The organism is Aeromonas sp. R2-2, from assembly GCF_040908355.1.
Lineage (GTDB): Bacteria > Pseudomonadota > Gammaproteobacteria > Enterobacterales > Aeromonadaceae > Aeromonas > Aeromonas veronii.
Genome location: NZ_JBFODQ010000091.1, coordinates 1 through 56,102, shown reverse-complemented (window position 1 = coordinate 56,102; position 56,102 = coordinate 1). Strand labels below are relative to the sequence as shown.

Annotated in this window: 50 protein-coding genes and 10 tRNA genes (1 of these 60 running past the window's edge); 38 read left to right on the top strand and 22 right to left on the bottom strand. The window is 60.9% G+C overall.

From position 1 onward, the window contains the following. Together AB5Z09_RS19265 and AB5Z09_RS19260 are read left to right on the top strand one after the other, a co-directional pair. Positions 1 to 526 carry the 3' end of a D-arabinono-1,4-lactone oxidase gene (locus AB5Z09_RS19265; RefSeq protein WP_368196016.1) on the top strand. 869 nt of this gene lie to the left of the window's left edge, so 526 of the gene's 1,395 nt are visible here — the last part of the coding sequence; the start codon falls outside the window, past its left edge; the stop codon is at positions 524 to 526. Between the two features lie 9 nt (positions 527 to 535). Further along, positions 536 to 1,663, top strand: coding sequence for a GTP-binding protein (locus tag AB5Z09_RS19260; protein ID WP_042053550.1), 1,128 nt, complete (start codon positions 536 to 538; stop codon positions 1,661 to 1,663). Here AB5Z09_RS19260 and AB5Z09_RS19255 read toward each other — a convergent pair. Both AB5Z09_RS19255 and AB5Z09_RS19250 read right to left on the bottom strand, forming a co-directional pair. Continuing rightward, positions 1,648 to 4,755, bottom strand: a complete 3,108-nt coding sequence (locus AB5Z09_RS19255; RefSeq protein ID WP_368196015.1) for an efflux RND transporter permease subunit — start codon at positions 4,753 to 4,755, stop codon at positions 1,648 to 1,650. The two genes, AB5Z09_RS19260 and AB5Z09_RS19255, sit on opposite strands and share 16 nt — an antisense overlap. Next, a complete protein-coding gene (locus tag AB5Z09_RS19250) occupies positions 4,752 to 5,852 on the bottom strand; it encodes an efflux RND transporter periplasmic adaptor subunit (protein ID WP_368196014.1) in 1,101 nt (366 codons plus the stop codon). Before AB5Z09_RS19250 ends, AB5Z09_RS19255 begins: the two co-directional genes overlap by 4 nt. Before the next feature lie 90 nt (positions 5,853 to 5,942). On the opposite strand from AB5Z09_RS19250, the gene AB5Z09_RS19245 reads away from it, so the two are divergent. Together AB5Z09_RS19245 and mdtD are read left to right on the top strand one after the other, a co-directional pair. Then, entirely contained in the window at positions 5,943 to 6,551 is a 609-nt protein-coding gene (locus AB5Z09_RS19245; RefSeq protein ID WP_005336110.1) for a TetR/AcrR family transcriptional regulator, read from the top strand. Positions 6,552 to 6,562: 11 nt separating this feature from the next. Further along, on the top strand, positions 6,563 to 7,978 hold the full coding sequence (gene mdtD, locus AB5Z09_RS19240; RefSeq protein ID WP_103252348.1) for a multidrug transporter subunit MdtD: 1,416 nt from the start codon (positions 6,563 to 6,565) through the stop codon (positions 7,976 to 7,978). Here the strand turns inward: mdtD and AB5Z09_RS19235 are convergent. The 3 genes from AB5Z09_RS19235 to folB all read right to left on the bottom strand — a co-directional run bounded on the left by AB5Z09_RS19235 (position 7,950) and on the right by folB (position 9,445). Further along, complete coding sequence (locus AB5Z09_RS19235; protein WP_005336108.1) at positions 7,950 to 8,438, bottom strand: YbaK/EbsC family protein; 489 nt, start codon at positions 8,436 to 8,438, stop codon at positions 7,950 to 7,952. The genes mdtD and AB5Z09_RS19235 overlap by 29 nt on opposite strands. A gap of 126 nt (positions 8,439 to 8,564) precedes the next feature. Further along, a complete protein-coding gene (gene folK / locus AB5Z09_RS19230) occupies positions 8,565 to 9,074 on the bottom strand; it encodes a 2-amino-4-hydroxy-6-hydroxymethyldihydropteridine diphosphokinase (protein WP_139474360.1) in 510 nt (169 codons plus the stop codon). Next, positions 9,074 to 9,445, bottom strand: coding sequence for a dihydroneopterin aldolase (gene folB, locus AB5Z09_RS19225; RefSeq protein WP_040068960.1), 372 nt, complete (start codon positions 9,443 to 9,445; stop codon positions 9,074 to 9,076). Before folB ends, folK begins: the two co-directional genes overlap by 1 nt. Before the next feature lie 157 nt (positions 9,446 to 9,602). On the opposite strand from folB, the gene plsY reads away from it, so the two are divergent. From plsY to AB5Z09_RS19190, 7 genes are all read left to right on the top strand, one after another. Further along, entirely contained in the window at positions 9,603 to 10,265 is a 663-nt protein-coding gene (gene plsY / locus AB5Z09_RS19220) for a glycerol-3-phosphate 1-O-acyltransferase PlsY (protein ID WP_041202815.1), read from the top strand. A gap of 47 nt (positions 10,266 to 10,312) precedes the next feature. Then, positions 10,313 to 10,388, top strand: a tRNA-Phe gene (locus AB5Z09_RS19215). Between the two features lie 52 nt (positions 10,389 to 10,440). Then, positions 10,441 to 10,516: transfer RNA gene (locus AB5Z09_RS19210), tRNA-Thr, on the top strand. A 3-nt stretch (positions 10,517 to 10,519) separates the two neighbouring features. Next, a tRNA-Phe gene (locus tag AB5Z09_RS19205) sits at positions 10,520 to 10,595 on the top strand. Positions 10,596 to 10,603: 8 nt separating this feature from the next. Continuing rightward, positions 10,604 to 10,679, top strand: a tRNA-Asn gene (locus AB5Z09_RS19200). Between the two features lie 105 nt (positions 10,680 to 10,784). Next, positions 10,785 to 11,957, top strand: a complete 1,173-nt coding sequence (locus AB5Z09_RS19195) for a nucleoside recognition domain-containing protein (protein ID WP_005355060.1) — start codon at positions 10,785 to 10,787, stop codon at positions 11,955 to 11,957. Between the two features lie 461 nt (positions 11,958 to 12,418). Continuing rightward, positions 12,419 to 12,874 carry a hypothetical protein gene (locus tag AB5Z09_RS19190; RefSeq protein ID WP_279500730.1) on the top strand — a complete coding sequence of 152 codons (456 nt, stop codon included), beginning with the start codon at positions 12,419 to 12,421 and terminating at the stop codon, positions 12,872 to 12,874. A gap of 74 nt (positions 12,875 to 12,948) precedes the next feature. Here the strand turns inward: AB5Z09_RS19190 and argH are convergent, their stop codons facing one another. The 5 genes from argH to argC form a co-directional block, all read right to left on the bottom strand. Then, entirely contained in the window at positions 12,949 to 14,334 is a 1,386-nt protein-coding gene (gene argH, locus AB5Z09_RS19185; RefSeq protein WP_368196013.1) for an argininosuccinate lyase, read from the bottom strand. A 210-nt stretch (positions 14,335 to 14,544) separates the two neighbouring features. Continuing rightward, entirely contained in the window at positions 14,545 to 15,780 is a 1,236-nt protein-coding gene (locus AB5Z09_RS19180) for an argininosuccinate synthase (protein WP_033115910.1), read from the bottom strand. Positions 15,781 to 15,864: 84 nt separating this feature from the next. After that, complete coding sequence (locus AB5Z09_RS19175; protein ID WP_368196012.1) at positions 15,865 to 16,776, bottom strand: ornithine carbamoyltransferase; 912 nt, start codon at positions 16,774 to 16,776, stop codon at positions 15,865 to 15,867. 25 nt (positions 16,777 to 16,801) lie between these two features. Next, positions 16,802 to 17,581, bottom strand: a complete 780-nt coding sequence (argB, locus tag AB5Z09_RS19170) for an acetylglutamate kinase (RefSeq protein WP_323896154.1) — start codon at positions 17,579 to 17,581, stop codon at positions 16,802 to 16,804. 22 nt (positions 17,582 to 17,603) lie between these two features. Then, complete coding sequence (argC, locus tag AB5Z09_RS19165) at positions 17,604 to 18,611, bottom strand: N-acetyl-gamma-glutamyl-phosphate reductase (RefSeq protein WP_368196011.1); 1,008 nt, start codon at positions 18,609 to 18,611, stop codon at positions 17,604 to 17,606. A 271-nt stretch (positions 18,612 to 18,882) separates the two neighbouring features. Between argC and argE the strand changes: the two genes are divergently transcribed. The 6 genes from argE to AB5Z09_RS19135 all read left to right on the top strand — a co-directional run bounded on the left by argE (position 18,883) and on the right by AB5Z09_RS19135 (position 25,933). After that, positions 18,883 to 20,028, top strand: coding sequence for an acetylornithine deacetylase (argE, locus tag AB5Z09_RS19160; RefSeq protein ID WP_307896112.1), 1,146 nt, complete (start codon positions 18,883 to 18,885; stop codon positions 20,026 to 20,028). Between the two features lie 231 nt (positions 20,029 to 20,259). Beyond that, complete coding sequence (gene ppc / locus AB5Z09_RS19155) at positions 20,260 to 22,893, top strand: phosphoenolpyruvate carboxylase (RefSeq protein WP_368196010.1); 2,634 nt, start codon at positions 20,260 to 20,262, stop codon at positions 22,891 to 22,893. Positions 22,894 to 23,014: 121 nt separating this feature from the next. Continuing rightward, positions 23,015 to 23,416, top strand: coding sequence for a hypothetical protein (locus AB5Z09_RS19150; protein ID WP_005336093.1), 402 nt, complete (start codon positions 23,015 to 23,017; stop codon positions 23,414 to 23,416). A gap of 147 nt (positions 23,417 to 23,563) precedes the next feature. Beyond that, on the top strand, positions 23,564 to 24,028 hold the full coding sequence (ybaK, locus tag AB5Z09_RS19145) for a Cys-tRNA(Pro) deacylase (RefSeq protein WP_368196009.1): 465 nt from the start codon (positions 23,564 to 23,566) through the stop codon (positions 24,026 to 24,028). Between the two features lie 116 nt (positions 24,029 to 24,144). Beyond that, positions 24,145 to 24,936, top strand: a complete 792-nt coding sequence (locus tag AB5Z09_RS19140; RefSeq protein WP_368196008.1) for a substrate-binding periplasmic protein — start codon at positions 24,145 to 24,147, stop codon at positions 24,934 to 24,936. 112 nt (positions 24,937 to 25,048) lie between these two features. Next, positions 25,049 to 25,933, top strand: a complete 885-nt coding sequence (locus AB5Z09_RS19135; protein WP_323969535.1) for a hypothetical protein — start codon at positions 25,049 to 25,051, stop codon at positions 25,931 to 25,933. Here the strand turns inward: AB5Z09_RS19135 and AB5Z09_RS19130 are convergent. Beyond that, positions 25,927 to 26,811 carry a LysR substrate-binding domain-containing protein gene (locus AB5Z09_RS19130; protein WP_323969536.1) on the bottom strand — a complete coding sequence of 295 codons (885 nt, stop codon included), beginning with the start codon at positions 26,809 to 26,811 and terminating at the stop codon, positions 25,927 to 25,929. The genes AB5Z09_RS19135 and AB5Z09_RS19130 overlap by 7 nt on opposite strands. Positions 26,812 to 26,945: 134 nt before the next feature. Here AB5Z09_RS19130 and AB5Z09_RS19125 point away from each other — a divergent pair, with 134 nt between their 5' ends. The 4 genes from AB5Z09_RS19125 (at position 26,946) to AB5Z09_RS19110 (ending at position 30,144) form a co-directional block, all read left to right on the top strand. After that, complete coding sequence (locus AB5Z09_RS19125) at positions 26,946 to 27,347, top strand: CidA/LrgA family protein (protein WP_368196007.1); 402 nt, start codon at positions 26,946 to 26,948, stop codon at positions 27,345 to 27,347. Beyond that, complete coding sequence (locus tag AB5Z09_RS19120; protein WP_005341581.1) at positions 27,340 to 28,029, top strand: LrgB family protein; 690 nt, start codon at positions 27,340 to 27,342, stop codon at positions 28,027 to 28,029. The genes AB5Z09_RS19125 and AB5Z09_RS19120 overlap by 8 nt, the downstream gene beginning before the upstream one ends. Positions 28,030 to 28,103: 74 nt before the next feature. After that, entirely contained in the window at positions 28,104 to 29,003 is a 900-nt protein-coding gene (locus tag AB5Z09_RS19115) for a hypothetical protein (protein WP_368196006.1), read from the top strand. 277 nt (positions 29,004 to 29,280) lie between these two features. After that, a complete protein-coding gene (locus tag AB5Z09_RS19110; protein WP_368196005.1) occupies positions 29,281 to 30,144 on the top strand; it encodes a patatin family protein in 864 nt (287 codons plus the stop codon). A gap of 75 nt (positions 30,145 to 30,219) precedes the next feature. Here AB5Z09_RS19110 and mutS read toward each other — a convergent pair whose 3' ends face one another. After that, entirely contained in the window at positions 30,220 to 32,739 is a 2,520-nt protein-coding gene (gene mutS / locus AB5Z09_RS19105) for a DNA mismatch repair protein MutS (protein WP_368196057.1), read from the bottom strand. 322 nt (positions 32,740 to 33,061) lie between these two features. Between mutS and pncC the strand changes: the two genes are divergently transcribed. The 12 genes from pncC to AB5Z09_RS19045 all read left to right on the top strand — a co-directional run bounded on the left by pncC (position 33,062) and on the right by AB5Z09_RS19045 (position 40,595). Further along, the gene (gene pncC, locus AB5Z09_RS19100) at positions 33,062 to 33,553 is read left to right on the top strand and encodes a nicotinamide-nucleotide amidase (protein ID WP_005348742.1); all 492 of its coding nucleotides are present in this window, start codon (positions 33,062 to 33,064) and stop codon (positions 33,551 to 33,553) included. An 80-nt stretch (positions 33,554 to 33,633) separates the two neighbouring features. After that, on the top strand, positions 33,634 to 34,698 hold the full coding sequence (recA, locus tag AB5Z09_RS19095) for a recombinase RecA (RefSeq protein WP_005348744.1): 1,065 nt from the start codon (positions 33,634 to 33,636) through the stop codon (positions 34,696 to 34,698). A gap of 44 nt (positions 34,699 to 34,742) precedes the next feature. Beyond that, positions 34,743 to 35,252, top strand: coding sequence for a regulatory protein RecX (locus AB5Z09_RS19090; RefSeq protein ID WP_139742581.1), 510 nt, complete (start codon positions 34,743 to 34,745; stop codon positions 35,250 to 35,252). Positions 35,253 to 35,547: 295 nt separating this feature from the next. Then, on the top strand, positions 35,548 to 38,172 hold the full coding sequence (alaS, locus tag AB5Z09_RS19085; protein WP_005343004.1) for an alanine--tRNA ligase: 2,625 nt from the start codon (positions 35,548 to 35,550) through the stop codon (positions 38,170 to 38,172). 16 nt (positions 38,173 to 38,188) lie between these two features. After that, the gene (locus tag AB5Z09_RS19080; RefSeq protein WP_041210820.1) at positions 38,189 to 39,427 is read left to right on the top strand and encodes an aspartate kinase; all 1,239 of its coding nucleotides are present in this window, start codon (positions 38,189 to 38,191) and stop codon (positions 39,425 to 39,427) included. A 103-nt stretch (positions 39,428 to 39,530) separates the two neighbouring features. Next, on the top strand, positions 39,531 to 39,719 hold the full coding sequence (gene csrA, locus AB5Z09_RS19075; RefSeq protein WP_005336053.1) for a carbon storage regulator CsrA: 189 nt from the start codon (positions 39,531 to 39,533) through the stop codon (positions 39,717 to 39,719). Positions 39,720 to 39,932: 213 nt separating this feature from the next. After that, positions 39,933 to 40,025 (top strand) — tRNA-Ser (locus tag AB5Z09_RS19070). 3 nt (positions 40,026 to 40,028) lie between these two features. Beyond that, positions 40,029 to 40,105 (top strand) — tRNA-Arg (locus AB5Z09_RS19065). Between the two features lie 100 nt (positions 40,106 to 40,205). Next, positions 40,206 to 40,282, top strand: a tRNA-Arg gene (locus AB5Z09_RS19060). A gap of 25 nt (positions 40,283 to 40,307) precedes the next feature. Then, positions 40,308 to 40,384 (top strand) — tRNA-Arg (locus AB5Z09_RS19055). A gap of 29 nt (positions 40,385 to 40,413) precedes the next feature. Beyond that, positions 40,414 to 40,490: transfer RNA gene (locus AB5Z09_RS19050), tRNA-Arg, on the top strand. Positions 40,491 to 40,518: 28 nt separating this feature from the next. After that, positions 40,519 to 40,595 (top strand) — tRNA-Arg (locus tag AB5Z09_RS19045). A 344-nt stretch (positions 40,596 to 40,939) separates the two neighbouring features. Here AB5Z09_RS19045 and pbpG read toward each other — a convergent pair. The 7 genes from pbpG to AB5Z09_RS19010 form a co-directional block, all read right to left on the bottom strand. Next, positions 40,940 to 41,767 (bottom strand): D-alanyl-D-alanine endopeptidase, encoded by an 828-nt coding sequence (pbpG, locus tag AB5Z09_RS19040; RefSeq protein ID WP_263718094.1) that lies wholly within the window; start codon positions 41,765 to 41,767, stop codon positions 40,940 to 40,942. Between the two features lie 159 nt (positions 41,768 to 41,926). Then, positions 41,927 to 42,592 carry a DedA family protein gene (locus AB5Z09_RS19035; RefSeq protein ID WP_005343012.1) on the bottom strand — a complete coding sequence of 222 codons (666 nt, stop codon included), beginning with the start codon at positions 42,590 to 42,592 and terminating at the stop codon, positions 41,927 to 41,929. 18 nt (positions 42,593 to 42,610) lie between these two features. Continuing rightward, positions 42,611 to 43,903 carry a hemolysin family protein gene (locus AB5Z09_RS19030; protein ID WP_005336050.1) on the bottom strand — a complete coding sequence of 431 codons (1,293 nt, stop codon included), beginning with the start codon at positions 43,901 to 43,903 and terminating at the stop codon, positions 42,611 to 42,613. After that, positions 43,866 to 44,072, bottom strand: coding sequence for a hypothetical protein (locus AB5Z09_RS19025; RefSeq protein ID WP_139123930.1), 207 nt, complete (start codon positions 44,070 to 44,072; stop codon positions 43,866 to 43,868). The genes AB5Z09_RS19030 and AB5Z09_RS19025 overlap by 38 nt, the downstream gene beginning before the upstream one ends. A gap of 90 nt (positions 44,073 to 44,162) precedes the next feature. Continuing rightward, positions 44,163 to 45,221, bottom strand: a complete 1,059-nt coding sequence (ansB, locus tag AB5Z09_RS19020) for an L-asparaginase 2 (protein ID WP_005348754.1) — start codon at positions 45,219 to 45,221, stop codon at positions 44,163 to 44,165. A gap of 130 nt (positions 45,222 to 45,351) precedes the next feature. Then, the gene (locus tag AB5Z09_RS19015; RefSeq protein ID WP_120416408.1) at positions 45,352 to 45,546 is read right to left on the bottom strand and encodes a heavy-metal-associated domain-containing protein; all 195 of its coding nucleotides are present in this window, start codon (positions 45,544 to 45,546) and stop codon (positions 45,352 to 45,354) included. 62 nt (positions 45,547 to 45,608) lie between these two features. Continuing rightward, on the bottom strand, positions 45,609 to 46,559 hold the full coding sequence (locus AB5Z09_RS19010) for an AEC family transporter (RefSeq protein ID WP_047437154.1): 951 nt from the start codon (positions 46,557 to 46,559) through the stop codon (positions 45,609 to 45,611). A 137-nt stretch (positions 46,560 to 46,696) separates the two neighbouring features. Between AB5Z09_RS19010 and treR the strand changes: the two genes are divergently transcribed. The 5 genes from treR to AB5Z09_RS18985 all read left to right on the top strand — a co-directional run bounded on the left by treR (position 46,697) and on the right by AB5Z09_RS18985 (position 51,907). Further along, entirely contained in the window at positions 46,697 to 47,644 is a 948-nt protein-coding gene (treR, locus tag AB5Z09_RS19005; RefSeq protein WP_368196004.1) for a trehalose operon repressor TreR, read from the top strand. Between the two features lie 192 nt (positions 47,645 to 47,836). Beyond that, positions 47,837 to 49,267, top strand: a complete 1,431-nt coding sequence (gene treB, locus AB5Z09_RS19000) for a PTS trehalose transporter subunit IIBC (RefSeq protein WP_368196003.1) — start codon at positions 47,837 to 47,839, stop codon at positions 49,265 to 49,267. 66 nt (positions 49,268 to 49,333) lie between these two features. After that, on the top strand, positions 49,334 to 50,995 hold the full coding sequence (treC, locus tag AB5Z09_RS18995; protein WP_368196002.1) for an alpha,alpha-phosphotrehalase: 1,662 nt from the start codon (positions 49,334 to 49,336) through the stop codon (positions 50,993 to 50,995). Between the two features lie 3 nt (positions 50,996 to 50,998). Further along, positions 50,999 to 51,598: a sugar O-acetyltransferase gene (locus AB5Z09_RS18990; RefSeq protein WP_368196001.1), complete on the top strand. Its 600-nt coding sequence runs from the start codon at positions 50,999 to 51,001 to the stop codon at positions 51,596 to 51,598. 120 nt (positions 51,599 to 51,718) lie between these two features. After that, complete coding sequence (locus tag AB5Z09_RS18985; protein ID WP_005336040.1) at positions 51,719 to 51,907, top strand: hypothetical protein; 189 nt, start codon at positions 51,719 to 51,721, stop codon at positions 51,905 to 51,907. Positions 51,908 to 51,967: 60 nt separating this feature from the next. On the opposite strand, the gene rluA is transcribed toward AB5Z09_RS18985, so the two are convergent. From rluA to AB5Z09_RS18970, 3 genes are all read right to left on the bottom strand, one after another. Next, positions 51,968 to 52,624 carry a bifunctional tRNA pseudouridine(32) synthase/23S rRNA pseudouridine(746) synthase RluA gene (rluA, locus tag AB5Z09_RS18980; protein WP_005348764.1) on the bottom strand — a complete coding sequence of 219 codons (657 nt, stop codon included), beginning with the start codon at positions 52,622 to 52,624 and terminating at the stop codon, positions 51,968 to 51,970. 115 nt (positions 52,625 to 52,739) lie between these two features. Then, positions 52,740 to 55,607 (bottom strand): RNA polymerase-associated protein RapA, encoded by a 2,868-nt coding sequence (gene rapA, locus AB5Z09_RS18975; protein WP_368196000.1) that lies wholly within the window; start codon positions 55,605 to 55,607, stop codon positions 52,740 to 52,742. 269 nt (positions 55,608 to 55,876) lie between these two features. Next, the coding region (locus tag AB5Z09_RS18970) for a hypothetical protein (protein WP_368195999.1) at positions 55,877 to 56,102 on the bottom strand (226 nt) is incomplete at its 5' end.

Sequence of the window (56,102 nt, the reverse complement as noted above, 5' to 3'; positions counted from 1 at the left end):
GGCGCTGGCCGGTGAGCACTTCGAGACGGTGCGCCGCTTCAAGGATGCCTCCGATCTGGTGGGCAACGTCTACCAGATCCTCTGCAAGGGGATCCCGGCCCCCCAGATCAACTGCGAGGTGGCGGTGCCGCTTCATCGCATGAACGAGGCACTGGAGACCCTGCAAGCCTGGCAGCAGGCCAATCCGGGCGTGTTGCACTACCCCTTTATCCTGCGCTGCACCGGCCCCTCCGAGGCCTGGCTAAGTGCCGCTTACGGCCAGCCGGTCTGCTGGATCGGTTTTCTGGTCTATCTGGCGGCGGACGGCACCTTCGTCAACGGCTCCATGGAGCAGATGCGCGAGCTGCAGCAACTGCTGGTACCGCTTGGCGGCATTCCCCATTTCGGCAAGCATCTGGCGATGGATCTCTACGACTTCCCGGCCCTGCTGCCGCGCTGGAACGACTTTGTGGCGTTGAAAGCCGAGCTCGACCCCCACGGCCGCTTTGAAAACCGCTGGCTCAGCGACCTGTTTGCCAACCGGTAAGGATCTGACATGACCGATATGCAAGATACCCGCATCCCAGTGACCCTGCTGACCGGCTTTCTCGGCAGCGGCAAGACAACTCTGCTCAACCACTGGGTCAAGCAGCCGGAACTTGGCGAGTGCGCGGTGCTGATCAACGAGTTCGGCTCGGTGGGGCTGGATCACCATCTGGTGCAACAGGTGGATGAGCAGGTGATGCTGCTCGACTCCGGCTGCATCTGCTGCTCGGTACAGGGTTCTTTGGTGGAGGCGTTGCAGGGGCTCTTTATGAAGGCCATCCAGCGCAAGATCAAACCGTTCAAGCGGCTGATTATCGAGACCACCGGTCTGGCAGATCCGGCCCCCGTGCTATTTACCCTGCGCGAAGAGGGCTTTATCGCCCAGCGCTACCGCTTCGATGGCACTGTCACCGTGGTGGATGCCGGCCATATCGAGCAGCAGCTGGCGGCTCAATATGAAGCGGTGAAACAGGTGGCGCTGGCGGATCTGCTGGTGGTGAGCAAGGGGGATCTGGTGGAGGACGAACAGCTGGCGCGGGTCGAAGCCCAGCTGGCTGCACTCAACCCGGCGGCCCCGATCCAGCAGGTGACCAATGGCGAACTGTCGCCAGCAGTGCTGGAGAAGCTCGGCGCCTACAACGAAGCGGCGGGGCGCGATGTGCGCCAGCTGCTGGCCTGGCTGCGCACCGAATCCCCCAAGCAGGGGCTGGCGTCACCGATGCAGCCGAAGATGCAACCGTTCGCCGCCAAGGTGGGTACAGCTGCGCCCACCCACTTCGAGCACGGCAACATCGAGAGTTTCTCTTTGCGTATCGGTGAGCCGCTCAAGCCCTCTCGTCTGCTGGCCGCCATCGATGCGGTGCAGGCGCAGTATGGCGATGCCCTGCTGCGCCTCAAGGGGATTTTGCAGCTGGAAGGGGAGAGCCAGCCGGTGGTGATCCACGGCGTCCACGGCCAGCTCTATCCGCTGCAGGCGCTGGGCGACTGGCCGGAGGGCAAGGCCCAGTCCCGACTGGTGTTTATCGTGAAAAGTCAGGACAAGGCTGGTATCGAGCAGCTCTTTATGGCGACCCTCAAGGCCCCCGAGCCCACTCTGGAAGAGCGGCTCAAAGCCATGCTGGGTCAGCCCGACAACTGATCTTGCGCGTTGCAGCTCTCCTGTACCGGTTCAGGACGGCGACGGTTGAACAGCACGAACGCCACCGGCACAAAGTAGAACGAGAGCAGGGTCGCCAGCGCTGTGCCACCGGCGATGGCGATGGCAAAGGGTGGCCAGAAGCCGCCGCCCCCCAGCAATAGCGGGATGAAGCCGCCCACCGTGGTGATGGTGGTCGAGACGATGTGGCGGCTGCAACCGGCCACCAGATCACGGATCTGCGGCAGATTGCCCTGTTGTGCCAGCGGGTCTGCCTTCAGCTCGGCCAGAATGACGATGGCGGCGTTGATGGCCAGCCCCATCAGTCCCAGCAGGGCGATGATCACCGTAAACCCGAAGGGGTACCCCAGTAGCCAGACCCACAGCAGGCCGAGCCCCGCCGACTGGATCGCCACCAGGGTGACGATGCCTGCCAGCTGGAACGAGTTGAAGCTGAGCACCAGCACGGCCACCAGCAGCACGGCGACCAGGCTGACGTGCGCCATCAGATTGCCCACCGATTCATCCCGCTTGGCGGCTTCCCCGCCAAACTCCAGTCGATAGCCCGGCGGCAACGCCAGCGCCTTGGTGGCCAGCTTCTCTTTTACCTGCTCCAGCACGGTTTGCGGCAGTACGCCGACCGCCAGATAGGCCTCCAGCACATTGACCCGCTCACCATCCCGACGGCTGATCTCCCCCCAGCTTGGCAGCAACTCGGGAGTGGCCAGTGCCCGCAAGGTGAGATTGGCAGCCCCTTGCTGGCCGGTGCCGGTGAGCGATAGCGGCACATTGAGCAGCGCATCCGGATCCTGACGCAAGGGCTCGGCCAGTCGCACCCGAACCGGGATTGACTCGGTGCCTTCCAGCACAGTGCCGCCCAACCTGCCATCCAGTGCGCCCGCCAGCCGGGAGGCAACATCGGTCAGGCTCATGCCTGCCAGCCGGGCGGCCTCCTCATCGACCTGCAACCAGAGTTTGGGGGCCCCTGCCTGCAAGGTGGCGCGGGTCTGCACCACGGCCGGGGTATTGGCGAGCAGACTGCGAAGCTCCTCTCCCAGACGGTGCAGCTGTTCAAGGTCGGGGCCAAACAGCCGCAGCTCGACCGGGGCATTGAAAGGCGGCCCCTGTTCCAGCTTGCGCACCAGGATCTGCGCTTCGGGAAATGTTGCATCGAGCCGCTGCTGCAGTTGTGGAATGAGCCGCTCGGCGGCATCGGCATCCTGCAGAGTGATCATCCCCTGGGCGTAATCGGCCCGCCCCTGTTTTCTGGGCACCAGGTTGTAGTAGAAGCTGGGTGCGTTGTCGCCCACCACCCAATCCTGACGAACCAGCTCGGGGAGGCTAGCCAGCTCGGCGGAGATCCCCAATGCCAGCTCGCGGGTGCGCGCCAGGCTCGCCTGTGGAGAGAGGCTGGCCTCGATGTGGATCATGTCCCGGTCGGCAGGGGGAAAGAACTGTTCAGTGAGGCGGCCCGCCACCCAGAAACCGATCAGGGGCAGCAGACTGACCAGCAGCAGGGTCCGCCAGGGGTGAGCAAGCGCCATGGCGATGCTCTGCTGGAAACGGGCGCTCACCCGGGGCAGGTGCAAGCCATCCTGATACCAGCGCCCTCCCTGATCACTGCCAATCCAGCGGGCTGCGAGGCCAGCCACCAGGGTGTGGGCGATGAGGTAGGATCCCAGCAGCGAACAGATCACCGCCCAGGCGATGCCGCCGACAAACTCGCCCGCCGGGCCCGGCATCAGAATGATCGGCATAAAGGCGAGCATGGTGGTGAGGGTGGAGCCCAGTAGTGGCAGCCAGAGGTGGCCGATGGCTTCCAGTGCGGCGGCACTCATCGCCATGCCGTGGCGGCGCTGATACTGCACCCGATCCGCCATGACGATGGCGTTGTCCACCATGATCCCGAGCGCCACCACCAGACCGGTGACCGACATCTGGTGAATGGGTAGATTGATCAGGTTCATGCAGGCGAATGAGAACGCCACGGTAAGCGGCAGCGACAGGGCCACGATAATGGCGGCCTTGACTCCCAAGGTCACCAGCAGCACAGCCACTATGATGAGGAAGCCCTGCACAATGTTGATGAGCAGGGTGTCGAGCCGCTGATCGGTATAACGCTGCTGATCGAAGCTGGTGACGAGGCCGATATTATCCGGCAAGTCCTGTTGCAGCTGGGCCAGCATGGTATCGACCCGTGCCGACCAGAGGTCGATGCGGTGATCCTGTGCCATGCGCAGGCCAACCACCACGGCCCGCTCACCATTGGCAAAGGCCAGCTGGCTCTCCGGCTGGTGCAGGGTACGTCTTACCTCGGCCAGATCGCCAAGGCGCAGGGTCTGGCCCTGCTCGCCGGTGCGCAGCGGGATCTGGCGGATCCGCTCCAGGGTATCGAGGGCGCCGCGGATCTCCACCTGAAAGCGATTGTGGCTGCCCTGCAACTCCCCGGCGGCTACTTTGGCATCGGCACCGCTCAGCGCCTGGGCAAGTTGTTCGCCACTCATGCCGCTGGCACTGAGGGCGAGGGGATCGAACCGCACCTCGATCTCCTCCTGCGGTGCCCCGACCCGCTCGACGTATTCGGTGCCCGGCAGCTGGCGAGCCCGGCGTTCCAGCTCGGCGCTGTAGCGGGCGAGGCGATCCAGCTGTGGCTGGCCCGGCCCGCGCCAGACTACATTGACCAGCCTGGTGAAGGGGTAGCCCTTCTCGTCATCAAGCTTGGGGGCACTGGCGCCGGCTGGCAGTCCGGCGGCAAGATCTGCCAGCCGGTCACGGACTCTGGACCAGACGGGCTCGACATCGCTGACCTCATCCTTGAGCTCCAGATTGATGATGGAGAGACCGGGGCGAGAGCTCGACTCGATCAGCTTGATCTCGCTCTGGGCCCGCAGCCGGTTCTCGATGGGCTCGCTCACCAGCGCCTCCACCCGCTCGGCGCTGGCCCCGGGGAAGTGGGTAACCACGCTGGCAAAACGGCTGGTGAGCTGGGGATCTTCGGTTCTGGGCAGGGTCTGCAATGCCGCAAGGGCGGCCGTCAGCAGCAGCGCGACCGTCAACAGCAGCAGGCGGCCATTCTCGATAAACGGGCGGATCATGACTGTGGCTCCGGATGCGCCGTTTGATGATCCACGCTGGTTGTCAGGGTGACCTGCTGGCCCGGTACCAGTTTATGCAGGCCATCGGTCACCAGCTGTTCCTGTCCATTCAGGGCTCCACTGATCCAGGCTCGTTCGCCATCTTGCTGCAGCAAGGTGACGTCCCGGCTGACCACCCGGGGTGGTGTTTCATCGTTGAGCAGATAGAGGGTCCAGCTGCCGCGTAATCCCTGGGTCAGCGCGGTGAGCGGTACCTCGTAGGCGCGGGTAGGCTCGCGGGTCTGATGCAACAGGGTGATCAGTTGCCCCTCTGCCAGTTGTTCGCCGCCCCGGGTCAGCTGGAAGCGGGCGGTGCGGGTGTGGGTCTGCCCGTCCACTTGTACCCCCAGATTAAGCAGGCGCCCCTCCAGTGATTGCGCCCCGCTTTGCAGGGGGTAGTGTTGGCCGACGATCAGGGACTCGGCCTGTTTCACCGGCACGCCGATATCGGCCTCCCACTGGCCGCTGCGGGTCAGGGAGAAGAGAGGCTGGCCTGCGGCCACCACGGCCCCCAATGCCTGCTCGCGGCTGACTACGATCCCGTTGAAAGGGGCGCGCAGCTGTGATTTCTCCTGTTTGACCCGGTTGGCTTCGAGGGCGGCGGCCAGCTGGTTGGCGCTTGCCTCCAGCATGCGGACTTTGCCTTGCTGTTCATCCAGCGCCTGACGGGAGCTGAACTGCTGCTGGCGCAGGGCAGTGAGCCGTTCTAGCGTCTGCCGGGCAAGGGTCAGCTCGGCCTCGTTCTGGGCTGCCCGGGCGGCCAGCTCTTTGGCTTCCACTGCCAGCAGCCGGGTATCCAGTGTGGCGAGCAGTTCGCCAGCCGCGACCGGCTCTCCCCGTCCCTTGTGCAGGGTAGCGATCCGCCCTGCCAGCTCGAAGCCTATCTGGCTGTGCTCGGGGGCGATCACCCGGCCATTGAAGCGGTGCAGCACCGGGTAGTGATCGCTGGCTTGCAGCGGCTGGGCGATCACCCGGGTCAGGGCGGGTGTTTCTTCTGACTCTGTGACCGGGCTGCAGCCACTCAGTAACAGCGCCAGCAGGATTAAGCAAAGTGTCATGACATCATCCTCTGGTTGACATAACATCAAATCACACCGGTGAGTCTAGTTTTTCGAAACTAGACTGTCCAGTTTGATTGTGGAGGAAAAATGAACATTTCACCCCGTAGTCAGCAGAAGCGGGCTGCGATCCTCGATGCTGCCGGGCGGCTCTTCTGTCAGCACGGTCTGCATCTGGTCAGCATGGACATGGTGGCCAGTGAAGCGGGCGTCTCCAAGCAGACGGTCTACAGCCATTTTGCCAACAAGGAGTCGCTGTTTGCCGAAGCGGTGGGCAGCAAGTGCGTCAGCAGCGAGCTGATGCCGGAGGTGTTGCTGCGTGGCAACAATGTGCGGGAGAGCCTGATTGCCTTTGGTCGCAGCTTTCGCAAGTTGATCCTGAGCGATGATGCCATCAATATCTTTCGCACCTGCATCAGCTGCAACGATGCCCAGCTGGCCACCCTTTTTTTCGAGGCGGGCCCGCTCTATGTGACCAAGATGCTGTCCAACTGGCTGGAGCAGCAGAAGCAGCAAGGCCTGCTGTGCCATCAAGACAGCGAACAGGCCGCCTTGCAGCTGTTGCTGATGTGGCAGGGCAAGGAGCGCATGCTCCGTGAGCTGGGTCTGCCATTGACCCAGAGCGCTGCCGAGCAGGATGCCTGGACCCTGAGTTGTGTCGATCTCTTCCTGACCGCCGCCGCTCCCCCGCAAAAATAATGGAGGTGGCAATGAGCCACACAGTGACAGATGCCCAGCGCAAGTGGCTGCCCCTGCTGGCGGCGGTCGGTTTCTTTATGCAGGCGCTGGATGGCACCATTCTCAACACCGCCCTGCCCAGCATGGCCGAGACCTTGGGGGAGAGCCCGCTGCAGATGCAGTCGGTGATCATCGCCTACATGCTGACGGTGGCGCTGCTGATCCCGGCCTCCGGCTGGCTGGCAGACAGATTCGGTACCCGCCGCATCTATCTGGCTGCCATCTCGCTCTTTACCCTCGGTTCGCTCGCCTGCGCCGCCTCCAATTCGCTCTCCATGCTGGTGGCCGCCCGTGTGCTTCAGGGGATTGGCGGTGCGCTGCTGATGCCGGTGGGACGGTTGGCGGTGCTGCGGGTCTATGACAAGCACGAGCTGCTGCGGGTGATGTCGTTTGTCACCATTCCGGGGCTGCTTGGCCCGCTGATGGGGCCGGCGCTCGGTGGCTGGCTGGTGGAAGTGGCGAGCTGGCACTGGGTATTTCTCATCAACCTGCCGGTGGGGTTGCTCGGCTTTATCGCCAGCTGGCACTTTATGCCGGAGCTGCGGCAGCAGACCGCCCGGTTCGACTGGCAGGGATTCGTGATGTTCAGCGTCGGCATGGTGCTGGTGTCGGTCGGCTTGCAGGGGCTGGGGGAGCACAGCATCTCCACCGGTTGGGCGCTGTTTGCACTGATCTTCGGCTTGGCGGCGATGGCGAGCTACTGGCTCTATGCCGCCAATGCACCGCAGCCGCTCTTTAGCCTGAACCTGTTCAAGACCGCCACCTTTGCCATCGGCATCTGGGGCAACCTGTTTGCCCGCCTCGGCAGCGGCGCCATGCCCTTCCTCACCCCGCTGTTTCTGCAGCTGGGGCTCGGTTTCTCGCCAAGCAAGGCGGGGATGACCATGATCCCCACGGTGATTGGTGCCATGCTGACCAAGACGCTGGTGAACAAGCTTATTCCGAAGGTGGGCTATCGCCGCATCCTGATCGGCAACACCCTGCTACTGGGGGCGATGATCGCCAGCTTCTATTTCATCGACAACCAGCTCCCCTACGGGGTCTTGCTGGGCTGGCTGGCGATCTTCGGCGCCATCAACTCGCTGCAGTTCTCCGCCATGAACACTCTCACGCTGCAAGATCTCAGCCCGACCCTGGCCAGCAGTGGCAACGGTCTGCTCTCGGTGGTGATGCAGCTATCCATGAGTTTGGGGGTGGCGATTGCCGCCAGCCTGCTCGGGCTCTTCTCGGCGGGCACCTCAGCGGGCACCTTAGTGGCCGAGGGCCAGTGGCTGGCCGGGTTCCACCTTACCTACCTCTGTGTCGGGTTGCTCTCCATGCTGGCGGCGCTGATCTTCGCCCAGCTGGCGCGCGATGGTGCTACGCCGTCGGGGCGGGCAGATAGCTGACCTCGCAGGGGAGCTGCGCCAGTACCTCGGCCAGATGCTCGGTCGCCAGCAGAAAGGTCTGCTCCGGGTGGCCCGGAGTCCAGGTGAAGGCGGTGTGGTTGAGCAGTTGCGGATCCACCAGTAGCGGAATATCGGCGCGGGGCAGGAAGGGGCAGACCGCTCCCGGCAGGCAGCCAATCTCCGCCTGCATCTCTTCGGCGGTGCAGATGGAGGGCTTGGCACCGAGCGCAGCCTTGACCGCCTTGTTGTCGAGCCGCCCGTCCCTGTGGGTCAGCAGCAGGGCGAAGCGGCCATCCTTGAACTTGAGAAACAGGGTCTTGCTGAACTCCGCCTGCCAGCCGAGGCGGGCCTTGACCTTTTCATCGGTGGCGTAGTCGAGAATGGGTTCATGCTCATAGCGCTGGTGGGGCAGTTCAGCCAGCAACTGGCAGTTAAAGTGGTGAATGGTATCGAGTGGCATGGGGTTCTCCTGTAGTGGGCGCTATCCTGCCAGCCTCGCAGGGTCAGGCCCAATGACACTTTCTTATCCGTGATAAGCAACCCTGTCTGTGGAAACAACAAGGGCGCCGTGAGGCGCCCTTGCGGATCAGTGATGCTGCAATTCGCACGCTTCCCAGTGAAAGGGAATGGGGCACAGCTGCTGGGAGGCCTTGTCATATGCTTGCCACAGCTCGCCCATGGTGCGGCCATCGACGGGGTGGCGCAGTTTGGGGGCCAGCTCGGCCAGCGGCCAGAGCACGAAGGCGTTGGTGAGCACTTCACCGCGCGGCAGCACCAGCGGGGTGTCGCAGACCAGATCGCCATAGAGCAGCAGGTCGAGATCCAGGGTGCGCGGGGCGAACTTCTTGGCATCCGGCTCGCGGCCGTGGGCGAACTCCATGGCCCGCAGTCGCTGGCAGACGGTGGCCAGCGGCAGATCGGTCTCGGCAGCTGCTACCAAGTTGTAGAAGGGGCGGCCGTTGAAGCCGACCGCCTCGCTCTCGAATACCCGGGAGACTCGCAGCTCGCCAAATTCGGCGTGCAGTGCATCGAGCCCGGCGCGGATATGGCGATCCCGCTCGATGTTGGAGCCCAGGCTGATATAGATGGTGGTCATCAGTTGCTGCTCGCGGCCGGCGTGCGATGGCGCAGGATCTCGACGCCGACCCCGGCGGCATTGGGCACGGCGCCCGGCTTGGTGAGGGTCACCTTGACCCACTGTACCCGCTCGTCGGTCAGAACCAGCATGGCGACCTGCTCGGCCATGGTCTCGACCAGCTCGACCACCTTGCCGCTGACATGCTCGCAAATCTTGTTGGAGAGATCGGCATAATCCAGTGCCAGATTGATGTCGTCGGTTGCTGCCGCGGGGCGGTTGTCGAACCCCATCTCGAGGTCAAAACGGAGCTTTTGGCGAATGCCCTTCTCCCACTCATATACACCTATGGTGGTCAAAACTTCGAGTCCGCGAATAAACACCTTGTCCATGACTGTACTTCTTCTTTACTCTTGATGGGCTGTGATGACAGCGCAGGGATGCTGGCCGGGCAACAGGCTTGCCGAGGCGCTCTGGGTGGGCATGGGCCCATGCCAGCGTATGTGGCCCGCATCATACCCCATTCATATCGTGGTAAAAACGACCAAGATGACGGCCCTGACGATTTTGATGATTATTCTGGCCTACCTGGGTGGTTCACTATCCAGTGCTGTGCTGGTCTCCCGTTGCTCCGGTCTGCCCGACCCGCGGGATCATGGCTCCCACAATCCGGGGGCAACCAATGTGCTGCGCCTCGGTGGCCGGATGGCGGCGCTGGTGGTGCTGCTGCTTGATGTGCTCAAGGGCACTGTGCCTGTCTATCTCGCCTGGTATCTGCAGATCAAACCCGTCTACCTCGGCTTTATCGGGGTCGCCGCCTGTCTCGGCCATATGTACCCCATCTTCTTTCATTTTCGTGGTGGCAAAGGAGTCGCCACGGCACTGGGGACCATGATGCCCATCGGCTTTACCATGGGGGGCGCCGTGATTGGCACCTGGCTGCTGGTGCTGCTGGTGAGCGGCTACTCCTCGCTGGCCTCCATCATTACCGTGCTGCTGACGCCGCTCTTTACCTACCTGCTCAAACCCGAATATACCCTGCCAGTCTCCCTGCTCTCCTGCCTCATCCTGATCCGCCATCACGAGAACATCTCCCGCCTGCTCAAGGGGGAGGAACCCAGAGTCTGGGGGCGAAAACGCGCGGCCTGTGCCGAAGAAGTGGCAGAAATGGACGATGTTGCGCAAAAAAGAGACGAACGAGACAAAAAGTGAAATTTCCCGTTGACCATCTGCCTTAAAATCCGTTTAATAGCGCCCACGCCCAGATAGCTCAGTCGGTAGAGCAGGGGATTGAAAATCCCCGTGTCGGCGGTTCGATTCCGTCTCTGGGCACCAATTTTGGTGCCATGAAATAAAAATTTTGTTCATGCACAATGGTTTAAAGTGTGCCGGCTTAGCTCAGTAGGTAGAGCAACTGACTTGTAATCAGTAGGTCACCAGTTCGATTCCGGTAGCCGGCACCATTTGCCCAGATAGCTCAGTCGGTAGAGCAGGGGATTGAAAATCCCCGTGTCGGCGGTTCGATTCCGTCTCTGGGCACCAATTACAATTCCTCCTTAGTTCAGTCGGTAGAACGGCGGACTGTTAATCCGTATGTCACTGGTTCAAGTCCAGTAGGAGGAGCCAATTCAAAAAGCCCTTGTCGCAAGACAAGGGCTTTTTTCTATTTGGCGCAGCCATTTTTTAACCATAAAAACAACCACTCACGCACAGATGAACCGCAGGATAGATATGGAAAATCATGTAGTTATAGAGTCAAAGGGGCGACTTGCCGCCATTAGGAACTGGATGGAACCCGTGCTGGTACTGCTTATTCTTGGCAGCCTGTTCGGTTACCTCGGCAGCCAGATGGGCCTCTCTGCCATGGTCAACACCCTGTTCAATACCGCCCACCAGCTGCTGCTCAATACCGTGCTCTTTATCATGGGGATCACAGTGCTCTCCGGTGCCCTGAGCCAGCTGTTGAGCGAGTTCGGGGTGATCCGCCTGCTGGAGGTGCTGCTGGCGCCGCTGATGAAGCCGGTGTTTCGTCTGCCCGGTCGCACCGCGCTGGCGGCGCTGATGACCTTCTTCTCCGACAACCCGGCGGTGATCAGCCTCGCCAAGGACAGCCGCTTTCGCAAAGGCTTCACCCCTTGGCAGCTGGTGTCGCTCACCAACTTCGGCACCGCCTTCGGCATGGGGCTGATCGTGGTCACCTTTATGGCCACCCTGCAACTGCCGAGCGGTGAATCCACCGCCAGCGCGGCGCTGATCGGTTTGCTCGGCGCTCTGGTAGGCTCGGTGGTCTCTACCCGACTGATGCAGCGGATGATCCGCCCACTGGTGGGGGAAGTGCTGAACGATGACGCTGTATCGTCCGACGGCCGCAAAGTAGGGGTGACCAAAGAGGCTGCTCCCGGCTGGCTGAGGATCCTCAACTCTCTGCTCGATGGCGGCAAATCTGGCGTGGAGCTGGGGATGGCGGTGATCCCCGGGGTGCTGATCATAAGTACCTTCGTGATGCTGCTCACCTTCGGCCCCGGCGACAAGGGCTATACCGGCGAAGCGTTTCAAGGGGTTGCCCTGCTGCCGGTGCTGGCCGCCAAGGTGAGCTGGCTGTTTGACCTGCTGTTCGGCTTCCAGCAGCCGGAGCTGGTCGCTTTCCCGGCCACCTCGCTTGGTGCGGTTGGTGCCGCCATGTCACTGGTGCCGCCTTTTATTGCCAAAGGGTGGATCACCGGTAACGAGGTCGCGGTGTTTACCGCCATGGGGATGTGCTGGAGTGGCTTCCTGAGCACCCACACCGCCATGCTGGATGCCCTCGGCTATCGCCACCTCACCTCCCGCGCCATCGTTGCCCACACCATCGGCGGCCTGTGCGCCGGTGTGGCCGCTCACCAGCTCTATCTGCTGCTGGGCTGAGTCGGGTTCAGGCACGTATACAAAAAGAGGCTTTTCGGAGCCTCTTTTCATTTCTATTGGTCATGCCTTGTGGGCGGATCACCGCTCGATTAGTAAGCCCGCAGGTCGTTATTCGGTGCCTGATCGCTGCGGTGCTTTTGTCAGGTTTTACTCTGTTGGTGCCATCAGCAGCGCAAGTGGCTCAAAGAGTTGGCGATCTGGGTGTGAAAGGAAGGGGTCGCGGCTCGAGTGGGCGGCAAAACGCTTTGCCACCATATTGCCACTACCGCCCGTGGCGGCAGCTACTGGCCGCCTGACTCCCCTTTGCGCTCGGCCATCTCCTGCGTGCTGGTGTGCTGGTTGAATAAATAGATCAGCCATTCAAGGGATTAGCCGGTGCAGTGCGTTTTATCGCCGTGCTGGCCCCGCTTATGCACTCCTCCTGGCAACACAATCAAGGGTCGTTGTCGCGGAGAGATATCATGATCAGCAACCTGCTTCCCCTTGCCTCTATCGCCCTCAAGCTGGGCAGTCAGCTGCTCGGCAGCAGTGCCAAACCTGAGCCTGTGCAGCAAACAGTGCAGGAAGATCGCCTCGCCCCGACCGTCCAGAGTTTGTTCCAGCGACTCGGCATCAAGGATGCCGACAGCGAGCAAAATCGCGCTGCCATCAACCACTTTATGGGTGAGTTGATGCAGACTCTGGGGCAGGAGAATGGTGGCCAATCCCTTCCCGCAGCCATCGACAGCGCCCGCAACCAGCTGGCGAGCGGCACCCAGAGTACCCGCCTCGATGCGCTGCAAAGTGAACTCGATACACTCAAGGGCACCCTTGGTGCCAGCAATCTCAACCTCGACCAGCTGCTCGCTGCCTTTAAACAGACCCTGCCCAATGGCAAGGGCGATGGGGTTGGCAAACTGCTTAATGCCAGCGCCTGAACCGCGGTGAGCAATAAAAAACGGCAACCGAGGTTGCCGTTTTGCTTTCAACTTTGGATGACAAGCCGGTTGGCTTAACCCACCCGCTTGGCCAGCCACTGTTCGGCGGCGGTAAGGGCTGCTTCTACCTGCTCGCGGGCGACGCCGCCTTTAGCAACCCGCTTGGCCAGGGTCGCTTCCAGTTCCAGATTGGGGTAGACGTCGAACTCGATTACCGGGCTGAAGCGCTGGAACTCGCCGATGGAGAGCTCTTCCAGCGGTTTGCCCACGCTGATGGCGAAGACCACGGTTTTGCCGACGATATGGTGCGCTTCACGGAATGGAATCCCCTTGGCAACCAGATAGTCCGCCAGCTCGGTAGCGTTGGCGTAGCCGCCTTGCGCCGCCGCCATGGTGCGCTCGCCATTCACTTTCAGATCGATCAGCACCAGCGCGGCCATATCGAGGCAGTCGTGCCAGGTGTCGAGGGCATCGAACAGCCCCTCCTTGTCTTCCTGCATGTCCTTGTTGTAAGCCAGCGGCAGCGCCTTGAGGCTCATCAGCATGCCCATCTGGGCGCCGACCACCCGGCCGGTCTTGCCACGGATCAGCTCCAGCGCATCCGGGTTCTTCTTCTGCGGCATTAGTGACGATCCGGAGGTCACCGCGTCAGAGAGCTCGACAAAGCCCGCCTCGCCGGTGTTGTAGAAGATAAGGTCTTCGGCAAAGCGCGACAGGTGGGTCATGGAGAGGGACGCCACGTGCATCAGTTCCACCACGTGATCCCGATCGGAGACCGAATCCAGACTGTTGCGGGTGGCGCCGCTAAAGCCCATGTCGAGCGCCAGCGCTTCGCGGTCGATGGCGTAGGCAGTGCCCGCCAGCGCGCCGCAGCCGAGCGGGCTGGTGTCGAGCCGCTTCAGCGCATCCTGCAGGCGGGAGTAGTCCCGCTCCAGCATCTCCACATAGGCCAGCGCCCAGTGAGCGAAGGTGACCGGTTGGGCCCGCTGCAGGTGGGTGTAACCGGGCAGCACGGCGGCCTGATTGGCACGGGCGGAGGCGACCAGTCCCTGCTGCAGGGCGGTGATGGAGCCGAGCAGCAGCTCGCCCTGTGCCTTGCACCAGAGTTTCAGGTCGGTGGCGACCTGATCGTTGCGCGAGCGGCCGGTGTGCAGCTTCTTGCCAAGATCGCCGACGGCGGCGATGAGTTGGCTCTCGACCCAGGAGTGGATATCTTCGGCGTCCGAGCTCAGGATCTGCCGGGGATCCTGCTGCACCGAGGCGAGCAGCACTTCCATCGCCTGCTGCAACTTGCCCTGCTCATCGGCGGTCAACACGCCCACTTTCACCAGCGCGCGGGCCCAGGCCATGGAGCCCTGAATATCCTGCTCCGCCAGCCGGTAATCGAACCGCAGCGAATCGTTGAACTGCTTGAACCGGCTATCGGCTCCCTGACTGAAGCGTCCACCCCAAAGTGCCATACTGCTCTCCTTGAATGCGTTGTCGGCGGCGCCCTGGCCACCGAGCTTGAAATCGTGCCCTGTTTTTCTGCGAGCCTGTTATCTCACAGAAGCGGCCGGGGCGCTGCCGCTCTTGTCACACCCGCCGATGATGGGTCAGGGGTTATGTCCTTTGCCAGTAGAAGAGGGGGCCATGCCCCCTCAACGGAATCAACGGGTTATCGCGCTTGCTTAGCCGTGGGTGTGATCGCCACCGATAGCCTGATGTTGCTCCTTCATGGCGCGGATCCGGCTGGCCAGGGTGTAGAGGCGGATAAAGCCTTCGGCATGGCTCTGGTCATACACTTCGTCGGCGCCGAAGGTGGCGAAGTCTTCGGAGTAGAGGCTGTTCGGCGACTTTTTCTGCACCGCAGTGACCTGACCCTTGTACATCTTCAGCACCACTTCACCATCCAGATCTTCGGCGATGGCGTTGGCAGAGGCGAGGATCGCCTTGCACAGCGGGGTGAACCAGCGACCGTCATAGACCAGGTGGGAGAACTCGGCACCCAGCTTTTCCCGCCAGGCGCGGGTCGGGCGATCCAGTACCAGCTCTTCCACGGCGCGCAGCGCGGCGACCATCACGGTACCGCCCGGAGTTTCGTAGCAGCCGCGGGACTTCATCCCCACCATCCGGTTTTCGGTGATGTCGATGCGGCCCACGCCGTGCTTGCCGGCACGCTCGTTCAGGGTCATCAGGATCTGGTGCGGGCTGAGCGGCTGATCGTCAACGGCCACCACTTCACCCTGCGCCACGGTCAGCTTGACGTACTCCGGCTGATCCGGTGCCTGTTCGGCCGGTACGGTCCACTGCCAGACGGCTTCGGACGGCTCGTTCCAGGTGCTCTCCAGCTCGCCACCCTCGGTGGAGATGTGCCAGGCGTTGGCGTCGCGGCTGTAGATCTTCTTCAGGGTCGCCTTGCAGGGGATGTTGCGGGTCTCCAGATAGGAGAGCAGATCTTCCCGGGAGCGCATGTCCCAGATCCGCCACGGGGCGATCACTTTCAGCTGGGGGGCCAGCGCAGCGACCGCGCCTTCGAAACGCACCTGATCGTTGCCCTTGCCGGTGCAGCCGTGGGAGATGGCATCAGCCCCTTCCGCCAGTGCCGCTTCGACCATCGCCTTGGCGATCACCGGACGGGCCATGGAGGTGCCCAGCAGATAGGTGCCTTCATAGACGGCGCCGGTCTTCAGGGTCGGGTAGACGTACTCTTTGACGAACTCTTCCCGCAGATCCTTGATGATGCACTTGGTGGCGCCGGAGGCGATGGCTTTTTGCTCGATCCCTTCCAGATCGTCGCGCTCCTGACCTACATCGGCCACGAAGGCAATGATTTCGGCGTCATAGTGCTCTTTCAGCCAGGGAATGATGGCCGAGGTATCCAGTCCACCCGAGTAAGCCAGTACGATCTTGTTGATTCCGCTCATGTTACTTCTCTCCGTGATGATTCGATGATGATTCAATAAAAGGGTCGTGATTCAGGTTGATTGCCGCGTTACTTGTTGCCCTGACTATTTATGCCCAAACAGGGTCAGCAACACGGCGTTCTGGATATGCATCCGGTTTTCGGCCTCGTCCATGATGAGGGAGGCGGGGCCATCCATCACCTGCGAGGTGATCTCCAGCTCCCGGTGCGCCGGCTGGCAGTGCAGCACATGTGCAATGCCGGTGCGGTCGAGCAAGGCCTGGTTGATCTGGTAAGGCATAAAGAGGTCTTTGACCTGCTCCATCGGGGTGTTGTCGCCCATGGAGACCCAGGTATCTGTGTAGGCCACATCGAACCCTTCAATATCCGCCACGTCATCGCTGATGTGGATGGTTGCCCCCGACTTGGCCGCCAGTGCCTGCGCCTGCAGGAAGATCTGGGTATCCGGGCCGTGGCCTTTCGGGCAGATCAGGGTGACGTCGGTGCCCAGTGTCGCCCCCAGCAGCAGCAGAGAGTGGCTGACGTTGTTGCCATCACCGAGGTAGGCAAGCTTCACCTTCGACAGATCGTCGTAGTGCTCGGCAATGGTCATAAAGTCGGCCAGCCCCTGACAGGGGTGGTAGAGGTTGCACAGGCTGTTCACTACCGGCACTGTTCCGTGCTCTGCCAGCTCGACCAGGGTCTGGTGATCGAACACCCGGGCGACAATGGCATCACACCAGCGCGACAGGTTGGCGGCGAAATCCTTCACCGACTCCCGCTTGCCCAGCGCGCCGTTCTGCTGATCCAGATAGACGCTGTGGCCGCCCAGTTTGGCGATGCCGATGTCGAAAGTGACCCGGGTGCGCAGGGAGGGCTTCTCGAACAGGGTGACCACGCTCTTGCCCGCCAGCGCCAGGCTGTACTTCTTCGGGTCGGCCTTCACTGCTTTGCCCAGCGCAATCAGCGCTTCGATCTGTGCTTTGTTCAGATCACTGTCTTTCAGAAGATGTTGCATCGGATGTTCCTTGTTCCGGTGGAGATCAAATGGCCACTTGAGTGCCGACCGCGCCGCCAGCCAGCAGCTTGAGCAGCTGATCCGGGTAACGCCAGCTGGCGACACAGACCGGCTTGCCGAGGGTCTCGGCGGCGTGCAGGGCCGCTTCTACCTTGACCGCCATACCGCCCGTGATCACCCCTTTCTCCATCAAATCCAGTGCGGTCAGCTTGTCGAGCTGGGGCACCAGCTTGCCCTTGCCATCGAGGATGCCGCTCACGTCGGAGAGCATCACCAGATCGGCACCGAGCGCCTCGGCAATGGCGGTGGCCGCCTGATCCGCGTTGACGTTCATCAGCTGCCCCTCGGCGGTGATGCCGATGGAGCTCACCACCGGCAGGAAGCCCTGACCGAGGATGCCTGCTACCAGCGCCGGGTTGCCCGGTTTGCACTCGCCGACCGCGCCGAGATCCGGGTCGAGCTGGGTCACCTGACAGAGGCCGCCGTCGGCGAGGCAGAGCCCCACCGCCGGAATGCCGGTGGCGATTGCCTTGGCCATCATCTGCTTGTTGGCAGTGCCCGCCAGTGCCCCGGCAATAAAGGGGATCTGCTCGAACGGGGTCACCCGCAAGCCGTTCTTCTTGGTGGAGGTGAGGCCCAGCCCCTTGAGCAGGTCATCCACCAGACAGCCACCGCCGTGCACCAGCACCAGCGGACGGTGCTGATCGTCGAGAAAGGTTTTGAGGGTGGCGAACAGGGCGGTCAGCGCCTCGTCGTTCTCGATAAGGGCGCCGCCCAGCTTGATTACCAACGTCTGTTTGTCCATGTTCGAAATCCTTCCTAAGTCCTTAAATCAGGCCGGTGGCCGGTTCAAATCCAAATTTGATATTTATGCACTGCATGGCTTGCGAGGCAGCGCCCTTGAGCAGGTTGTCGATGGCAGAGACCACCACCAGCATGTTGCCCTGCTGTTGCCAGGCGATGTCGCAGTAAGGGGTGTTTGCCACACCGCGAATAGAGGGCATCTGGCCGGTGAGGCGCACCAGCGGCTTGCCTTCGTAAGCCTTGAGGAAGGCCTGATCCACCTGGGTGGGGGTGACGCCGTCCGCCAGCTGCACATAGATGGTGGCCAGAATGCCGCGCACATAGTTGCCAAGGTGGGGCTGGAACAGCACCTCCTTGCCGAGATGGTGGCTGATCTCCGGCTGGTGTCTGTGGTTGAAGGTGCCGTAAGGGTTGAGGCTCACTTCGCAGAAGCTGGTGTTGATGGCTGCCTTGCGCCCGGCGCCGGAGACCCCGGAGACGGCGTTGATGATGGGCTGCCACCCCTTGGCAATCAGGCCATCCTGCTGCAGCGGCTTGAGGGCGCACAGCGATGCGGTCGGGTAGCAACCCGGCACGGCAATCAGCTGGGCGGTGGCGATGGCATCGGCGTTCCACTCGGCCAGGCCATAGACGGCCTGATCCAGCCACTGTTCGCTGTCGTGGGTGAATCCGTAGAAGCTGTCGTAAAAGCCCTGGTCCTTGACCCGGAAGGCGCCGGAGAGATCGAACACCGGCAGCCCCTTGGCGAGAAACTTGGGTGCGAGCTCGGCGCTCACCTCGTGGGCGGTGGCCAGCAGCACCAGATCGGCCTGGGTCAGGATCCGGGTCATGCCGTCGTCGTCCAGCGGCAGCAGCGGCTGATCGAGGGAGCCGACCCACTGGGGATGCAGGGAAGAGAAGCGCTTGTGGGCATCCTGACTGCCGGCGGAGACATAGAGGCCGAACAGTTTGAGTTGTGGGTGGTTCTGTACCAGTGCGGCCAGTTCGGCTCCCGCGTAGCCACTGGCACCGACGATAACGGTGTTAAGCATGTTGAATATTCCAAGTCAGAGTTTGAGATTCACAGCATGACGCTGCAGTGCACAAGGGTGTTCGATCGCCCCTTTGCACAAGTGCGGAGGGGCAATTCAGGCGGGTGTGTGTCGTCGGTTATAGATCAGGTGACAGAACATTAACTTTCCCTTACAACTAGAAGCCTTTGTTGATGAGCCAGATATTCAGGTAAAATTACAGAATATTCATGCACTCACTTTGCATTTGTATTTTCTAACAGAAACATTCCGGGGACGCAAGGAGGAGCTGATGGCCAATCTGGATTTTTTTTCACTTTATAAGAATATTATTGCGATTCCCTCTATCAGCAGCACGGATCCCAAGTGGGATCAGAGCAATGAGGCGGTGATCCGGCTGCTGGCCGACTGGTTCGGCCAGCTCGGTTTTCAGTGCGAGGTAACGGCGCTCCCCGATCTGCCGGGCAAGTTCAATCTGGTGGCGACGATTGGTCAGGGGGAGGGCGGTCTGCTGCTGGCGGGTCATACCGATACGGTGCCGTTCGATGAGGGGGGCTGGAGCAAGAATCCCTTCAAGGTGACCGAAGAGGGCAACCGCCTCTATGGCCTCGGCACCATCGATATGAAGGGCTTCTTCGCCTTTATCGTCGAGGCGCTCAAAGAGATTGACCTCACCAAGCTCAACAAGCCGCTGCGTATTCTCGCTACCGCCGATGAAGAGACCACCATGGCGGGGGCCCGCGCCATCGCCGCGGCGGCCGAGCTGAAACCCGACTACGCCGTGATTGGCGAGCCGACCGGGCTGGTGCCTGTGGTGGCCCACAAGGGACATATGTCGGAGGCGATCCGCATTACCGGCAAGAGCGGTCACAGCTCGGATCCCGCCAACGGCGTCAACGCCATGGAGATCATGCACAAGGCGATGGGGCAGGTGCTGCGCTTGCAGCAGGATCTGAAAGATCGCTACGCCGACCACCGCTTTGCCGTGCCGCAGCCGACCCTGAACCTCGGTTACATTCAGGGGGGCGACAGCCCGAACCGCATCTGCGGCTGCTGCGAGCTGCATATCGACCTGCGACCCACCCCGCAGGTGGGGCCGGATGAGCTGATGGGGATGCTGAAAGAGGCGCTATCGCCCATTGAGATCCACCAGCCGGGCTGCCTGCATCTGCAACATCTGCATGAACCCATTCCTGCCTACGCCTGCGCCGACGACTCTCTGCTGGTGCGAGAAGCTGAGAAGGCGAGCGGTCGCGCCGCCGAGTCGGTCAACTACTGCACCGAGGCGCCGTTTATCCAGCAGCTTGGCTGCGAGACCATAGTGATGGGCCCCGGCCATATCACCCAAGCGCACCAGCCGGATGAGTATCTCGACCTCTCCTTCGTCAAGCCGACCACCTCGGTGTTGCAACACCTGATCAGACGTTTTTGCCTGTAGCGGCGGCGGTGAAAGGGGCGTAAAAACTGTAAGTAAGTTACATAACAAGCCGGTTGTGGAGTGGTGATGGAAATACATGTTCTGAATCGGCCTGTTATTTGACCTTGCGCAGACAATCTGGGTAGATTGTCACCCTAAGATGACGGAGCATATGTTGTAATCGCACAACAATAAGTGAGGTCGTCTAGCACCCCGGATGGGTGTCAGGCACCAACAAGATAAGGATGTGGAATGAACGAAAAGTACGCCGCACTACGCGCCAACGTAGGTATGCTGGGTCAGCTGCTGGGTAAATCCATCAAGGATCATCAGGGTCAGGCCTTTCTCGACAAGATCGAAACCATTCGCCAATTGGCCAAGTCCTCCCGCAAGGGCAATGAATCAGACCGGGAACGTCTGCTCGATACCCTGCGCACCCTGAGCGACGACGAGCTGCTGCCGGTGGCTCGCGCCTTCAGCCAGTTCCTCAATCTGGCCAACGTGGCGGAACAGTTCCACACCATCTCCCGTCGCTGTGAAGAGCAGGTCTGCACCCCGGATCCGCTGGAGCAGATGTTCGACAAACTCAAGGCATCCAACCTGTCACAAGAGGCCATCATTCAGGCCGTGCGCGAGCTGGATATCGATCTGGTGCTGACCGCTCACCCCACCGAGGTGACCCGTCGTACCCTGATCCACAAGCACGTACAGCTCAACGACTGCCTCGAGGCGCTGGAGCTCTCCGACCTGCTGCCCCGCGAGCGGGACAAGATCCTCAACCGCATCGAACAGCTCATCAATCAGGCGTGGCACACCAACGAGATCCGCGAACAGCGCCCGACTCCGGTCGACGAGGCCAAGTGGGGCTTTGCCGTGGTGGAGAACAGCCTGTGGCCTGCCATTCCCGAATTCATGCGCAATCTGGACGAGCGTCTGCAACACCATCTGGGTGTGCGGCTGCCGCTGGATGCCGCGCCGGTCAAGTTCACCTCCTGGATGGGCGGTGACCGCGATGGCAACCCCTTCGTTACCGCCAAGGTGACTGCCGAAGTGCTGGAGCTGGGCCGCTGGATGGCGGTGAGCCTGTTCTACAAAGACATCAAGGAGCTCACTTCCGAGCTCTCCATGTCCGACTGCACCGACGCCGTGCGCGCTCGTGTTGGCGATCACCCCGAGCCCTACCGTGCGCTGGTGCGCGAGCTGCGTGAAGCGCTGCGCGAAACCAAGGAGCACCTCACCGCCAAGGTGCAGGGCCAGGTGAGCGAGAGCCAGGATCTGGTCAAGACCACCGCTCAGCTGCGCGAGCCGCTGGAGCTCTGCTACCACTCACTGCACGCCTGCGGCATGGGCAACATCGCCGATGGCATGCTGCTGGATGTGCTGCGCAAGGTCGCCTGTTTCGGCATCCATCTGGTCAAGCTGGATATCCGTCAGGATGGTGAGCGCCACGGGCTGGTCTTCTCCGAGCTGACCCGCTATCTGGGTCTGGGTGACTACGCCGAGTGGAGCGAAGATGACAAGCAGGCCTTCCTGCTGGGCGAACTGAACTCCCGCCGCCCGCTCATTCCCCACGACTGGGAGCCGAGCGCCGAGGTGCGCGAGACGCTGGATACCTGTCAGGTCATCGCCGAGCACGACCCCGATGCGTTCGGTATCTACATCATCTCCATGGCCGGTGCGCCGTCCGACGTGCTGTCGGTGCAACTGCTGCTCAAAGAGGCGGGCTGCAAGTTCCGCATGCCGGTCGCCCCGCTGTTCGAGACCCAGGATGACCTGATGGCAGGCACCGCCGTGATGGAGCGTCTGCTCTCGGTGGACTGGTATCGCGGCTACATTCAGGGCCGTCAGTACGTGATGATCGGTTACTCCGACTCTGCCAAGGATGCGGGCATGATGGCCGCTGGCTGGGCCCAGTACGCCGCCATGGAATCCCTGGTGGGACTTGCCGAAGCCAACAACATCCGACTCACCCTGTTCCATGGCCGTGGCGGTACCGTCGGTCGTGGTGGTGCGCCTGCCCATCAAGCCATCCTCTCCCAGCCGCCGGGATCCCTGCGCGGCGGTCTGCGTACCACCGAACAGGGGGAGATGATCCGCTTCAAGTTCGGCCTGCCGAAAGTGGCGATCAAGAGTCTGGAGCTCTACACCAGCGCCGTGCTGGAAGGGAACCTGCTGCCGCCGCCCAAGCCGAAAGAGTGCTGGCGCGAGGTGATGGAACAGCTGGCCGCCGACTCCTGCGAGCACTACCGCAGTATCGTGCGCGGTCATCCGGATTTCGTCCCTTACTTCCGTGCCGCTACCCCGGAGATGGAGCTCGGCAAGCTGCCGCTCGGTTCCCGTCCCTCCAAGCGCAAGCCCAATGGCGGCGTCGAGAGCCTGCGCGCCATTCCGTGGATCTTCGCCTGGACCCAGAACCGCCTGATGCTGCCAGCCTGGCTCGGTGCCCACAAGGCACTGCAGCAGGCGATCGACGGCGGCAAGCTGGCGGTGCTGGAAGAGATGAGCGCCCAGTGGCCCTTCTTCCGCACTCGCCTCGAGATGCTGGAGATGGTGTTCCTCAAGGCGGACGTCTGGCTCGCCGAGTACTACGACACCCGTCTGGTGCCGCAGGAGCTGTGGGGCCTTGGCAAACAGCTGCGTCAGGAGCTCGCCGAATCCATCGAGGTGGTGCTGAAACTGAGCCCGCGCGGGGATCTGCTGGAGGATCAGCCCTGGATCAAGGAGTCCATCAAGCTGCGCAACCCCTACACTGACCCGCTCAACGTGCTGCAAGCCGAGCTGCTCAACCGCTCCCGCAACCACCCGGAGACCCTGCACCCCGAGCTGGACAAGGCGCTGATGGTCACTATCGCCGGTATTGCTGCAGGGATGCGCAACACCGGTTGATAGCCAGCCCAAGCCAGCAGGCTTCAGTTATATACATCAAGCCAAAGGGCGCCAATAAGGCGCCCTTTTCAAAATTTGTTGATTGCAGCATCATTTCAGCCTTTATGGGGGGAATCTATTCATGCGCCAACTCTATTTACTTTTCCTGCTCGTTTCTTCCGCATCATGGGCTAATACAACGGATATCAACACGGTCTGTGATGGCTTGATTACTAAAGCTCAAGACTATTCCACTATGTCTCCCGCCATCCTAAAAGAGCTCAGAGAATCAACGTTCGATGCTACCTTGGATGATTTCCGTCAGGAGTATGGTTCAACAGTTGATGACTCGATTTCTCAATTGGTTGCGTCCACTCATCTCACACATGAGCGGGCTGAGTTCAATGTTTTGCGCCAGCTCCGGATTTTCCGGAGTCTATTGATCAATATGGGCTTGAAACTAAATGGCGTTACAGACCCCAAACCATGGGGCAAGTTTCGTAAGGAGTGTATTGAACTGAATGGGCAATGGCCTGCCATGTGACTAATCGCTCCTCACCAGTTTGTTAAAAGTATTGGCTTGCTCTAACTCTTGCCGAACATCAACGTTCGAGCGTGGCTTGCATCACCCAAGTGTAAGGAGCAGACTGTTTGGCCTTGTTTTTATGCGATTCGATTCAAGGCAACCATCATGACTCCTGCCATCAACCTGCTGAAGAAGCTCAAAATCCCCCACAAGCTCTACCCCTACGAGTGCGAAGCCCACGACGATTTCGGCAAGCATGCCGCGACCCAGCTCGGGCTGCCGGAGGCGCAGGTGTTCAAGACTCTGGTCGCCCATCACGACAAGCAGGCGGTGGTGGCCATCGTTCCCTCATCCGGCGTGTGCAGTCTGAAACAGCTGGCCAAGGCGACCGGTCTCAAGAAGGTGGAGATGATGAAACCGGCGGAAGCGGAGAAGCTGACCGGCTACAAGGTGGGTGGCATCAGCCCGCTGGCGCAGAAGAAACAGTTGCCTACCGTGCTCGATGAGTCGGCGCTGCAGTTTGACGAGATCCTGGTGAGCGGCGGCAAGCGCGGCCTCTCGGTCGGCGTGGCGCCGCAGGATATGCTGACGCTGATGAAGTGGATCGCAGCTCCCATCGGCGAAGAGTAGTGCCGGGCACAGTGTGAACCTGCCCTCCGGGCCTGTGGTGGCCCGGATGTATCCTTGTTGGCTCACTCCTGGCTGATATAGTGGAGATGGAATAATTGCCGCCAAGGATATGGCCCATGCGCGCATCTGCCCGCTTCCTGCTCTTCATCTCGTTGCTGCTGCCCGCCACCGGCAGCGCGGCTCCGGCCTTTACGCTGCGTACCTGCTTTGAAAACAGTGATTCCTACCCTTGGCTGCTGCAATCGGGGGAGGGGGTTGTGCAATATCACCTCAAGGCGGTTGCTACCGCTCTTGATGCCGAGATCGTGCTGACGCCGCTACCGTGGAAGCGCTGCCTCTCTCGGGTGAGCAGTGGCCAGATGGATGCGGCCATCAAGATGAGTTACAGCGTCGAGCGGGCGACCAAGGTGGGGGTCTATCCTATGCGTGAGGGCAAACCCGACCCTGCCAAGCGGCTGCTGACCGAGAGCTACAGTCTCTACCAGCTCAAGGGGGGCAAGAGCCAGTGGGATGGCACCACCCTCAGGGTCAATGGCGTGGTGGCGGCCCAGTCCGGATTTTCCATCGTCGACTTGTTGCAGGCTGCGGGAGCCGAGGTGGATGACTCCAGCCGTGACCCGCTGATCATTTTGAAAAAGCTGGTGATGGATCGGGCGCAGGCGACCGCCATCCAGACCGAGGTGGCTGACAGTATTCTGGCGGCCCATCCCGCGTTGCAGACTCGCATCGAGCGGCTGTCGCCGGTGCTGGTGGAGAAGCCCTACTATCTGGTCTTCTCTCACCGCTTCTATCAGGCCCATCCCCGACAAAGTCGGCAGGTGTGGGATGCCATCGAGCAGGTGCGCGACTCTGCTGCCTATCAGCGTTATGCCACAGCGCTCAGAAGCACGCCTCCGGTGGGGGAGTAGGCTGATGGATGCGACTGGCCGAAAAGGGGATGAGATCGTGGGGTGGTGGCAGGGCCGAGCAGCCACGCTCAGGGGCTACACTGAAAGTACCCCTTCAGCCAAGGCGCGGTTTATGTCACCCCTGCATCTGCTTGCTGCCGCTCTGCTCTGCATGTTGTCGCTGACCGGACAGGCGGCCACCCGGTTTACCCATATCAGCCCGGAGAGCGAGCGGGATCCGCGCACCACTTATGATCGGGAGCTGCTGCGGCTCGCCCTCGACAAGACCCGCGACCAGTTTGGCAACTATCTGCTGGAGCCTGCGCCGCCCATGACCAAGGCACGCGAGCGGCTCAGCATGCAGCTCGACAGCTACCCCAACCTCTTTGTGATGGACAGCTACAGCAGCACCCGCGAGGATCTGGGGCTCGCCTATGTCCGTTTTCCCATCCATCTGGGGATCGTCAGCTACCGCATCTGTTTTGTCAGCCCGCAGCAAAAGGGGGCAGTGAGCAAAGTGACCGACCTCAAGGGGCTGCGCCAGTTCATCTTCGGTCAGGGCAAGGGGTGGCTGGATGTGGATATCCTGCGTTACGCCGGGATGGAGGTGGTGGAAGTGGAGGGGTACGAGAAGCTGTTCAAAATGGTGGCGCGGGGCCGCTTCGATCTCTTCTGCCGCGGGGTGAGCGAGCTGCGTAGCGAGCAGCTTACCCACAAGGAGATGACGGATCTGCTGGTGGATGACGCCTTGTTGATCTACTACCCGCTGCCCCGGGTTTTCTACACCAACCCCAACAATCGTGAGGCGCTGCAGCGGGTCGAGCGGGGGTTGCAGCTGGCGTGGCAGGATGGCTCGCTACAGGCGCTGTGGCGCAAGAGCTTTGGCCCGGCCATCGCCTTTGCCAAGCTCTCCCAGCGCCGACTGCTGCGACTGGATAACCCCTTCCTCGACGGGATCAGCTTCGATTACCGCCCCTACTTCTACAATCCGCAGACCGATCGCTTCGGCGATTACTGAGGTGCCTGCCGCTGGCGGCAGAGGGCCAGCCAGGCCTCTGCGGTGCGCGACAGATAGCGCTCGCTCGGCCAGATCACCCCGAGTCGCCAGCTCAATTCGGGCTCCAGCGGCCGCAGCACCAGACCATCCGGGGTCAGCCGGTTGCAGACCGGCTCCGGCAAGAAGGCGACCCCCATGCCGCTGCGTACCATGGCGGTGAGAAAATCCCACTGGCTGCTGCGCGCCGCCACCTGTGGCGCAAAGCCCGCCTCCTGACACGCCTGCTCCAGCCGCTCACTCAGGGTAAATGCCTGGGTATAGAGCAGGAAGGGCTCTTCCTGCAGAGACTCCAGCCGCAGCGGTGCCTCGCCATGCCAGCGCGGTTGATCTGGCAGCACTATCCGGATCGGGTACTGATCCAGCTCCAGCGCGCTGAGGGCGCCCCCCTCTTTGGTCGGCAGCATGGTGATGGCGAGATCCAGCTCCCCCTCCAGCACCGCCTGTTCGATGCGGCGACCGCCGTACTCCACCAGGGTCAGCTCCACCTTGGGATAGCGGGTACGGTAGGCGCGGATCAGATCCGCATAGACGTGACCTACCATGGGGGGAATGCCAAGGGTGAGGCGACCGTGTTGCAGGCTCTGCAGATCCGCCAGTTCGGCCTCCAGCTGCTGCATCTCCGCCAAGATGGTCTGGGCCCGGTTGAACAGCACCTGGCCGCTGTCGGTCAGGGTGAAGCGGCGCCCTTCCCGGTTGAGCAGGGGTTGACCCAGCTCCTCTTCGATATTGCGGATCATCTTGCTGATGGTGGGCTGGGTGACGAACAGCTTTTCAGAGGCGCGGGTGAAGCTTTTTTCCCGCACCAGTTCGACAAAATAGCGCAGGGCGCGAATATCCATGGACTCTCTCGACTCGTGTTGGCGGGTACGGGATGAAGTATGCCTATGCGGCATGAATTTGATAATTTTAATTCATTTCTGGCAGGTTTTGCTCAACTCTATACTGTGAGCCGGTTCACAGAAAGACGATGATCATGAAAGCCCTCTGCTTGCGCTGGTTACAGACTCCCTTCCAGATTGTGTTGCTGGCAGCCATCTGGCTGCTGGCCGATACCGCGGTGCGTACCCTCCATCTGCCGCTGCCCGCCAACCTCACCGGCATGTTGTTGCTGCTGGCCTGCATCCTGCTCGGGGTGGTCAAGGTGCAGTGGTTTGAGGCGGGGGCTCGCTGGCTGCTGGCCGAGATGCTGCTCTTCTTCGTGCCCGCCGTGGTGGCGGTAGTCAACTATCAGGAACTGCTGTTGCAGGAGGGGTGGCGCATCATGGTGGTGCTGCTGGTGAGCACCACGCTAGTGCTCGGCACCACGGCGCTGGTGGTGGACCGGGTCTACCGCCTCGAACTGAAACTGGCCCGCCGGAGTCGCCGTCATGTCTGATACCCTGCTCGGGCTGATCTGTTTCGCCCTCACCCTGCTCTTCTACTACGCCAGCAAATGGCTCTACGGCAAGAAACGCATCCTGCCGCTGATGCCGCTGCTGCTGGCGCCGACCCTGCTGGTGGCCGTGGTGCTGCTGTTCCACATCCCCTATCAGGATTACATGGCGGAATCCCACTGGCTGCTCTGGCTGCTGGGCCCCGCCACCGTCGCCTTCGCGGTGCCGGTCTACGAGAACCGCCAGCTCATTCGTCGCCACTGGTTGTCGCTGTCGGTGGGGGTGGTTGCCTCGGTCATCATGGCGGTGGGCAGTACCGTGCTGCTGGCTCGCTGGCTGGATCTCTCCGACATGCTGCAGCGCAGTCTGGCGATGCGCTCCATCACAACGCCGTTTGCGGTGGAGGCGACCCGCGCCATCGGTGGTCAGAGCGATCTCACGGCGCTGTTTGTGGTGCTCACCGGCGTCATCGGCATGGCGGTGGGGGAGAGCGTGCTCACCGTGCTGGCCATTCGCAGCCGTCTCGGCAAGGGGGCCGGCTTTGGAGCCTCGGCCCACGGCGCCGGCACCGCCAGGGCTTATCAGATGGGTAACGAAGAGGGGGTGGTCTCCAGCATGGTGATGATGATTGCCGGCATGGTGACCGTGCTGCTGGCGCCCCTGCTGGGCCGGATGTTCTGGTAGGCTGAGCTTCTCTTTACAAGGCTGCTCGTCCCGGCGCTACACTCTAGTGAGCGTGTATTCCCGGGATGAGCAGTATGACCTTTCATCGCCTCGCTTCCTTCTTGCTGCTGTGCAGCCTCTCACTTCTTGCCGCCCCCCTGCGGGCGAGCGACATCTTTACCCATATCAGCCCGGAGAGCGACCGGGATCAGCGCACCATCTATTTTCGCGAGCTGCTGCAGCTGGCGCTGGAGAAGACCCGCGATAGCTTCGGTGACTACGAGCTGCGAACCGCGCCGCCGATGAACCGTATCCGGATGCGACAGATTGTGCAGACTCAGCAATACCCCAATCTGTTTGTGGCCGACAGTCTGCGCCCGGCCGCGGAGAGCGGAGCGCTGGATTACGTCCGTTTTCCGGTGGAGCTGGGCATCCTCGGTTATCGCATCTGCTTTGTCAGCCCGCAGCAGGCCGATGCGGTGGCAAGGGTCAATACCCTGGCCGAGCTGCAGCAATTTCTGCACGGGCAAGGGCGTGGCTGGCAGGATGCGGAGATCCTGCGTCATGGGGGATTCAAGGTGCAGGAGATCGACGGTTACGAGCGGCTATTCAAACTGGTTGCCCGTGGCCGCATTGATCTCTTCTGCCGCGGTGCCAACGAGCTCTTTATCGAGCAGGAGCAGCACAGTGATCTGCCCGGCCTCACCGTGGATCGGCGAGTGGCGCTGCACTATCCCTTCCTCCACCTCTTCTACACCCACAAGGATAATCAGGCCGCCATCCGCCGCCTCTCGGTCGGGCTCAAGCTGGCGTGGCGGGATGGCTCGCTGCAACAGCTCTGGCTGCGCCACTTCAAACCTTCCCTCGATCAGGCGCAGCTCCCCAAGCGCCTGTTGTTCGAGTTGGCCAATCCGCGCCTTGATAAGGTGGACTTTGACTATCGGGCGTACCACTACAACCCCGTCGACGGGACGTTCGGGCCCGGGCTGCCTTGATCCTGATGGTGCTGTTCCCGGATAAAGGGCCGTCTCTGCTGATGAACCAAGTCATGCCAAAAAGGCATGTTTTTTATTATTTAAATTCATTTTTTGAAGGTTGGTGCGCTGCATATACTGGGGGTCGCTTCACGGTTCAGGTTTGCTCCTGCCCGCTTCTGGCTTGTGTGAGTGAGCCTGAATCGTCCTGCTGCGGCGTCTTGATGTTCTGCATGAAGGCGTCCATCACTGGGCCGGGATCGATCCCGGCAGGTATTACAGCTGACGGAGCCTTGTTATGTTTAATCCCCACTCTTGCGCCCTGATTGTCGAAGGGGGCGCGATGCGCGGCATCTTTGCCAGCGGCGTGCTCGATGCGTTTGTCGAAAGTCACCACTACCCGTTCGATTTCGTCATGGGCGTCTCGGCCGGTGCCACCAATCTGGTCTCCTATCTGAGCGAGCAGCCGCGCCGCAGTCACCACATCATCACCGAGCTGGCTTGCAGTTCCCGGTTTCTCGATCCCCTGCGCTTTGTCAAAGGGGGCGATCTGGTGGACATCTGCTGGCTGTGGCAAGCCAGTCGCCATCGCTTCCCGCTCGATCTCGACACTTTCTGCGCCCGCGACATTCCCTTCTACGCGGTGGCGACCGATGTGGTGAGCGGCAAGGCCATCTATCTGCCGGTGCGGCCCGACAACATGGATGAGGTGCTGACCGCCACCTGCGCCCTGCCGGTGGTGCAGCACGATACCCCCTGCGTCGATGGTCGCCCCATGGCCGATGGTGGTATCAGCGACTCCATTCCGGTGATAGAGGCCTATCGGCGCGGGGCGCGGCGGATGACGGTGGTGCTGTCGGAGCCTTGGGGATATCGCAAGAAGCCGGCCCGTTTCTGCTGGATGGTCAAAGCCTTGCTGAAAACCCAGCCTGCGCTGGCGCAAGCCATGCTGGAGCGGGATCGTGCCTACAACCGGGCGCTCGATTTCATCGCCAACCCCCCTGCCGATTGCGACATCGAGGTGATCGCGCCACCGACCGATTTCATGGTCTCCCGTTTTACCCAGGACCCGGTCAAGCTGGAGTCCGGCTATCTGCAGGGTTACTGGCAGGGGCGCCAGAGTCTGCTGCGGGCCCGTGGAGAGGCGCGAGCGGTGGCCTGACTGCTTTGCCGGGTGCTGAACATAAAAAGGGGAACCTCGCGGTTCCCCTTTGCATGCTTGTACGGCAGCCAGTGCTTACAGCATCTGCTTGAGGCGATAGAGCAGGTCGAGGGCTTGACGGGGGGTCAATTCGTCCGGGCGCACTGCTTCCAGCTCTTCCACCACCGGATGAGGCTGCGGGGCGAGAGTCGCCGGAGCCGGGCGACTTTCACCTGCGGCCACCGGAGTGGCGCTCTCCAGCTCATGCAGCTTGTGACGGGCCTGCTGGATCACCGATTTCGGCACCCCGGCCAACGCTGCCACTTGCAGACCGTAGGAGCGGCTGGCCGCCCCTTCCTGCACCGCGTGCATAAAGGCGATGGTGTCGCCGTGCTCCACCGCATCGAGATGGACGTTGGCCAGCCCGCTCATCAGCTCCGGCAAGCGGGTCAGCTCGAAGTAGTGGGTGGCGAACAGGGTGTAGGCGCCAATCTTGCTCGCCAGCTGTTCGGCACAGGCCCACGCCAGCGAGAGGCCGTCGTAGGTGCTGGTGCCGCGGCCGATCTCGTCCATCAGCACCAGACTGCGGGCGGTGGCGTTGTTGAGGATATTGGCGGTCTCGGTCATCTCCACCATGAAGGTGGAGCGTCCCGATGCCAGGTCATCCGATGCCCCGATGCGGGTGAAGATGCGGTCGATGGGGCCGATGCGGGCGCTGTCGGCCGGCACGAAGGCGCCGATGTGGGCCAGCAGCACGATCAGCGCGGTCTGGCGCATGTAGGTGGATTTACCGCCCATGTTGGGGCCGGTGATGATCAGCATCCGTCGCTCCCGCTCCAGCCGGATAGGGTTGGCGATAAAGGGATCTGTCATCACCTGCTCAACCACCGGATGGCGGCCCGCTTCGATCAGGATCTGATCCTCATCGATAAGCGTCGGGCAGCGGTAGTCGAGGGTCTCGGCCCGCTCGGCCAGGTTGGCCAGCACGTCCAGCTCCGCCAGTGCGGCGGCGGAATCCTGCAGATCGCCGAGGTGGGGCAGCAGAGTATCGAGCAGCTCTTCGTAGAGCCGTTTCTCCAGCGCCAGCGCTTGGGACTGGGCGGTGAGTACCTTGTCCTCGTACTTCTTCAGCTCATCGATGATGTAGCGTTCGTTGTTCTTGAGGGTCTGACGGCGGATGTAGTGGGCTGGCACCAGATGGCTGTTGGCCCGGCTCACTTCGATATAGAAGCCGTGTACCTTGTTGTAACCCACCTTGAGGGTGTTGATACCGGTCAGCAGTTTTTCCCGCTCCTCGATGCGGGCGAGGCTGGCGGTGGCGCCGTTGGCGAGATCCCGCAGCTCGTCCAGCTCCTGATTGAAGCCGTCACGGATCACGCCACCATCGCGGATCAGCACCGGCGGCACCTCCATCACCGCGCGCTCCAGCAGGTCGAGCAGCTCGGGGAAGGTGCTGGCACGCTCGGCCAGTTGTTGCACCGCTTCGTGTTCGTTGTCCGCCAGCAGACGCTGTAGCTCGGGCAGCTGGGCGAAGGCCTGACGCAGCCGGGTGAGGTCGCGCGGGCGGGCCGAGCGCAGGGCGAGGCGCGCCAGCACCCGCTCCACATCCCCCACCTGACGCAGCAGGCTGCCCAGTTCATCGTAGAGGTTCTGCTCGATAAGCGTATGGATGGTGCTCTGGCGACCTTTCAGGATCACCCGATCGCGGATCGGCTGGTGGATCCAGCGCTTGAGCAGGCGGCTGCCCATGGGGGTGGCGGTGCGATCCAGCACCTCGGCCAGGGTATTTTCGTAGCCACCGGCCAGATTCTGGGTCAGCTCCAGATTGCGGCGGGTGGCGGCATCCATGATGACCGCGTGATCTGGCTGCTCGAGGCGTACGTTGCGGATGTGGGGCAGGGCGGTGCGCTGGGTGTCCTTTACGTACTGCATCAGACAACCAGCGGCGCACAGGGCGGTCTCGCTCTTGTCGACGCCAAATCCCACCAGATCCTGGGTGCCGAACTGCTGGCAGAGCAGTTTGCGGGCGGTGCCCAGCTCAAACTCCCACTCCGGGCGGCGACGCAGGCCGCGGCGACCCTCTATATGGTGCAGGAACTCGAACGATTCCGGGTAGAGCAGTTCGGCCGGATTGGTGCGCTGCAGCTCTGCCAGCAAGGTCTCTTCTTTCTCGAACTGGTTGATGAAGAAGCGGCCGGAGCCGATGTCCATGGTGCCGTAACCGAAGCGGCGGCCATCGTGATAGACGGCGGCGATCAGGTTGTCCTGTCGCTCGCTGAGCAAAGCCTCGTCGGAGACGGTACCCGGGGTGATGATGCGAATGACCTTGCGCTCCACAGGCCCCTTGCTGGTGGCGGGATCCCCCACCTGTTCGCAGATGGCGGCCGACTCGCCGAGCTGCACCAACTTGGCCAGATACCCTTCGATAGCGTGATAGGGCACCCCCGCCATCGGGATGGGGCTGCCGGCCGACTGGCCGCGCTTGGTCAGGGAGATGTCGAGCAGCTGAGAGGCCTTGCGGGCATCGTCATAGAACAGCTCGTAGAAGTCGCCCATCCGGTAGAACAGCAGGATCTCCGGGTTCTCGGCCTTGAGGCCAAGGTACTGCTGCATCATGGGCGTGTGGGCGCTCAGATTGGCGCCGGGAGCGGAGCTTGTGGCGCCGCTGGCTTGGTGTTGTGCGGTCATGTTCTGTTCCAGAAGGGGCCTCTGCGGGCCAGTGTCTGCGGTGATGAGCCTTGAGCTTGATGGCGCCATTCTACACATAAGCGCCGCGGCGGGGGAGCGGGTGTTCCGGGCGCGGTTGTTCTGCACTATTGAAGGCATGACGCCGGTGCGGCACCTCACATTGCGGCAGGCAAGGGCGGTCTGCCGTGGTTGCGGGCGGCGCTAGCGGGATCGCATAATGTGCCCCTTGAGCGGATCATAAGGAGTCGTGATGAAACTGGATGCAGAGATAGAGCACCTTGCCATCGAGCTGGGACGGGCCCTTGGTCAACGGGGCTGGCTGGCGGCGACCGCCGAATCCTGTACCGGCGGTGGGGTGGCTACGGCCATCACCGACATCGCGGGTAGCTCCGGCTGGTTCGATCGCGGATTTGTCACTTACACCAACGAAGCCAAGCAGCAGATGTTGGGGGTGAGCAGCGAGAGCCTTGAGCAGCACGGTGCGGTGAGCGAAGCCGTGGTGCTGGAGATGGCCCGCGGCGCGCTGGCGCACTCGTCTGCCTCCATCAGCGTTGCCATCAGCGGCATCGCCGGCCCCGGCGGCGCCACCGAAGGCAAGCCGGTCGGCACCGTCTGGTTCGCCTGGGCCGACCGCAATGGCCGTCACCACTCCCTGCTGGCCCGCTTCGACGGGGATCGCCGGCAGGTACGCCAGCAGGCGGTGAGACAGGCCTTGTCGGGTCTGTTGGCCCTGCTCAGATAAATTGGGCTTGATACTGTATGAATAGACAGTATACTTAGCCCAACTTCACTTCTTACTCACGATTTCCAGCGGAGATTGGCATGGATCAGAACAAACAGAAGGCACTGGCGGCTGCGCTGGGTCAGATTGAAAAGCAGTTCGGCAAAGGTTCCATCATGCGTCTGGGCGACAGCAAGACCATGGATATCGAAGCCATCTCTACCGGTTCCCTCTCGCTGGACGTGGCGCTGGGCATTGGCGGTCTGCCGTGTGGCCGTATCGTCGAAATCTACGGCCCGGAATCTTCCGGTAAAACCACCCTCACCCTGCAGGTGATCGCGGAAGCCCAGAAGAAAGGCAAAACCTGTGCCTTCGTCGATGCGGAACACGCTCTCGACCCTATCTACGCTGCCAAGCTGGGCGTCAACGTCGACGACCTGCTCATCTCCCAGCCGGATACCGGCGAACAGGCGCTGGAGATCTGCGACATGCTGGTTCGCTCCAACGCGGTTGACGTTATCATCGTCGACTCCGTGGCGGCCCTGACGCCGAAAGCGGAAATCGAAGGGGAGATGGGTGACTCCCACGTTGGTCTGCAGGCTCGTCTGATGTCCCAGGCGCTGCGCAAGCTGACCGCCAACATCAAGAACGCAAACTGCCTGTGCATCTTCATCAACCAGATCCGGATGAAAATCGGCGTCATGTTCGGTAGCCCGGAGACCACCACAGGTGGTAACGCGCTCAAGTTCTACGCCTCCGTGCGTCTGGATATCCGTCGTATCGGCGCCATCAAGGAAGGTGACGAAGTGGTCGGTAACGAGACTCGCGTCAAAGTGGTCAAGAACAAGGTGGCCCCGCCCTTCAAGCAGGCTGAATTCCAGATCTTCTACGGTGCCGGTATCTCCAAAGAGGGCGAGCTGGTGGATCTCGGCGTCAAGCACAAGCTGATCGACAAGGCCGGCGCCTGGTACAGCTACAACGGCGAGAAGATCGGTCAGGGCAAGGCCAACGTGATGAAGCTGTTCGCCGAGAACAAGGTGATGGCTGGCGAAGTGGAGGCTCGCCTGCGCGAGCTGCTGCTCTCCGGTGCCGTGCCAGTCGATGACAAGGCAGCACCGGTTGAGGCAGACGAGTTCGATGCCGAAAGCGAACAAGAGTTCGAATAAGGAACAAAGGAAGGCCGGGTAGATACCCGGCCTTGTTATTTATGATGGTTGATGAATCCGTTACCGAACCGGTCGAGCCTGCCGAACCGACCTTTGCAGAGCAGCTTACCGCCGCCCGCGCCTTTGCCATGCGCAGTCTGGCCCGTCGCGAGAGTGCCGAGTCGGAGCTGGCCAACCGGCTGCGCCAGCAGGGCTTCAATGAAGAGGTGATCGAGGCGGTGGTCGACTACTGCCGCGGTTACAACTGGGTCAATGACGAACGTTACGGCGGTATGGCTGTACGTGCCGGAGCCGCCAAGGGCCATGGCCCCATCAAGATCCGCTTCGATCTGCGCCGCAAGGGGCTCGACGATATGCAGATTGATGCCGCATTCGATCAGCCGGAGCTGGACTGGTTCGAACTGGCGTTTGCCCTGCTCGAACGGCGCGCCCGGGTGGCCGATTTGGCGGATTTCAAGCTGCGGATGAAGTGGCTCAAGTATCTGCTGGGGCGCGGCTTTACCCAGGATCAGGCCCGTTATGCCATCTCTGCCCTGCAGGAGCGGGAAGAGTAACGCCACTGCGTGGCAACCGTCGTTTCACCTCTCCTTGTGGCAGGTTTTTCCTGCCCGTTCAGTAGCTTGCGCGCACAATCCCGAAAAAGCGGCCTTTTGTTCATCTCATCCCTCTATATGCGCTGCTTTTTTGCCTCTCGACAGTGAAAAAAGCCACTGTGGGCAGCGGCGCTCTTTTCTGGCCCGTTTATGTGCGCTTTTTCGCCCGTGGCGGCCCTGTCCGTTTTACTTTACCCCGCAGAAAACTTACATTAATGCGGTTAAAAGTCCGTATTCGAATCAAGCAGGATTTTCCATGTATATGTCCACGTCAGAGATTCGCGCTGCGTTTCTCGAGTATTTCCGTTCCCAGGGGCACCAGGTTGTCTCCTCCAGCTCGCTGGTACCGCATAACGACCCGACCCTGTTGTTTACCAACGCGGGTATGAACCAGTTCAAGGACGTGTTCCTTGGCGCAGACAAGCGTGCCTACAATCGCGCGACGACTTCTCAGCGTTGCGTGCGTGCCGGTGGTAAGCACAACGATCTGGAAAACGTCGGCTATACCGCTCGTCACCACACCTTCTTTGAAATGCTGGGCAACTTCAGCTTCGGTGACTACTTCAAGCAGGATGCCATCAAGTTTGCATGGGGCTTCCTGACCGAGGTGCTGCAGCTGCCGAAAGATCGCCTGCTGGTGACCGTCTACGCGACTGACGATGAAGCTTTTGATATCTGGGAAAAAGAGGTCGGTGTCCCGGCCGATCGCATCGTCCGCATCGGTGACAACAAGGGTGCCCCTTACGCTTCCGACAACTTCTGGGCGATGGGCGATACCGGCCCGTGCGGTCCTTGCACCGAGATCTTCTATGACCACGGCGATCACATCTGGGGTGGCCGTCCCGGCTCACCGGAAGAGGATGGCGACCGTTTCATCGAGATCTGGAACGTGGTCTTCATGCAGTTCAACCGTCAGGCTGACGGCACCATGGAGCCGCTGCCGCGTCCGTCCGTGGATACCGGCATGGGTCTGGAGCGTATCTCCGCCATCATGCAGGGTGTCCACTCCAACTACGAAATCGACATCTTCCAGGCGCTGATCAAGAAAGCGGCCGAGATTGTCGGCACCACCGATCTGAGCAACCAGTCCCTGCGCGTCATCGCGGACCACATCCGCTCCTGCGCCTTCCTGGTGGCAGATGGCGTGATGCCGTCCAACGAAGGTCGTGGCTATGTGTTGCGTCGCATCATCCGCCGCGCCGTGCGTCACGGTCGCAAGCTGGGCGCTACCGATGTCTTCTTCTACAAACTGGCTGCCGAGCTGGCAGTGCAGATGAAGGATGTCGCTGCCGAGCTGATCGCCCAGCTGCCGCTGGTCGAGCGCGTGCTGCGCATCGAAGAGGAGCAGTTTGTCCGCACCCTGGATCGCGGTCTGCTGCTGCTGGAAGACGCTCTGGCCAACCTGGGTGATGCCAAGGTTATTCCGGGCGAAGTGGTGTTCAAGCTCTATGACACTTACGGCTTCCCGGCCGACCTGACTGCCGACGTGGTGCGCGAGCGCGAGATCGGCATCGACGAAGAGGGCTTCAAGGCCGAGATGGAGAAGCAGCGTGCTCGCGCCAAAGAGGCCTCCAGCTTCGGCGTGAACTACAACGAGATGCTCAAGCTCGACTTCGAGACCCCCTTCACCGGTTACAAGACCCTGACCGAGCGCACCCGCGTGGTTGGTATCTACAAGGGTGTGGAAGAGGTGAGCGGTCTTATCGCCGGTGACGAAGCGGTCATCGTGCTGGAAGAGACCCCCTTCTACGCCGAGTCCGGCGGCCAGATTGGCGACAGCGGTACCCTGAAAGTGGACGACGGTATCTTTGCCGTGACCGACACACTGAAAGCGGGCAAGGCGATCATCCACAAGGGCTACATGGAGCTGGGCACTCTGGAGAAGGGCGCCGAAGTGGAAGCCGTGGTTGATGGAGATCGTCGTCAGGCCATCGCCCTGAACCACTCCGTGACTCACCTGCTGCATGCTGCCCTGCGTCAGGCTCTGGGCGAGCATGTCACCCAGAAAGGTTCTCTGGTAGGGGCCGAGCGCATGCGCTTTGACTTCTCCCACTTCGAGGGGCTGACCATGGCGACGATTCGCCGGGTCGAGGAGCTGGTCAACAACCAGATCCGCGCCAACCACGAAATCACCACCCAGCTGATGGATCTGGAAGCGGCCAAGTCCGCCGGTGCCATGGCGCTGTTTGGTGAAAAATATGAAGACGACGTGCGTGTGGTGCGCATGGGCGACTACTCCACCGAACTGTGCGGCGGTACTCACGCCAAGCGCACCGGTGATATCGGCTTCTTCAAGATCATCGCCGAGAGCGGTATCGCAGCTGGCGTGCGCCGTATCGAAGCGGTGACCGGCAAAGCGGCCATCGACTTCATGCATCAGGTCGGCGAGCAGATCGAAGAGGCTGCCGCACTGGTGAAAGGTGACCAGTTCTGCATCGCCGACAAGGTTCGCCAGATGCTGGACAAGGCCAAGATGATGGAGCGCGAGCTGGAGCAGCTCAAGGCCAAGCTGGCCGCTCAGGCCGGTAACGACCTGCTGGGTCAGGTAATCGAGATCAACGGTCAGAAGGTGCTGGTTGCAGCGCTGGAAGGGGCCGATCCGAAATCCCTGCGCGGCATGCTGGACGAGCTGAAGAACCAGATGAAGTCCGGTGTTGTACTGCTGGCCACCTGTGCCGATGGCAAGGTCAACCTGATCGCGGGTGTCACCAACGACCTGACCGGCAAGGTCAAGGCCGGTGAGCTGGTCAATCTGGTTGCCCAGCAGGTGGGTGGCAAGGGCGGTGGCCGTCCGGACATGGCACAGGCGGGTGGTACCCAGCCTGAGGCGGTGCCGGCAGCGCTGCAATCCGTTCACTCCTGGCTGGAAGAGCGCCTGTAATCGGGCGAGGTGATCTGTGGCACTCTATGTACAGAAGTACGGCGGCACCTCGGTCGGCACACTGGAGCGGATCGAGGCGGTAGCTGAGCGGGTCGAGCAGACCCGCGCCCAGGGACACGACGTGGTGGTGGTTGTCTCCGCCATGTCGGGCGAAACCAACCGGTTGCTGGGCATGGCCCAGCAACTGGATCCTGATGCCAACCGGCGCGAGATGGATGTACTGGTCTCCACCGGTGAGCAGGTCACCATAGCGCTGCTGGCCATCGCGTTGAACAAACGCGGTTGCCCGGCGGTCTCGATGACTGGCGATCAGGTACGGATTCATACCGATTCCGCCTATGGCAAGGCGCGCATCACCCACATCGACACCGAGCTGGTTCATGCCGAACTGGCTGCGGGCAAGGTGGTGGTGATCGCCGGTTTCCAGGGCCGTGACGAGCATAACGCCATCACGACGCTGGGCCGCGGCGGTTCGGATACCACGGCGGTTGCCGTGGCGGCGGCCATCAAGGCCGATGAGTGCCAGATCTTTACCGATGTGGATGGGGTATACACCACGGATCCGCGCATCGAGCCCAAGGCTCGTCGTCTCGACACCATCACCTTCGAGGAGATGCTGGAGATGGCCAGTCTCGGCGCCAAGGTGCTGCAGATCCGCTCGGTGGAGTTTGCGGGCAAGTACCGCGTCCCGCTGCGGGTGCTGTCGAGCTTTGTCGACGGAGAGGGAACCTTAATCACATATGGAGGTGAGAGGATGGAAGCTCCCCTGGTATCCGGGATCGCTTTTAACCGCAACGAGGCCAGCCTGACCATTCTGGGCGTGCCGGACAGACCAACCGTTGCCGCGCAGATCCTGAATCCGATCAGCGACGCCAACATTGATGTCGACATGATTGTGCAGAACACCCTGGGAGATGGCACCGCCGACTTCACCTTCACGGTGAATCGTGACGACTATCGCCGTGCCCGGGCACTGCTGGAGGAGACCGCCACCGAACTTGGCGCCTCCTGCGTGCAGGGAAATGGCGAAATTGCCAAGGTCTCCATTGTCGGTGTCGGCATGTGGAACCATCCCGGTGTTGCGCGCACCATGTTCAAGGTATTGGGCGAGGAGGGGATCAACATGCAGTTGATCTCGACCTCTGAAATCAAAATCTCTGTGGTGATTGACGAGAAGTATCTGGAGCTGGCGGTGCGAGCCCTGCACGCGGCTTTCGGGTTGGATCAGGCACCGCAAGAGCAGCCCTTGGGCTAACAATCTCTGATTGATTTAGTTTCAACCATTTACCATATCGGTATCTTTGTTAGATAATGTCGCATATCGATATAAAAACAAAACAGGATACAGGAGCAAGCGAATGCTTATTTTGACTCGTCGTGTTGGGGAAACCCTGATGATTGGTGATGAAGTGACTGTCACCGTACTGGGCGTTAAAGGCAACCAGGTCCGTATCGGTGTTAACGCGCCGAAAGAGGTCTCCGTACACCGCGAAGAGATCTACCAGCGCATCCAGGCCGAGAAAGTTCCGGGCCAACCGGGCTTCTAAGCCACTTTCATGGCTGTGACAAGGCGACACCTCATGTGTCGCCTTTTGTTTTTCCGGCCCCCTGAAATCGCCCTGCAGGGCGCGAAACTGCGGGATAAGTGCCGATATTGTTTGAATATTCCACGCTTTGACCAAATGCTGAGCGAACGCACTTTTTTCTCCAAAAAAGTGTTTGACTAAAAATCCCTGTGAAGTATTATCAGCCCCGCAAACGGAGAGGTGGCCGAGAGGCTGAAGGCGCTCCCCTGCTAAGGGAGTATGCGGCTTATACCCGCATCGGGGGTTCGAATCCCCCCTTCTCCGCCATTTGCGCCCGTAGCTCAGCTGGATAGAGTACCTGGCTACGAACCAGGTGGTCAGAGGTTCGAATCCTCTCGGGCGCACCATATTACGACTCAAGCAAGAGTCATGTGTTGACCATCAGCAAGTCGACACTTTGGAAAAGGCTTACTGATAAGTAAGCTTTTTTTATCGTTTTAAAACAGGGCGCCCGTAGCTCAGCTGGATAGAGTACCTGGCTACGAACCAGGTGGTCAGAGGTTCGAATCCTCTCGGGCGCACCATTTAAAACGACACAACGATTTATGAGCGCCCGTAGCTCAGCTGGATAGAGTACCTGGCTACGAACCAGGTGGTCAGAGGTTCGAATCCTCTCGGGCGCACCATTTTTCAAGCAGTACACAAAAGTTTGTGAGCGCCCGTAGCTCAGCTGGATAGAGTACCTGGCTACGAACCAGGTGGTCAGAGGTTCGAATCCTCTCGGGCGCACCATATTTCAAGCAGTACCAAAAGTTTATGAGCGCCCGTAGCTCAGCTGGATAGAGTACCTGGCTACGAACCAGGTGGTCAGAGGTTCGAATCCTCTCGGGCGCACCATACAGACAGCCCCGACTTCGGTCGGGGCTGTTTTTTTATGGGCGATATTTAACTTTTTGGTGCGGATCCCCGTGCGCTGTTGCGGGTGGATCGCCCGTTTACCTGGCTGTTCTTGTCCTTATTTCTTCCCCTTTCTGTGATTGCGCACAGTTCTTCTGATCGTTGCACCGCCTCACCACCCTTTGCCTCATCTATAGGCGCGCTGTATGCCTGCTGTTGCAACGGCAGATGCCGCGCAGCTCATCACTAAAGGTTCGCTCATCAACATCCTGCAAGGCCTGCTGAGGCGTTCTGCGGGCAATAAAAAAGGATGCCGCAGCATCCTTTTTTGTGAAGAGATCCACTCAGCTTTTCAGCCATTTGCGAATGCGGTTGGCATCGCCGATGGGGGTACGTTTGCCCACCGAGTTGAGCAGCACGATGGCAAGCTCGCGGCTGTCCGGTTTGGCGCGCATCACCAGACAGCGCCCCGCTTCGTCAGTGAAGCCGGTCTTGGAGAGGCGCACGTCCCAATCCGGGTTTTTCACCAGCGGGTTGGTGTTGTTGAACATCAGGCTGTAGGAGGGGGCGCTGAAGCGCATCTCCCGGTTCTCATCCTGAGTGAACTGACGGATCAGCGGCTGACGATAGGCGGCGGCGGCCAGCTTGCCGAGATCCTGGGCGGTAGAGACGTTGCGGGTGGAGAGGCCGGTGGAGTCGTAGAAGTGGGTATTACGCATACCCAGCTGTCTGGCCTTGTTGTTCATGGCCCGCACGAAGGCGCTGCGACCGCCCGGATAGTGACGCGCCAGTGCCGAGGCCATCCGGTTTTCGGAGGACATCAATGCCAGATGCAGGGCGTCGCGGCGGGTCACCTTGGTGCCCATGCGGATGCGGGAGTGAGTGTGTTTGACCCGATCCAGATCGTTCTTGTCGACCGTGATGGTCTGGTTGAGATTCTGTTTGGCATCCAACACCACCAGCGCTGTCATCAGCTTGGTGAGGGAGGCGATGGGACGTACCTTGGTGGCATTCTTCTGGTAGAGCGTCTTGCCCGTTTTTACATCCACGACCAGGGCGCTGCTTGAGCGTACTTCCAGTTTGGCAGGGTTGGGTGCCGCGCTGACCGCAGGCAATCCCAGCATTCCCATCAACCCGACAACCAGCGCTGCTGCGCGAATCCGACACCACATACAACCGACTCCGTTCCCATCCAAAAAAAGGCGCTAGATTCACTCATTTTTACCCCGGCTTTACAAGGGCCGAGCGGGACTATTTCTGCTATTTGCACGAAATTGGCGATCAAAAAAGCCCTCTGGCGAGGGCTTTCGGGTCGGGCGTTGGGCGAGGGGTCAATCCCGCGGCTGCGCGGCCCTGCGTTTGCTGATCCAGCGCCAGACCAGCGCCACCATGCCACCCACCAGCAGGGCCACCGGCAGATAGATGATGATGTTGAAGAACTGGGTCTGGTATTCGGCGGCCAGCTTGGTGTGGCTCAGGTAGTAGCCAAACCCTACCAGCGGGCAGATCCACATGATGGAGCTGATCAGATTGACGATGAGAAAGCGCCCCTGGGGCAGTTCGGTGGCACCCACTATATAGGGGTAGGCGGTGCGCACGAAGGCGATATAGCGCGCGGTGATCAGGGTGATGATCCCGTACTTGTCCAGCAGGTGGTAGACCTTCTGCTGGTGTCGCTCTTCCACATGGGACATCAGCCGATGGTAGAGCTGGGTGTGGCCGAGAAAGCGCCCCTGCATGTAACCGAGCCAGGTGCCGACAAAGGTGGCCATGATCAACAGCGGGATCACCCCGAGAGACAACACATCCTGATAGATGAGTACGCCGGTGAGGATCAGCAGGCTGTCACCGGGCAGAAAGGCGGTAGGGATGAATCCGTTTTCCAGTACCAGAAACGTCAGAATCACACCACAGATCATGAAGGCCATCTTGGGATCGGAAAGTGTGTTCAGATCGTGATTCATAAAGGCGTGAGCCAGTTGGTAAAACTGCTCCATACTTGCAAACTCCGCAGGTTAGCTGGGTTGATCGGTCAAGGGCATGGCGAGCACCTTGTCGATGCGCAGGCCATCCATGTCAACAATTTCCAGTTGCCACTGTTCCAGTGTCACCAGGTCTCCGGTTTGTGGAACACGACCAAGGAGCAGCATGATAAGCCCTCCGAGGGTGTGATAGTGATGTTTTTCTTCTTCTGGCAGACGAACCAGCTCCAGACAGTCCTTCAACTCCGGCAGCGGGATCAGGCCATCGAGCAGCCAGCTGCCGTCGGCGCGCCGGAATGCCCAGTTGTCCTCGCCATCCTCCTGCTGGAAATCCCCCGCCAGCGCCTCCAGCAGATCCTGCTGGGTGACCAGTCCCTGCAACTCGCCATATTCGTCAACCACCAGCGCCATCTGTTCGCTGTGGGTGCGGAAGTGGTTGAGCAGCTCGACGCCGTTGAGGGTCTCGGGCAGCAGGCTGCCCTCCTGGGTCAGGGCAGCCAGATCGATGGGCTCCCCCTTGATATAGGCGTGCAGCACCTTGCTGACATTGATGATACCCACCAATTCTGACAGGTTGCCGTCGCAGACCGGAAAATAGCTGTGTCGATACTCCACCAGCCGCTGCAGGTTGGTCTCCAGCGGCAGCGCCAGATCCAGATAGCGGATATCGCTGCGCGGCACCATCAGGGAGGAGAGGCTGCGTTCGTCGAGACGGAAGACGTTGCGCAGCATGGTGTGTTCATGATCCTCGATTACCCCGGCTTCCGATCCTTCCACCAGCATGGCGTGGATCTCCTCCTCGGTAACGTTGGCGCTGCCGTTCTGGTTGACCCGCAGCAGCCGCAGGCTGGCATTGGTAGAGGCCGACAGCAGCCAGACGAAGGGGCGGGTCAGGGTGGCGAGCCAGTGCATGGGGCGGGCCACCAGACAGGCGATGCGCTCGGCATTGAGCTGGCCAAGCCGCTTGGGCACCAGCTCCCCCACCACGATGGAGAGATAAGTAACCACCACCACCACTATGATGGTAGCGATAAGTCCACTGCTCTTGGCGGGGAGCCCCCACTCCTGCAACCAGAGGGAGAAGGGCTGGGCCAGCAGGGATTCGCCGTAGATACCGTTGAGCAGACCTATGCTGGTAATGCCGATCTGGACGGCAGAGAGAAAATGGGTCGGGTCTTCGCCCAGTTTGAGGGCAATGGCGGCGGAGCGGTTGCCTTCAGAGGCAAGCTTGCCGAGGCGAGCCTTGCGTGCGGTGACGATGGCGATTTCTGACATGGCGAAGACGCCATTAAGCAAAATCAATCCCAGCAGGATCAATATTTCCATACAGCAACAGCACTCCTTGAGTGGATAAGATCGCTGGCAGTGTAATGAATTTGGCGGCGATGCGCTTGTGAAAGCGGGTGATCCGGCTCGCTAATTTGATGACAGCGCTTTGTGATGGCTGAAAAAGATGGCCGGAAAAGGGAAGGATGACCCCGCCAAATGGTGTCATGGACGAAGTGGGTGCTTGGCGAGACAGCATTGCAGGAGGGAAAAGGGCGGGAAGTCCCGCCCTTGCTTATCACTTGTCAGGCAACCGTTGTCAGAACTGCTGGAACCAGCGCTGGATCTGGGCCGGATCCTTGCTCTGGGTCAGGGAGAGCATCAGCAGCACCCGCGCTTTCTGCGGGTTGAGAGTGCCGGAGGCCACGAAGCCGTACTTGGCATCATCGATCTCGGCATCCAGAGTGGTGGCGCCGGTCGGTACGCGGGCGGAGCGCACGACGCGGATGCCGTCCTTGCTCGCCTTGGCCAGGGTATCGAACAGGGTGTGGTAGAGGTTGCCGTTACCCACCCCAGCGCTGACGATGCCGTCGAACTTGGCATCCACCATCGCCTTGGCAGGCAAGTCGGTGGCGTTAGCGTAGCTGTAGACGATGCCCACTTGCGGCAGCTTGTCGAGCTTGCTCACGTCAAACGGCGTCTTGCTGGTGTGCAGGCGGGCCGGGCTGCGCTGATAGTCGATCTTGCCGTTGTGGATGTAACCCAGCGGGCCAAAGTTGGGGGAGGCGAAGGTTTGCACGCCGGTGGTGTTGGTCTTGGTGACATCGCGGGCATCCAGCACTGTATCGTTCATCGCCACCATCACGCCACGGCCCTTGGAGGCGGGGTCGGAGGCGGTCACCACGGCGTTGTAGAGGTTGAGCGGGCCATCGGCACTCATGGCGGTGGAGGGGCGCATGGCGCCGACCAGCACCACCGGCTTGTCGCTCTTGACGGTCAGATTGAGGAAGTAGGCGGTCTCTTCCATGGTGTCGGTGCCGTGGGTGATGACGATGCCATCCACGTCATCCTTGGCCAGCAGCTCGTTGACCCGCTTGGCCAGCTTGAGCCACACCTCGTCGTTCATGTCCTGGGAGCCGATCTTCACCACCTGCTCACCCTGCACGTCAGCGACGTTCTTCATCTCGGGAACGGCGGCGATCAGGGTTTCGATGGCCACCTTGCCAGCCTCGTAGTTGGACTGGGTAGCGGACTGGCCTGCCCCGGCAATGGTGCCGCCGGTTGCCAGAATATGGACGTTGGGCAGCGCCATCGCCATGGGGGAGAGGGTCAGGCCGACGACGGCGGCGAGCAGGGTCTTGCGGATCGGTAGGGTCATGCTGCAAATCCTTGTGGTTGGAATAATCGCAGCAAGTTTGCCCGTTTAATAACCCGGGTCTGTGATAAAACTCACCAAAAGACAGGTGAGTACAGATTTTTAACCTGTTTTATACCTCTATGGAGATAATTTAACTCGCAGAAAAACCCTTGGCTTCGATCAGGGCGATCAGCTCGGCCTTGCTCAGATCGCTCTCGATGACGGCCTTGCTGCTGGCGAAATCGACGGTTGCGGTGGTGACCGCAGGCTGGGCCAGCAGCACTTTTTGCAGACTGGCGGCGCAGCCACCGCAGGACATGCCGGACACGGTGAGTTCGATGGTCATGGGATATCTCCTTTGTTGATGGGCGCCAGCCTAAAGCTGCCGCCTCCGGCAAGGTCAAGCCGTCAGTACATCAACCCTAGGTAGTTCATCAGAGTCGCCCCGAGGCTGGTAGTAACCAGCGAACCGAGGGTGGTGGTGGCGATGATGTTTGCGGCCAGCACGCTGTCGCCCCCCATGGCGCGGGTCATCACATAGCTGGCGGCGGCAGTCGGGGTAGCGCTGATGAGGAACAGAATACCCAGCTCCAGATGGCTGAAGCCGAGCAGGGCCGCCCCAAGAGTGAACGCAGCCGGAATGAGACAGAGCCGCATGATGCTGGCCCACCCGGCAATGGCTGCACCACCACGCAGGGCATCGAGGCTGAGAGAGGCGCCGGTGCAGAGCAGCGCCAGCGGCAACGTCATGTTGGCGAAGTAGCTGCCGGTGGTGAGCAGCAGTTGCGGCATCTTGATACCGAGCAGAGTAAAAGGCAGCGCCGCCACGATGGCGATGATCAGCGGATTCTTGATGATGCCGAGCAGAATGGGGCGAATGCCGGTGGCGCCGCCGAGACTGCGGGTGAGGGTGATCACCGCGAGAATGTTGTAGAGCACGGTCACCGCGCCGACATAGAAGGCCGCCGCCCCCAACCCCTCGTGGCCGTAGGCGTTCTGCACATAGGCGAGCCCGATAATGGCGCTGTTGCCGCGAAAGCTCCCCTGCACGAAGATGCCGCGCAGTCGCTGCTCCTCGATAAAACGTCCGGCCAGCAGCTCCAGCACCAGATAGCTGATAACGGTGGCGAGCAGGCCATAGCCGATAAACCAGAGGCTCGGCATGGTGGCGAAGTTGGTACCCAGAATACTGAGAAAGAGCAGAGCGGGCAGGGTGACCTGAAACACCAGTCGCGAGGCGGATTCGGTAAAGGGATCCGGCAGCAGCCCCAACCGCTTGAGCAAGATGCCGAGCAGCAGCACCACGCAGATGGGGCCTGTGATGGAGAGGGAGAAGAGCAGACTGGCCAGCAGATCCATGATGGGCATCCTGTGCTGTGCCCACACACCCTGACGGCGGGGCAAAAAGGGCATTCTAACGCCATGGGCTTGTATTCACAGGGGTTAATCACAACAATGTGGGCAATTCCACCGCCTAGCCTCCTGTGAGCCAATTCATGGACAAGAAACTGACCATCCTCGATATCGCCAGACTGAGTGGCGTCGGCAAGTCGACCGTCTCCCGGGTGCTCAATCAGGATCCCAAGGTGAAGCAGGAGACCCGCGAGCGGGTGGAGCAGATCATCGCCGAACATAGCTTCGTGCCGAGCAAGTCGGCGCGGGCCATGCGCAGCCAGAGCCAGCAGGTGGTGGGGATCATCGTCTCGCGGCTCGACTCCAGCTCGGAGAATCAGGCGGTGCGCGGCATGCTGGAGACCCTCTACCAGCGTGGCTACGATGCTGTGCTGATGGAGAGCAAGTTCTCCCCCGCCAAGGTGCAGGAGCATCTGGCGGTGCTGGAGCGGCGCGGAGTGGATGGCATTATCCTGTTCGCCTTCAATGACTTGGACTATGCCGCCATGGCGTCGCTGAAAGAGAAGCTGGTGCTGGTCGCCCGTGAACATCCCGGTTTCTCCTCGGTCTGCTTTGACGACGCCGGTGCGGTGCGCACCATGCTGGCGCAGCTGGCAAGCCGTGGCGCCCGCGACATCGCCTATCTGGGGGTGGATACCTCGGATCTCACCACCGGCCAGCGCCGCCTAGATGCTTATCTCGCTTACTGCGCAGAGCAGGGGTTGTGCCCGCGCAGCGCCCTCGGCGATCTCAGCCTGCAGAGCGGCTACCGGCTGGCGGCCGAGCTGCTTACCCCATCCACCCAGGCGCTGGTCTGCGCCAGCGACACCCTCGCCATTGGTGCGGCAAAATACCTGCAAGAACAAGGGCGTAGCGAGGTGCTGGTGACCGGCCTTGGCAACAACCCCATGCTCAGCTTCCTCTTCCCCAACGCCCTCAGTCTCGATCTTGGCTACAAGGGGGCGGGGGAGCAGGCGGCGCGTCAGCTGCTCGGTCAGATTGAGCAGGATCAGCCTCCGCTGGTGACAATCGCCCCCTGTCGAACCCTGTGACCCCCATCACTCCGGACTGAACAAAAAGTGCGCTTTTTGTGATGCTGGCCACGAATTGGGAACGTTCCCATTTCGATCTGGCCAGATTGTCGGCATGCTAAATGGGAACGATACCAAAAACGCTCCGGCCGACAGACTGGCTCAAAAGGGCGATACAGACCACTATTCAATGGCGTCACAGAGGGAAGAGCCATGTCCAAGATCAACACAGAGCAGCTTGCCACCCTGATCGACAAGATCGGCGGCAAGGAGAACATCGCCACCGTCAGCCACTGCCTGACCCGGTTGCGCTTCGTCCTGAACGATCCGGCCAAGGCCGACAGCAAGGCCATCGAAACCATCCCGGCGGTGAAGGGAAGCTTCACCCAGGGCGGTCAGTTCCAGGTGGTGATCGGTAACGAGGTAGAGCAGTGGTACAAGGCGCTGACCGAACAGCTCGGCGTCAGCGGTGGCAGCAAGGAGACCGCCAAGCAGGCGGCGCGCCAGAACATGAACCCGCTGGAGCGGGGTATCTCCCATCTGGCGGAGATCTTCGTTCCGCTGCTGCCCGCCATCATCACCGGCGGTCTGATCCTGGGCTTTCGCAACGTCATCGGCGACATCAAGATGTTCGACGATGGCACTCATACCCTCACCGAGATCAGCCAGTTCTGGGCTCAGGTACACGCCTTCCTCTGGCTCCTGGGCGAGGCGATTTTCCACTTCCTGCCGGTCGGTGTCTGCTGGTCTGCAGTGAAGAAGATGGGCGGCTCCGAGATCCTGGGTATCGTGCTGGGGGTGACGCTGGTGTCACCGCAGTTGATGAACGCCTACGGCATCGGTCAGCAGACTCCCGAAGTGTGGGACTTCGGCCTGTTCGTGATCCAGAAGGTGGGTTATCAGGCGCAGGTCATTCCGGCGCTACTGGCGGGTGTCTTTCTGGCTTGGGTGGAGACCAACCTCAAGCGGATCATTCCGGCTTACCTCTATCTGGTGATTGTGCCGTTTGTCTCGCTGCTGCTGGCAGTGATCGTGGCTCACGCCTTTATCGGCCCGTTCGGTCGCTGGATTGGCGATGGCGTCGGTTTCGCTGCCAAGGCGGCCATGACCGGCTCCTTTGCTCCCATCGGCGCTGCCCTGTTCGGTTTCCTCTACGCACCGCTGGTTATTACCGGCATTCACCACACCACCAACGCGGTGGATCTGCAGCTGATGCAGAGCATGGGCGGCACGCCAATCTGGCCGTTGATCGCTCTCTCCAACATTGCGCAGGCGTCTGCGGTCGTCGGCATCATTTTGATTAGCCGCAAGGAGAACGAACGGGAGATCTCGGTACCTGCCGCCATTTCCGCTTACCTCGGGGTGACCGAGCCGGCCATGTACGGTATCAACCTCAAGTACAAGTTCCCCATGCTGTGCGCCATGGTGGGGTCCAGCCTTGCCGCCCTCATCTGCGGTTTCGCCGGGGTGATGGCCAACGGCATCGGGGTAGGCGGCCTGCCGGGCATCCTCTCCATCCAGCCGCAATACTGGGCGGTGTTCGCCATCGCCATGCTGGTCGCCATCGTGGTGCCGGTGGTGCTGACCCTGCTGGTCTACAAGCGCCAGCAAGCCGCTGGCAAGTTGGCCCAAGCCAGCGCCTGACACTGATTATCAGGGCGACCCGCGGGTCGCCCTCTCCATTTTCTATTCGAGACAAGAGAAAGACCCATGAGCCAAACACCCTGGTGGCAGAGTGCCGTGATTTACCAGATTTACCCCAAGAGCTTTCAGGATTCCGCTGCCCGTGGCACCGGCGATCTCAAGGGGATCATGGCCCGCCTCGACTATCTCAAGACCTTGGGCGTCGATGCCCTCTGGCTGACCCCGGTTTATGTTTCTCCGCAGGTGGACAACGGCTACGACATCGCCGACTACCTTGCCATCGACCCCGCCTACGGCACCATGGCAGATTTCGAGGCGCTGCTGGCCGCCGCCCACGCGCGCGACATCCGCATCGTGATGGATATCGTGGTCAACCACACCTCCACCGAGCACACCTGGTTCAAGTCGGCGCTGGGGGATAAAAACAGCCCCTACCGCGACTACTACATCTGGCGCGATCCGGTGGATGGCGGAGTGCCCAACAACTGGCAATCCAAGTTTGGTGGCAGCGCCTGGGAGCTGGACTCAGCCACCGGTCAGTACTACCTGCACCTGTTTGCCCGCGAGCAGGCGGATCTCAACTGGGAAAATCCGGCGGTGCGCGCTGAGGTGAAAAAGATCATCCACTTCTGGGCCAAGAAGGGGGTGGATGGGTTCCGCCTCGACGTCATCAACCTTATCTCCAAGGATCAGACGTTCCCGAACGACGAGATTGGCGATGGCCGCAGCTTCTACACCGACGGGCCGCGCATCCACGAATTTTTGCAGGATGTGAGCCGCGACGTGTTTGCCCCGGTGGGAGCCATGACGGTGGGGGAGATGTCCTCCACTTCGCTGGAGCACTGCCAGCGCTATGGCGCCCTCGATGGCTCCGAGCTCTCCATGGTGTTCAACTTCCACCACCTCAAGGTGGATTACCCCAACGGCAACAAGTGGACCAAGGCGCCGTTCGATTTCCTCGAGCTCAAGCGCATCTTCAACCACTGGCAGAGCGGTATGCATGGCAAGGGGTGGTCGGCGCTGTTCTGGTGCAACCACGATCAGCCGCGCATCGTCTCCCGTTTCGGCGATGAGGGCGAGCATCGGGTAGTGGCCGCCAAGATGCTGGCCAGCACTCTGCACGGTTTGCAGGGCACCCCCTACATCTATCAGGGGGAGGAGATCGGCATGACCAACCCCGGCTATCAGCGCATCGATGACTATCAGGATGTGGAGAGCCGCAACATCTTTGCCATCAAGCAGGCCGAAGGGATGAGCGAGGCCGAGATCCTCTCCATTCTCGGTGCCAAGTCCCGCGACAACTCGCGCACCCCGATGCAGTGGAGCGCTGCGGCCAACGCCGGTTTCACCAACGGGACACCCTGGCTCAAGCCAGCCGCCAACTATTCCGAGATCAATGCCGAGGCGGCGCTGACCAACCAGCACTCGGTGTTCTGGCACTACCGGGATCTCATCGCCCTTCGCAAGGCGCACCCCATCTTCACCCAGGGGGATTATCAGGAGCTGCTGACCGGGCACCCGCAGATCTGGGCCTATGCCCGCCGCGCCAACGGTCAGACCCTGCTGGTTGTGAGCAACTTCTACGGCGAGCCGGTTGAGTTTGCCTTGCCTGCCGAGCTGCAAAGCGGGAAGGGTCGGCTGCTGCTCGGCAACTACCCCGATAGCCCGGCCCAACCGCAATCGGGTATGCTGCGCCCTTATGAATCCCTGATCTGGCTGATGGAGTAGGTAATGGAGAAGGTGGTGTGCGGTACCGAGTGGCAGAAGATGGTGGCGGGGGAGCCCTATGATGCGGGTGATCCTGAGCTGAAAGCGGCACGTGAGCGCTGCCGCAGGCTCTATCACACCTTCAACACCAGCTGGCAGGAGAAACCGGCGCAGGATGCTTTGCTGCACGAGCTGCTCGGTAGCCGCGGCCAGGAGTGTGCCATCAATCCGCCGTTCTTCTGCGACTATGGCGCCAACATCTTCGTCGGCGAGAACTTCTACGCCAACGTGGGCTGCACCATCCTCGACGTCTGCGAGGTGCACATCGGCGACAACGTGCTGCTGGCGCCCGGGGTGCAGATCTACACCGCCGCTCACCCGGTGGCGGTGGCGCCACGTATCAAGGGTGTCGAGTTCGGCAAGCCGGTGCGGATCGGTCACAACGTCTGGATTGGCGGCAGCGTCGTCATCTGCCCCGGCGTTACTATCGGTGACAACAGCGTCATCGGCGCAGGCTCGGTGGTGACCAAAGATGTGCCCGCCAATGTGTTGGCGGCTGGCAACCCCTGTAAGGTGCTTCGGGCGATGACGGCACAGGAGCTTGAAGGCGTCATCCAGCGGTGAACAGGGGCCATGAATGCTATTGCTATCTGATTGATAGAAAAGCGACTTTCAGATTGTTTTGCATTCAGTGCTTATGTTCGGGGCCGCTTGGCCGATACTGTTGAGTGCAGGAGGAACCCTATGGATATATCAAGTTCTGCAAATGCGTCGTTTGGTTCTGCTCTGATGACGGCCAGTCTGGCCAAGAAACAGCAGACCCAAGAGGGCGAAGCTGCGCTGAAGCTGCTGCAAAATGCAGCGCAATCAGCGCCGGTTGCACCGACATCGGCCAGCGCTTCTCTGGGAAGCAAGATCGATATTCGCGTCTGACCCTAATGAAAAAGCCCCCATCTTGCGATGGGGGCTTTTTTATCTCTGCGATTTGCGGGATCAGACCGGGAAAGGAGCCGGCGCCTCGAAGGTCATCCGCTCGCCGCTACGGGGGTGACTGATGGTCAGCATGGCCGCATGCAGGTAGAGATGGGGCGCCGCTGCCAGCGCATCCGGATGGGCGTAGAGGTTGTCACCCAGGATCGGGTGCCCCAGCTCCAGCATATGGACGCGCAGCTGGTGCGAGCGACCTGTGATGGGAGTCAGCTTGATCAGGCTGTTGCCGTTCTCCACCTTCAGTTTCTGCCACAGGGTCAGGGCGTGACGCCCCTCTTCGTGGTCAACTTTCTGTTTCGGCCGGTTGGGCCAGTCGACGCAGAGCGGCAGATCTACTTCGCCCGCATCCAGCTCCGGTTCACCCCACACCCAGGCGAGATAGTGCTTCTCGGTCTCCCGCTCGCGAAATTGCCGACTCAGCTCCCGATGAGAGTTGGGATTGAGGGGAATGACAATGACGCCTGTGGTGGACATGTCGAGGCGATGAGCTGCCGCCGCCTTGGGGTGTTGCTGTTTCACCCGATGCAGGACGCTGTCTTCATTCTCGGGGCCGCGCCCGGGGACGCTTAGCAGGCCAGTGGGCTTGTTGACCACCATGATGTCCTTGTCCTTGAACAGGATATCGAGCCAGGGTTCCAGAGGCGGTGAGTATTCAAACATAAATGTCTCGCATCAGAAGGTGGGGGCAAGCCCCCATCAGTTATGGGTAACCACGACAAAGCGGCCTTGGGTATCCAGTTTGAGCTGGTTCTGGCCGCTGTCGGTCGGTACCTTGTCAGTTATGGGTGACCACGATAAAGCGGATTGCATCCAGCTTGAGTTGGGTCTGATCGATCAGGTGGTGCAATTCTGCCTGCAGATTGCGCAGATAATCCAGTTCGCTGTCGCGCACGTTCGGGTTGACTGCCTTGAGCGCCTCCAGACGATCCAGATCCTGCAGCAGGGTCTGCGCCATCTGGGCGCGGGCCTTGTCGACAATCCCGGCTTTCAGCTCTTCGGCAATGGCCTGGCCCTTGCCAATCAGACCGTGGATCACCGGTTGGGACGCGGTGACCAGTTTGCTGCCGAGGTGGCGATTGACCGGCGTCAGCTGACGGTTGAAGGCATCAAACGCCACTTTCTCACCCAGATTCTGGCCGTTTTTGTCCATCAGCAGACGGATCGGTGTCGGCGGCATGAAGCGGTAGAGCTGGGGATGGGCCGCAGACTCGGCAACGAAGATCAGCTCAAGCAGGATGGAGCCGATGGGCAGCGCCTTGTTCTTGAGTAGTGCCACCGAGGTGGCACCGATCTCGGAACCCAGGATCAGGTCGATACCGCCGCGCATCATGGGGTGATCCCAGGAGAGCAGCGCCATGTCATCCCGCGACAGGGCTGTGTTGCGATCGAAGGTGATGGTCATACCGTCTTGCGGCAGGCCCGGGAAGCTGGAGACCAGCATATGATCCCCGGGGGTCAGCACCAGCGCGTTCTCGCCACGGTCATCCTGATTGACGCCGATCTCGTCGAACATCTTGAGAGCGAAGGAGATCATGCCGGTGTCATCATCTTCGGCGGCCAGCTTGTCGACCAGCTGCTGGGCGGCGGCGCCACCGCTGGAGTGGATCTCCAGCAGGCGATCGCGGCCCTGTTCCAGCCGGGCCTTGAGCGGCTCGTGCAGTTCGCGGGTCTTGACCAGCAGGGTCTCGAGGGCCGCCTGATCGCCGGTGTTGGCGGCCAGCAGCTCGAACAGCTCTTCACGTACCGCTTCGAATACCGGGCGGGCAGTCGGGCAGGTCTGCTCGAACGCATCGAGGCCATCGTGATACCAGAGCTGCAGGGCGCGCTGGGAGGTACCCTCCAGATAGGGAACATGGATCTCGACGGTATTCTGCTGACCGATACGATCCAGTCGGCCGATACGCTGTTCCAGTAGATCCGGGTTGAGAGGCAGATCGAACAGCACCAGATGGCTGGCAAACTGGAAGTTGCGACCCTCTGAGCCGATCTCGGAGCAGAGCAGCACCTGGGCGCCACCCTCTTGCTGGGCGAAATAGGCGGAGGCCTTGTCCCGCTCAAGGATCGACATCCCTTCGTGGAACACGGCACCACGGATCCCTTCACGGGTACGCAGCGCCTCTTCCAGCGCGATGGCGGTCGCTGCTTCGGAGCAGATCACCAGCACCTTCTGCTGACGGGCAGAGAGCAGCAGCTCCAGCAACCATTCAACGCGTGGGTCGAACTGGGTCCAGGTGGCGTTGTCGCCTTCGAACTGCTGGAAGATCTTCTCGGGATAGAGGTAGCGCAGGGCGCGGGTCTGCAGATCGCCACCGTTGCCACCCATCATGCCCATCACCTTGATGGCAGTCTTGTACTGCTCCGGCAGCGGCATGGGGTAGACGTTGAGGTGACGCTCGGGGAAGCCCTGAATATTGGCGCGGCTGTTGCGGAACAGCACCCGGCCGGTGCCATGCTGGTCCAGCAGCTTGGCGACCGCCTGCTGGCGGGCGGCGGCATCGCTCAAGTCCAGCCCTTCCAGCTGGCTGGCGAGGGTCTGTCTGGCTTCATCGCTCAGGGTCTCGCCATCCAGCAGCTCTTGCGCTGCGCTGGCGACCTGACCATAGGCCTGCTCCTCGGCGAGGAAGGCCTCGTAGTCGTAGAAACGCTCGGGATCGAGCAGGCGCAGACGGGCAAAGTGGCTCTGGTGGCCCAGCTGATCCGGGGTGGCGGTCAGCAGCAGCACGCCCGGCACCTGTTCGGCCAGCGCTTCCACCATTTCATAGGCACGGCTCGGCGCCTCTTCACTCCACTCCAGATGGTGGGCTTCGTCGACAACCAGCAGATCCCACTCGGCTTCCAGCACCTGCTCGAAGCGACGACGCTTCTTGCGCAGGAAGTCGAGGCTGCAGATCACCAGCTGTTCGGTCTCGAAGGGGTTCTCCGCATCGGCGAACGCCTCGATGCAACGCTCCTCGTCAAACAGGGAGAAGTGCAGGTTGAAGCGGCGCAACATCTCGACCAGCCACTGATGCTGGAGCGTTTCGGGCAGCAGGATCAGCACCCGATGGGCGCGACCGGAGAGCAGCTGCTGATGAATGATCATGCCCGCTTCGATGGTCTTGCCCAGACCCACCTCGTCAGCCAGCAGTACGCGCGGGGCGTAGCGGTGACCCACTTCATGAGCGATATAGAGCTGGTGCGGGATCAGGCTGACCCGGCCACCGGCCAGACCGCGAGTCGGGTTGCGACGACGCTGGTGCTGGTTGACCAGCGCCTCGTAGCGCAGGGTGAAGCGGGACATCCGATCGATCTGACCGGCGAACAGGCGATCCTGCGGCTTGTTGAACTTGATAAAGTTGTTGAGAAACACTTCCTTGAGGGCAACGGGCTCATTATTGTCGGTGCGCACACCTACATATATAAGCAGGCCGTCTTTCTCCTGCACTTCTTCGACTGTCATTGTCCAGTCTTCGTGACTGGTGATCTGATCGCCCACATTGAAGCTGACCCGGGTGACCGGCGCCTCTTCTTTGGCATACATGCGGTTTTCACCGGTAGCCGGAAACAACAGGGTAACCATGCGTCCTTCAACAGCAACGACAGTCCCCAACCCCAGATCCGTCTCTGTATCACTAATCCAACGCTGGCCAAGTGCAAAAGGCATTAAACTCTCCAAAGCCCAAGAGTGTGTGAATCGCAAAGGGGCGCTATGTTACCCGAAGGCGTGACCTCGATCACCATGCATATAGATGTAGAGAGACCAAATCGCCACAACCTTGATCTGCTACCACCGCCACGCCATCTAGAGGATAGCGAGCTCGCCAAACGGGTGTGTTGTTGCAGGATAAATGCGCTTTTTGGGTGATTAGTGAACGGTTAAACCAAAAATGCGAATTTAATTCGAAAACACCCTTGCAAGCGTGATCCAGATCCCTATAATGCGCCTCCATCGACAGGGCAGGCGGCAACGCAAACAACTTCGTCGATAACCTCGAAAAGCCTTTGAAAATAAGGCTTGACTCGAGAAGGCGGTTGAGTAGAATTCCACTCCCGCAGCAACACATTGTTGCGTCGCTCTTTAACAATTTGAATCAAGCAATCTGTGTGGGCACTCACAGCATCGAACATCAAAAACAATTTTTGATTTTCAATGTCTGGT

Excerpts from the sequence above, each read along its gene's own strand:
- AB5Z09_RS19260 (WP_042053550.1), top strand. The coding sequence starts at position 536 with ATGACCGATATGCAAGATACCCGCATCCCAGTGACCCTGCTGACCGGC.
- AB5Z09_RS19255 (WP_368196015.1), bottom strand. The coding sequence starts at position 4,755 with ATGATCCGCCCGTTTATCGAGAATGGCCGCCTGCTGCTGTTGACGGTC.
- AB5Z09_RS19250 (WP_368196014.1), bottom strand. The coding sequence starts at position 5,852 with ATGACACTTTGCTTAATCCTGCTGGCGCTGTTACTGAGTGGCTGCAGC.
- AB5Z09_RS19245 (WP_005336110.1), top strand. The coding sequence starts at position 5,943 with ATGAACATTTCACCCCGTAGTCAGCAGAAGCGGGCTGCGATCCTCGAT.
- mdtD (WP_103252348.1), top strand. The coding sequence starts at position 6,563 with ATGAGCCACACAGTGACAGATGCCCAGCGCAAGTGGCTGCCCCTGCTG.
- AB5Z09_RS19235 (WP_005336108.1), bottom strand. The coding sequence starts at position 8,438 with ATGCCACTCGATACCATTCACCACTTTAACTGCCAGTTGCTGGCTGAA.
- folK (WP_139474360.1), bottom strand. The coding sequence starts at position 9,074 with ATGACCACCATCTATATCAGCCTGGGCTCCAACATCGAGCGGGATCGC.
- folB (WP_040068960.1), bottom strand. The coding sequence starts at position 9,445 with ATGGACAAGGTGTTTATTCGCGGACTCGAAGTTTTGACCACCATAGGT.
- plsY (WP_041202815.1), top strand. The coding sequence starts at position 9,603 with ATGACGGCCCTGACGATTTTGATGATTATTCTGGCCTACCTGGGTGGT.
- AB5Z09_RS19195 (WP_005355060.1), top strand. The coding sequence starts at position 10,785 with ATGGAAAATCATGTAGTTATAGAGTCAAAGGGGCGACTTGCCGCCATT.
- AB5Z09_RS19190 (WP_279500730.1), top strand. The coding sequence starts at position 12,419 with ATGATCAGCAACCTGCTTCCCCTTGCCTCTATCGCCCTCAAGCTGGGC.
- argH (WP_368196013.1), bottom strand. The coding sequence starts at position 14,334 with ATGGCACTTTGGGGTGGACGCTTCAGTCAGGGAGCCGATAGCCGGTTC.
- AB5Z09_RS19180 (WP_033115910.1), bottom strand. The coding sequence starts at position 15,780 with ATGAGCGGAATCAACAAGATCGTACTGGCTTACTCGGGTGGACTGGAT.
- AB5Z09_RS19175 (WP_368196012.1), bottom strand. The coding sequence starts at position 16,776 with ATGCAACATCTTCTGAAAGACAGTGATCTGAACAAAGCACAGATCGAA.
- argB (WP_323896154.1), bottom strand. The coding sequence starts at position 17,581 with ATGGACAAACAGACGTTGGTAATCAAGCTGGGCGGCGCCCTTATCGAG.
- argC (WP_368196011.1), bottom strand. The coding sequence starts at position 18,611 with ATGCTTAACACCGTTATCGTCGGTGCCAGTGGCTACGCGGGAGCCGAA.
- argE (WP_307896112.1), top strand. The coding sequence starts at position 18,883 with ATGGCCAATCTGGATTTTTTTTCACTTTATAAGAATATTATTGCGATT.
- ppc (WP_368196010.1), top strand. The coding sequence starts at position 20,260 with ATGAACGAAAAGTACGCCGCACTACGCGCCAACGTAGGTATGCTGGGT.
- AB5Z09_RS19150 (WP_005336093.1), top strand. The coding sequence starts at position 23,015 with ATGCGCCAACTCTATTTACTTTTCCTGCTCGTTTCTTCCGCATCATGG.
- ybaK (WP_368196009.1), top strand. The coding sequence starts at position 23,564 with ATGACTCCTGCCATCAACCTGCTGAAGAAGCTCAAAATCCCCCACAAG.
- AB5Z09_RS19140 (WP_368196008.1), top strand. The coding sequence starts at position 24,145 with ATGCGCGCATCTGCCCGCTTCCTGCTCTTCATCTCGTTGCTGCTGCCC.
- AB5Z09_RS19135 (WP_323969535.1), top strand. The coding sequence starts at position 25,049 with ATGTCACCCCTGCATCTGCTTGCTGCCGCTCTGCTCTGCATGTTGTCG.
- AB5Z09_RS19130 (WP_323969536.1), bottom strand. The coding sequence starts at position 26,811 with ATGGATATTCGCGCCCTGCGCTATTTTGTCGAACTGGTGCGGGAAAAA.
- AB5Z09_RS19125 (WP_368196007.1), top strand. The coding sequence starts at position 26,946 with ATGAAAGCCCTCTGCTTGCGCTGGTTACAGACTCCCTTCCAGATTGTG.
- AB5Z09_RS19120 (WP_005341581.1), top strand. The coding sequence starts at position 27,340 with ATGTCTGATACCCTGCTCGGGCTGATCTGTTTCGCCCTCACCCTGCTC.
- AB5Z09_RS19115 (WP_368196006.1), top strand. The coding sequence starts at position 28,104 with ATGACCTTTCATCGCCTCGCTTCCTTCTTGCTGCTGTGCAGCCTCTCA.
- AB5Z09_RS19110 (WP_368196005.1), top strand. The coding sequence starts at position 29,281 with ATGTTTAATCCCCACTCTTGCGCCCTGATTGTCGAAGGGGGCGCGATG.
- mutS (WP_368196057.1), bottom strand. The coding sequence starts at position 32,739 with ATGATGCAGCAGTACCTTGGCCTCAAGGCCGAGAACCCGGAGATCCTG.
- pncC (WP_005348742.1), top strand. The coding sequence starts at position 33,062 with ATGAAACTGGATGCAGAGATAGAGCACCTTGCCATCGAGCTGGGACGG.
- recA (WP_005348744.1), top strand. The coding sequence starts at position 33,634 with ATGGATCAGAACAAACAGAAGGCACTGGCGGCTGCGCTGGGTCAGATT.
- AB5Z09_RS19090 (WP_139742581.1), top strand. The coding sequence starts at position 34,743 with ATGGTTGATGAATCCGTTACCGAACCGGTCGAGCCTGCCGAACCGACC.
- alaS (WP_005343004.1), top strand. The coding sequence starts at position 35,548 with ATGTATATGTCCACGTCAGAGATTCGCGCTGCGTTTCTCGAGTATTTC.
- csrA (WP_005336053.1), top strand. The coding sequence starts at position 39,531 with ATGCTTATTTTGACTCGTCGTGTTGGGGAAACCCTGATGATTGGTGAT.
- pbpG (WP_263718094.1), bottom strand. The coding sequence starts at position 41,767 with ATGTGGTGTCGGATTCGCGCAGCAGCGCTGGTTGTCGGGTTGATGGGA.
- AB5Z09_RS19035 (WP_005343012.1), bottom strand. The coding sequence starts at position 42,592 with ATGGAGCAGTTTTACCAACTGGCTCACGCCTTTATGAATCACGATCTG.
- AB5Z09_RS19030 (WP_005336050.1), bottom strand. The coding sequence starts at position 43,903 with ATGGAAATATTGATCCTGCTGGGATTGATTTTGCTTAATGGCGTCTTC.
- AB5Z09_RS19025 (WP_139123930.1), bottom strand. The coding sequence starts at position 44,072 with ATGACACCATTTGGCGGGGTCATCCTTCCCTTTTCCGGCCATCTTTTT.
- ansB (WP_005348754.1), bottom strand. The coding sequence starts at position 45,221 with ATGACCCTACCGATCCGCAAGACCCTGCTCGCCGCCGTCGTCGGCCTG.
- AB5Z09_RS19015 (WP_120416408.1), bottom strand. The coding sequence starts at position 45,546 with ATGACCATCGAACTCACCGTGTCCGGCATGTCCTGCGGTGGCTGCGCC.
- AB5Z09_RS19010 (WP_047437154.1), bottom strand. The coding sequence starts at position 46,559 with ATGGATCTGCTGGCCAGTCTGCTCTTCTCCCTCTCCATCACAGGCCCC.
- treR (WP_368196004.1), top strand. The coding sequence starts at position 46,697 with ATGGACAAGAAACTGACCATCCTCGATATCGCCAGACTGAGTGGCGTC.
- treB (WP_368196003.1), top strand. The coding sequence starts at position 47,837 with ATGTCCAAGATCAACACAGAGCAGCTTGCCACCCTGATCGACAAGATC.
- treC (WP_368196002.1), top strand. The coding sequence starts at position 49,334 with ATGAGCCAAACACCCTGGTGGCAGAGTGCCGTGATTTACCAGATTTAC.
- AB5Z09_RS18990 (WP_368196001.1), top strand. The coding sequence starts at position 50,999 with ATGGAGAAGGTGGTGTGCGGTACCGAGTGGCAGAAGATGGTGGCGGGG.
- AB5Z09_RS18985 (WP_005336040.1), top strand. The coding sequence starts at position 51,719 with ATGGATATATCAAGTTCTGCAAATGCGTCGTTTGGTTCTGCTCTGATG.
- rluA (WP_005348764.1), bottom strand. The coding sequence starts at position 52,624 with ATGTTTGAATACTCACCGCCTCTGGAACCCTGGCTCGATATCCTGTTC.
- rapA (WP_368196000.1), bottom strand. The coding sequence starts at position 55,607 with ATGCCTTTTGCACTTGGCCAGCGTTGGATTAGTGATACAGAGACGGAT.